The sequence below is a fragment of the Sporosarcina sp. QA0331 genome (genome assembly GCF_055808055.1).
Genome location: NZ_CM147850.1, coordinates 343,730 through 400,981, shown reverse-complemented (window position 1 = coordinate 400,981; position 57,252 = coordinate 343,730). Strand labels below are relative to the sequence as shown.

The following is a 57,252-nucleotide window of genomic DNA, read 5'->3' as shown; positions in this document are numbered from 1 at the left end:
GGGAACAGCATGCGGACAAATTCCACCATCGCTTCGTACCCTTCCGGAATATCGATGGACCCTTCCTGCTCGGAAAGGACGATGGAGATGTTGAGCACGCCTTCATCCAAAACGACTGCAAGACCGCCTGAATTCCGGACGATCGTTTTATAGCCTGCTTCTTGGAGTGGCGGCAATGCTTCTTCAATATACGGCAGCCGATGATCTTGGATACCGAGGACGACTGTTTCATCATGTACCCACGTGCGGACGGTCGGCACCGTCCTAATCTGACCGACGAGATGGCAGAGCGTGTCGTCCATCGCGAACGATTCAAGGGCTGATCTATTTTTTGCGGTCATCGATTCGTCGATGAAACGCCATTTTGGGAGTTGTAAATTGGACATTTGTAATTCTCCTGGTCATCTTATGGCATGCTAAAATTTTACCGATATAAGCATACACTAGTTCCACGGGCGGGAACAGTCATTCATTCTTGTCGATTGTATGACTTCTATGCTTAGGAACCGTGTTTTCACGTTCATTATGCTACACTAGGGGTAGAATTAAATTCACGAATAAAGGAGTTTGAATTCATATGAACGAAGCAGCAATTACACTCGATGGATGGTATGTGCTCCATGATTTCCGCACGATGGATTGGGCGTCATGGAAGTTGATTTCAAAAGAGGAGCGTCAAGCAGCTGTCGAGGAATTCATGGCCTATTTAGATAAACTTCAGCAAGCGGATGACGCGAAGACAGGCAGCCATGCGTTTTACACGGTTGTCGGGCAAAAAGCGGATTTCATGCTTATGACATTGCGTCCGACGATTGACGAACTGCAGGAGCTTGAAGCTGAATTCAATAAATTGACGATCGCAGATTACACAGTTCCAGCATACTCATACGTATCTGTCGTAGAATTATCCAATTATCTTGCAGGCGAGTCGGATGAAGATCCGTATCAAAACCCGTATGTACGTGGACGTCTATATCCAGAACTTCCGCGCAACCAATACATCTGCTTCTACCCGATGGACAAGAAACGCGAAGGCGAAGACAACTGGTACATGCTCAGCATGGACGATCGCAAGGCATTGATGCGCAGCCACGGAATGATCGGCCGCGGATACGCTGGCAAAGTGAAACAGATCATCTCCGGCTCCGTCGGTTTCGATGATTTCGAATGGGGCGTCACATTATTCTCAGATGATGTTCTCCAGTTCAAGAAGTTGGTATATGAAATGCGCTTCGACGAAGTAAGCGCGCGTTACGGCGTATTCGGCTCTTTCTTCATCGGCACGTTGCTTGATGGAGAGAAGAAGAAATCGTTTTTCACAGTATAAAGGAAAGAGCCTCTTGATAGGGGCTCTTTTTTATCTTCTACATCGCCTGATATTGCATGCTAACCGCCTGAATGATCGACACGACCGCCTGATTTCGGGTAACAACCGCCCGTACTGATGGCTCATTCGCCTGAACAGACAACCCCATCATTCCAAAAAGTTCGTGACGACTTCCATGAACAAGCGAGGCTGCTCGACATTCGGCGCGTGGCCCGATAATTTGAATTCCAGGAATGCACCTGCTGGAATAAGTCCAGCAGTCTCTTTTCCGTAATCAGGAGGATTCAATCCGTCGTACAAACCGCCGATAACGAGCGTTTCGGCACCGATGCGATGCAAATCGTTTCGGAAATCGAATCCCTCCAGCGCCTTCGATGCAATTGCTTGCTCTTGCATCGTCAATTGTTCACTATGTTCCGCAGTTTCATGCAGCCATTTTCCGACCGCCTTTTGGTTATGAAACATATATTTCGAGGCAGCGACCATTTTATCGATCGGTGTCATGTCTTTCATTTCATCGGCATGCCGTTCGTAAAGCTCTTCCATGGAAGCTTGCTCGCCGTGGGATTTCGTTGCGACAAGCACGAGCTTCTTCACCCGGTCGCCCAATTCGATAGCGACCCCTTGCGCTATGTAACTCCCCATTGACACTCCAATCATGTAAAACGAATCCATTCCAAGATGATCGACGAGCGCGATGACATCCCGGATATGATCTTCCAATTCATAGTGCGACGGCTTCTCTGAATTCCCATGTCCACGAGCATCAGGCGCTACGACCCGGTAGTTATTTTTAAACTGTTCAATTTCATGCCGAAACATTTCACTATTGCTCGTTAAACCGTGCAGCAATAGAAGGGGATAGCCGTCCCCATCCTCCTGATAATAAATCTCTACTCCATTCGCAATAAATGTAGGCATCATACCACTCCTCCGATAAAGCACTTTGCCTATCCATACCCTTTTTTCAATAAATAAAAAAGAGCCATCCTTAGATGGCCCTCAGAGTGTAGACAAAGTCGTTATTGGACTTTGTCTACACTCTTTTTAAGGCAATTGGCAATGGGCAGGAATTTCCTCAGCCTGATTGAAAACGCTTGCCAGCCTAGGCGCGAAGTCGAGAGAAGACGCGAATAGAACTAAAGTTCATGAGCGGACGAGCGAGACGAGCAACAACGGATGCGAGCGTTTGGCAACAGGCTGAGAGCCATCCTTAGACGGCCCTTCACCTTTCATTTCCGTAACCATTCAATAATATCCGCTTTCAAATCATTCCCATTCCAAAACGTCAATGCCGCATCTTCGCCGATCCGCTCGACGAGGTGCTCAACGTAGTCTGTCCCGAGAACATAGCCGAGACGGTTGTAACCGAAATAGCTGCCGCCCGAAAGACGGAACCATTCTTTTTCCTTCGTCATGTCCCAATCCCCTAATGCATCCTCCAAAAATCGCCGCTTCAATTCGGTTTTATTGTCCTCATAACATTTCACCCACGGATCGCCTTCATCGTCGTATGTAAAATAGACCGGCTCCTGAAGTCCCGGGACTGTCCGCTTCGATAAATACGTGGCGGCTCCTTCCGTAAATAGCGTCGTCAAGCCATGTCCCCAATCGACGGTTGACCAATCCAGCCCATCGCGTGTGGCCATTGCAAAATGTGCCACGTGACCGATTTCATGCGCAGTGATCACTTTTAGATGCTCACGCTCGGCGGATAGCTTCTCGACAGCAAAATAAATTTCTCGGCGATTTTCTCTCGTAACGAATGCATTCGAGCCGAATGTACCGACCATCAATTTGAATGAAAGATCCAAGCCTAACCCGAAAGTTTGCTCATACGTCTTATCCACTTCCTGAATAATGTCCGGCAAACTGGCAGAGATGGAACGGATGTCATCCATCTTGCCATCGTATTTCTGTAAAGCAGCTGACAAACGCTCTTCCGTTCTCGGACAATGAATCGGAAAATACTTTTCATACACTTTTTCATTGCCATTTAGGTACGATTCCAAATCGGCAAGCGTCGGCTGTTCATTGGACTCCCAAAAATCAAGGAATACCGGAATATGATTTTCAATATGCATATACTCTCCCCCCACTACTAGTATACATATTTTTCAGTCATCAATGGAAGGCGAAAAGCATATGGTGTATCCGAGGGGGGATTGCCCGCAAGTTTAATTCCCAAGTTTAAAATTTGAAAGGATGAAAAAATGGTTCAATATTATTGGAATCCTGGATTTTCCCCACAACAATTTATGCAACCGCAGTTTCAACCGCAGTTTCAGCCACAGTCAGGCACGCAGCCGCCTCAGGCGATGATACCAAGCGGAAGGCCACCTTTTGTTGAACAATCGTATATCGAAAATATCCTTCGGCTGAATCGAGGCAAGCCAGGCGTATTCTACTTTTCCTTTGAGCATGCCACGGGACCAGCTGCCCGAAATTCCCTTGCCATTCGAGGCCTCGTGGAAGCGGCAGGGCGCGACCACGTCATTATTAGCGAACTCAGCACGAACCATCGCTACCTATTGCCGATGATTTATTTCGACTTTGCGGAGTTTGATGAGGAATTGGCTTATTTCAATCAGCAACCGTAATAACTGTCTTCATCCAAAAAAGTCTTCCCTTGCCAACACGGCAGTGGAAGACTTTTTTATTATCCCAACTTCTCCTCAAGCGCGTCCCGGAAACGTTCCGGTTCATCCAAACGGATAGCGGCCATATTGAATTTCTTCTCCATTCCCATGAACAAGGTCGCCTTCAGCGGCTCCTTGAAATGAAGGACGCAATTCGGCTTCGCTTCCTCCATATCCCGCGCAATGAACTCGACAAGACCTTTCGACTTCAAATTGCACTGCGCCGCCTCTTCAAACCATTCTATTTTATCAATCGCGTCATAAGGAATTTCCATACGTTTCCCGAGTCCAAGGGAAATCTGCATTCGATTTTCCTTCATTGCCAATGGATTAAGCCGCACTGTTTGAATATCCGCAATAAAATAGATGACCGAATAAATATTCAAGACGAGCAGTACGATGGACAAGATCATCGATTTCTCATGGAGCCACCAATGAATGCCGATCGTTTCAATGACGATCGCGTGGATAAGCATAATGTTGAAGGCGAGCATACTTGTTTTCTGATGCAAGGAAAAGAGCGACTCTCCAGTGGGCGGTTTCCGTTTCCAAGAAGCGAAAGCATAGTAGAACATGAGCGATTCCGCAGCGATGATGGAAATAAGCGGATGCGACGATACCCTTTCTTTGACGAGCGAAGGAAAGGCGAATAAACCGCTATTGTTTTCCTGTTTCAGCTCTCTTAATATGCCAGGCAGATGTTTCACTAACAGGAAAAGAAGCCCGATTTCCGCAAGTACAATCAATCCTTCAAGCCCAATCGCAGCATAAGGGATGAATTTGAATGGCTCAAAATATTCACTAGGAATAATGAACCTCGCTGCAACAAGCCCGATCACCATAAATGTAATGAACCGTTTCAGCGTAAAGCCTCTCTTGCGCGTCATCGCCAGAATTAGAAGCGGCGCAACAATCGCCAAATCCAATAGCGAACCAATCACAACTGCCCGGGAATCGTCCGGCATCGGAATCGCAGGCAACCGGTATGCAAAATAATTACTAACAAGAACGAGAAGCAGCAATGTAGCAAATAAACTTTGCTTTGAACGTAATCGGGTCAACACCATGGAATCTCCCCCTTTTCTTCTAGTTTACTAAAGAGTGCGAATACGATTACAGGGTAGTTTCGACAGATTTATGGAGATTTTTATGAGTTTTAGCGCGCGACGGCTTGCTTTGGTCGCGGGTAGCAGCTCTTTGGACGCGCGGGAGCTTGCTTTGGTCGCGGGTGGCATCGCTTTGGTCGTGCGGGAGCTTGCTTTGAACGCGGGTGGCATCGCTTTGGACGCGCGGGAGCTTGCTTTGGTCGCGGGTGGCATCGCTTTGGACGCGCGGGAGCTTGCTTTGGACGTGGGTGGCATCGCTTTGGACGCGCGGGAGCTTGCTTTGGTCGCGGGTGGCAGCGCTTTGGACGCGCGGGAGCTTGCTTTGGTCGTGGGTGGCATCGCTTTGGTCGTGCGGCGAATCGCTATGAATGCGGGACACCCCTCCTCCCCTCCCTTCCCTATGACACGATTCAAATAAAAACGGTCTGAAGAACTGATGCTCTTCAAACCGTTTCCAACTTATTTTCCGAACTTTACTGCTGCAATGATAAGCATAATCCAGCCGACGATGAAGGCGACACCGCCGATTGGGGTGATGGCGCCCAAAATGCCGATGCCGGATAGGCTCAAGATGTATAGGCTGCCGGAGAAGATGATGATGCCGGCGAGCAATAGATAGCCTGCCCATGACAAAGTGGTCGACGGGCCGAAGAGCGATGAGCTCATAAGGATGCCGACTGCGATAAGTCCGATTGCATGAAACATTTGGTATTGGACGGCTGTTTCCCAAATAGCGAGATACCGTTCAGAAAGACGCTCTTTCAATGCATGCGCGCCGAATGCGCCGAGAGCTACGGCAAGGGCTGCATTGACAGCGCCCGCGATAATGAAAAATGGCATATGATTTCCTACTTTCCACTTGTGAAATAAACGTTCTCCTTCTATGATAAACATTTTTGCCGCCCATTCACAGTGAAAGGACGGCAAGTTTCTAACAATTAAAAGTCGAAGATCGAGCCGCCGTTTGCATCCTCTTCCTCAAGCGGCCTGCTTTCCAATGAAGAAATTCTCGGCTTATGGGAGATCGCCATCGTTCTCGGTGTAATAATCGGCTCGTCGTTCTTATCACTGACGAGAACGACTTGGCAGAGCGCTCGAATCGCCGTGAGCGCCTCGCGGACGGCTTGGTCGTCTTCTGCAGATTTTGCATAATTCAGCTGGCGTTGCATTTCCTCAATGATCCGTTCGGTTGAAATCATCTTCTTGCATCCCCTTTCTTCGGTTCGAATTTCATGCATTCCATGCCGGATGATCGCCTGACAACGATCGACGGCAGTTCCCGTGTTTTAAAACCATATGCCTTGCAGCCACGCGGACTTTTCGGATCCCATGTTACGAAAAAGTATTGACAACGAAAACAATTTACAGCCATGCGGCCACCTCTTCCCTTACAGTCCGTCCCAAGTCCGGCACCAGTCGATCGGCGTTTCATTCCACCCTGCCAAAATGGCATTCGCCTTGGAATAGGGCTGACTGCCGAAAAAGCCGCGGCTTGCGCTAAGCGGGCTCGGATGGACTGCTTCAATGATGGCATTTTTATGCAAATCGATCAGCTTCTTCTTCTCCTGCGCCGGGCGCCCCCAAAGGACGAAGACGACCGGCTCATCGCTCTCAGACAAGCTGCGGATCACTTCGTCGGTGAACTGCTCCCACCCTTGCTTCCTGTGAGAATGCGCCTCCCCTTCCCTCACCGTCAAAACGGTATTCAGCATAAGCACGCCTTGCTTTGCCCAGCCCGTCAACGTTCCTGTTTCAGGAATCGCGCATCCGATATCGGATTGCAATTCCTTGAACATATTCCGCAAGCTCGGCGGAATCTTGACGCCGGGCTTCACCGAAAAGCTGAGGCCATGCGCTTGTCCAGGCCCGTGATACGGATCCTGTCCGAGCACAACGACTTTCACATCTTTGAACGGAGTCAGCTTGAAGGCTGTCCACATATCTTCCATGAGTGGGTACACATTCTGGGTTTCATATTCTTTTTTTAGGAAATCGCGAAGTTGCAAGTAGTACGGTTTCTGGAATTGCTCCGCAAGCACTTCATCCCAATCATTGCCGAACCTCTTTTTCTGCAAGCATCTCACTCCTTGAATTCGATCGTCACGTCATATCCCGCGAACGAAAACATTTCCGACAACGTCTTTTCGGCATTAAATTGCGCCGTCTTCAAAACTCCTTGGCCGGTCGCTTCCTCGACGATGAGTTTCTTCGCTTCCGCAGCCAATTCGTACGCTTCTTCTATATCCGCCTTTTGACGGAAAACGCCTTCGTATGAATAGACTTCGACTTGATCAAAATAAATTTCCGCTCCTCCGAGGAAGGTAGCAGGCGGCAAAGTGAGCTTCGCCGTCTTATTCTTTTCATCTATGACTACATCTTTTTCTGTTAGCTTGGACAAATCAACGCCCGCCTTCACCGATCCTGGAATGACGACGAGCAACTGCCGCTTCGTCCCCGGCACATTCAAGCCTATACTTTGTCCAAACAGTTGGTTGTCCTGTCGTTCGACGATGACTTTCGTATACGCTTCCGCTGTCGCCATTTCGTTCAACTCTTGTATTTGTTCGAGGAATACACCTTTCTGTTCCGTGAAGGTGCTCCCTAGTTTTAAAAATTGAAAAGCGATGAACGGAAGGGAAATGACAGCGAGTAGAAGTAGTACAGCCAACAAGATTGCCGAACGTTTCCACATTGAAAGGAATCTGAACGGCATGCGCGGACGCCAAGATTTTCGTTTGCGGCCGAGCGCCTCTTCCACGGTGACTGCACTCTCCGAATCTGACGCCTTCAATTCTTTCAGCAGTTTTTCAATTTCCTGCAATTTCTTTTTATCTTCCATACCCTGTTTCACCTTCCTTCGACACTTGTAATCGCACATTTTTACATATAGTTGTACGTTTAGCGTATCTAAAAGTTTCGCAGTGGACAACAGATAAGCATAGAGCCATCCGCTTTTCATTCGAAAACTCGCAAACACGCATAAAATTGCCGAATCACGCATAATTTCACAGAATGAATCATAAATGCTCCAAACAACGCATAAATCGTTATAAACACGCATAAACGCCGCTAATCAAGCATAAATCTCCAAAATCGCGCATAAACCGCCCCGCGATTGCAATAATTGTATTTTTTCATCAATTTGATTACTATTAAGTGCGAAGGCAATCCAACACAAAGGAGAATTCCAGCTATGACTTTGAAAAAGACATTGACCATTGCAGGATCAGATACGTCAGGCGGTGCAGGAATTCAAGCCGACCTGAAAACTTTTCAAGAACATGGAACATATGGCATGACAGCTGTGACGGTTGTTGTGACGATGGATCCCGACAACAATTGGAGCCATAATGTCTATTCGCTTCCAATCGATGTGTTGAAAGCGCAACTGAAAACAGCCCTTTCGACAGGCATCGACGCGATTAAAACAGGTATGCTCAGTACGGAGGAAGTCATCCAAACTGCGGGCGAAGCGATTGCGGAGTCCGGACTCAACCATGTCGTTATCGATCCCGTCATGGTTTGTAAAGGCGAAGATGAAGTTCTCAATCCGGGAACTGTCGACGCTATGGTGCAATATTTGCTTCCGAAAGCGGAAATCGTAACGCCGAACTTGTTCGAAGCAGGACAATTGGCGAGCATGAAAACACCTTCTACAATTGAACAGATGAAATCGGTAGCCGAAAAAATCCATTCGCTTGGCGCGCGCAACGTCGTCATTAAAGGAGGCAAGCAGCTTCAGCACGACAAAGCGGCAGATCTGTTTTATGACGGCAAGACATTCACGTTGCTCGAAGCGGAAAAAACGGCTACACATTATAATCACGGAGCAGGCTGCACATTCGCCGCTGCGATTACAGCAAACCTTGCGAACGGCCTTGACGTGAAAGAATCCGTCATCGAAGCGAAGAAATTCGTTACGGCGGCTATCGCGAACGGTTGGAAGTTGAATGAATATGTCGGACCCGTCATGCACGGCGCAAAAAACCGTGTCGGCGCACCAGATATTACAGCAACAGAGATTTGATTACGTGAAGGTCAGAAGAGAGCCCTCTCTTCTGGCCTTTTGTGCGGCGAAAAGTTATCGGTCATTTCCCTGTGGATATCGATCATTTCCCGAAGGTTATCGGTCATTTCGGCGAAGTTATCGGTCATTTCCTGAAAGTTATCGATCATTTCCCAATAGTTATTGTCATTTCATGACCTTTGACCTACCCTATCCGCTGTTGTTTCGTCTAAACTCCGTGCGCTGTTTCTGCCAAAAACGCAGAAATACGGCAAATCGAACCCTTCGCAGTTCGATTTGCTCGGGTCATAAGTCAGCCATGCTGTACGGCAAAAAGCGCCGTTTCGCATGTCCGCCTTATGCCTGTCGCAGCTAAAGCTGTAACGAAGAACAGCTTTTGCGAGTAAAAGCGCAGCGTTACGAGCAGAATAGCAAGCGCCCTCCACTTTTGTTCAAGCACGCTAATCGCATTCATTTACACTTTTCTATATACTTGTGTTATGTGATTTTGTAAGAAGGAGGATTTATCATGGAACCTGTGAAACCGGATCAGTTGCAGGAATTGCTGAATTCCTATGCGAATAAAGATGTTTACATCCATCTTGAAACGACGAATGGTGCGTATGCAGCCCATTTCAAGGAAGGATTTTTCAACGCGGGGGCATTCATCCGGAATGTCGTCGTCAAATACGAACTCGGGAAAGTGGCGGGCGAATCGCCGCATCGGGTCGGCTTGAAGCTGCCGTCAGGTTGGATTTACGCGCAAGGGATCACTCACTACACAGTCGATGAGCATGGTCGGCTACTCATGGCAGGGCTCGATCCTGATGGAAAACTTGCCGTCGCACTTGAAATAAGCGAAACACCGTTTACATATTAAGCTATTTGATTGTTAAGGAGGCTTATTGATGATTAAAGAAGAACGCCACGTACTCGTCATTTTTCCACACCCGGACGACGAAGCTTTCGGCGTATCGGGTACGATTTCCACATATATCGAAATGGGGGTTCCCGTCACATACGCTTGCCTTACATTAGGCGAGATGGGACGGAATCTCGGCAATCCCCCTTTCGCTAACCGCGAAACGCTGCCGCAAATCCGCAAGCAGGAATTGCAAAACGCCGCAGCCGCGATGGGACTTACAGATTTACGGATGATGGGCTTGCGCGACAAGACAATTGAATTTGAAGATGACGAAAAGATGATCAAGCTCGTCACTGATTTGATTGAAGATACGAATCCGTCGCTCATCATCACATTCTATCCGGGACTCGCCGTCCACCCAGACCACGATGCAACTGGACGCGCGGTCGTCCGTGCCGTCAGAAGGATGAAAGAATCCGAGCGCCCGACGCTATATACGCTCGCTTTCGCACATAATACAGCGGAAACGATTGGCGCACCTGACGTTTTCCATAACGTTGAGGGAGCGGCTCAAAAAAAGCTCAACACACTGAATGCCCATGCTTCCCAAACCGTTTGGATGATGCGAGATATGGAAAAAAGATTGGCTGAGAAAGAACCTGAAGCGTTGAAATGGCTCCACGAAGAGAAATTTTTCACATACAAGTGGGACCGAGATTTCGAATAAACATCCCAAACCTCTCGTACATCAATAAAGCCCCGTTCGCAATAGCAAACGGGGTATTTTCATAACTAGACAAAAAGACTGAAAATAGCAATTTCATTCCATTGTATTTACAACTAGAAGAAAAATCGATAGTATGTATGATTATACAATAATATCAATATTTTATTCATAAAGGAGCAAGAAAGAGTTGAAAAAACATCATTTATCCACTTGGCTCTACTTTCTAATTCCATCTATACTCGGTATCATCCTTTTTATGATTCCCCTAAAATTCGGGGCAGAATGGAAGGTTCCAATCGCAAAACTAGCGGATATTCTGTCCGTTTGGCTCAAACCAGCTATGCCGATGACCGCAATGATTATTATTGTTATCGCGGCGATCGGGTCGCTACTATATGCTTTCATCCCGCGTTCCAGTTCTAAACCTTCTCTTATGGAAGGCTTGTTCAAAGTGACGCCGTTTTGGGTAGTTACCCGTATTATCGGAGCTGTTTTCGCCATCATGGTTACGTTCCAAATTGGTCCTGAAGCAATTTGGAATGAAAATACGGGCGGTTTGCTCCTAGCACCTGATGGTCTTGTTTCATTCTTGTTCACGATTTTCCTTTTCGCAGGTCTTTTATTGCCATTATTATTGAATTTTGGTCTTTTGGAGTTTTTCGGAACGATGATGGTGAAAGTGATGCGTCCATTGTTTAAACTTCCTGGACGCTCCTCCATTGATGCACTTGCTTCATGGATTGGTGACGGTACAATTGGCGTGCTATTGACGAGCAAACAATATGAGGACGGCCATTATACACAGAGGGAAGCCGCAATCATCGCTACAACGTTTTCAGTTGTTTCGATTACATTTTCACTCGTCATTATCGACACAGTCGGCATGTCAAACTACTTCCTTCCGTTCTATGGTACGGTGCTTTTGACAGGTGTCATTTTAGCGTTAATCATGCCGCGCATTTACCCGCTCAGAAGCAAAAAGGCTGAGTATATCGACGGCCGTAAGTTCACGGGTGATGAAGAGAAGCTGCCTGAAGGCTATAACGTGTTAAACCATGGACTGGAAAATGCTTTAAATACTGCGTCGAAGAACCGCTCCATCGGTAAGATCTTCACTGACGGGATGCGCAATGTGCTCGATATGTGGATCGGCGTCGCGCCGGTTGTTATGGCTTTCGGTACGGTGGCGCTTATGTTGGCCGAATATACTGGTGTGTTCACGTTTTTAGGGAAGCCTTTCGAACCGATTCTTTCCGTGTTGGGCATTCCGGAAGCTGCGGCTGCGGCACAGACGATGGTCGTCGGTTTCGCAGATATGTTCCTCCCAGTCATTTTGGCTGATGGTTCCATTACTTCGCCGATCACGTTGTTCACAATCGCAACAATTTCAGTCGTTCAGCTTATTTACATGTCCGAAGTCGGCGGTTTGATTCTCGGAACGAAAATCCCTATTAATATTCTAGATTTGATTATCATTTTCCTATTGCGTACGCTCATTGCCTTGCCAATTGTTGCAGGTGTTGCGCATCTGTTGTTTTAATTAAAAAAGCGGAAAAGACCGCTGATCCATTCATCGGATCAGCGGTCTTTTTCATATTAACCATTCAGTTTCTTTTTCAATTTCTCCAGCATATCAGTTGTCATTGCATCCAAATCGTACGTCGCACGGAATCCCCATTCCGCAACGGCTGCAGACGGGTCAATGCTATTCGGCCAGCTGTCGGCAATCGCTTGGCGGACCGGATCGACATTATACGTCATTTCAAAATTCGGGATATGCTTGCGGATAGATGCTGCGATTTCACTTGGCTCGAAGCTCATCGCTGTCACATTGAATGCGTTGCGGTGCATCAATTTCGCAGGATCCGCCTCCATCAAGTCGACGATCGCCTGCAATGCATCCGGCATATACATCATATCCATATACGTACCTTCCGCTATGAACGACTCATACTTCCCGTCCGTAATCGCTTGGTAATAAATATCCACCGCATAATCCGTCGTTCCCCCGCCCGGCTGTGCCACGTAGGAAATCAAGCCCGGGAAGCGCACACCGCGCGTATCAACACCAAATCGGTGATAATAATAATCGCATAATAGCTCACCTGAGACTTTATTCACGCCATACATCGTTGTCGGCCGTTGCAAAGTATCTTGTGGTGTGTTCATTTTCGGAGTTGAAGGACCGAATGCCCCGATCGAGCTAGGTGTGAAAAATTGCATGTTAAGCTCGCGTGCTGTTTCAAGCGCGTTCATAAGGCCACCCATGTTAAGGTTCCAAGCAAATAGCGGCTCAGCTTCCGCTCTGGCGGAAAGAAGCGCCGCCATATGCATGATTGTATCTGCACCGAATTCCTTCGCTATGTCGTGCATCTGCTTGCCATCCGTCACATCGAGGACTTTAAACGGCCCCGCAATCGGTTCTTGCGGCTGACGGATATCTGTCGATAGCACATTATCCTCGCCGTATTCATTTTGCAGCTTGCCAATCAGTTCCGAACCAATCTGGCCAAGCGCACCAGTCACCATGATTTTTTTCAATCCTGACTCCTCCTAATGATCAAATGTGTTTATGGAAAGGACATAATTTTCTTTAAATAGAATAAACTCTTTCACATCAATATAAAGAAATTATATTATGTGCGCCTGTAAAATACAACATCTATTCCTTCCTTATCATCTTTTCCCTTTATTTATCTGGTATACTAGAGAAAAAACGTTGAGGTGCACAATGTTCAGTAAATATGCCAATTTCATTTTAGTTATTATCATCGGCGCATTATTGGCGGTTGCTTTATTTATATCCGGCCTGCAAATGTGGCTCGTTTTCACGATCGTTATGGTGTTCACTTTCATTATGACGATGGGTTATCCCTTCTACATCATCTACAAGACGAAAAGTTTGAAACTGATTGACCGTTATTTGGCGAATCATCGGAGTAAACCGATTTTCAGCTATGCGTATGCTTTGGCTCATGGATCCGATAAAGAGATTATCGAGTCGTTGAAAAAAATAGTGAAGTCTTACCCTCAAGCGGAAGTGCAAGATGTGTATAATGCCAATTTGCTAGTGTTCCAAAAGGATTGGAGAGGATTGATAGAATCATCGAAATCGATGACAACACCTTTCTACCGTGATTATTATGCGGGAATCGGGTATACAATGAGTAATAATAAGGAGAAGTCATCCGAAGCTTTGTCGAAAGTGCGAACCCCCTGGATGGTCCACTCCTTGAAAGCCGTCATGGCGTTGAAGCAGGGACAGGAGGATGTATTCAACTCCGAAACAGTTCTTGCAACGAAACACGCGGTCGGCATGCAGCGCTATGTCGTGCATTATATGATGAAAAGACTGGCGAGAGGAGCTTTTTCGACCGAGGAGGTGTGAACATTGGACTTCATGGAAGATGCTTTCGTGGAATTAAAGGATGGAAGACGTGGGCTGATTGTCGAAATGAGGCCGAATGAACCGATGCAATACGACGTCGAACTTCCAAACGGAGAACTGACGACTGTCTTCCACGATGAAATTGCCAAACAAGTCAACTTGCCGACGAGGTAGATAAAAACCGAAAACGCAAAGAAAGCCCATCTTTTTTTAAAGATGGGTTTTCGTTTTGGATAAGTATTGCGGATTCTTTTTGCATGACTGCCGCTCAACCGGCGAATTTCACGAATAGTTGACCGTTGAGCAGCGGGCAATCCAACTGGCCCCTCGCTTCAAGATCCGTCACAATCGCTTCCATATACCACTGATTATTTCCATCGAACGGCGTCAATCTTCTCAACGTCCTGTTCGATAGTTCTTCAAATGAAATGATGCCTGCCTCACGAATGATCATAAGCATCACTTTTTTTATCTTGTCATATCTGAACTTTACAATCGACGCACCGGCTTTGCCGTTCGATTGCAAAAGTTGGACGCTTTCGTTGTATCGCATATTGCCCCACCTTTTCAAAGTGACCTACTTATACCTATTCCCCTTTTCGTAGAAAGTTAATCATCCTTCTGAAAGATTTATAGAAAAAAACTGCCGCATCGGCTAGGCGCCGATTCGACAGTCATCCTTCAAATTTATGAAATGACGCCGAGCTCTTTTCCTACTTTCTCGTAAATAGCGAGAGCATCGTCGAGCATTTCCTTCGTGTGGGAAGCGATCGGCATATTCCGTACGCGCCCTTTACCTTTAGGAACGGTTGGGAAGACGATCGACTTGGCATATACGCCTTCTTCGATCAACCGTTTCGAGAATTGCTGTGTTAATTTCTCTTCACCGATAATGCATGGCGTAATCGGAGTTTCGGAAACACCGATGTCGAAGCCGAGTCGCTTCAAGCCCGCTTTCAAATAGTTTCCATTATCCCATAGCTTATCATGCAGCTCTGTAGATTCCATGATTTTGTCGAGCGCGCCCATGATGGCAGCAACGTCGCCTGCCGGCAAAGCGGTGGAGAATAAAAACGGACGGGAACGGACTTTCAGCCAGTCGATCAACTCCTGCTTACCAGCAACATAGCCGCCGACAACGCCGATCGCTTTCGATAATGTGCCGATTTGGAAATCGATCTCTTTTTCGAGTCCGAAATGCTTCACTGTCCCTTTCCCTTTACCTGTTACGCCTGATCCATGCGCATCATCGACATACGTGATCAAATCGAATTCTTTCGCGATCTCCACAATTTCAGGGAGCTTCGCGATATTGCCGTCCATCGAAAATACGCCGTCCGTAATATACATGAGCTTGCCGTATTGTCCGGACTCCTTCGCCTCTTTCGCTTTCGCACGTAAATCGTCCATATCTTGGTGCTTCACGCGGATGATTTTTGCGCCTGATAGACGGCAGCCGTCGATGATTGAAGCGTGGTTCAATTCATCTGAAAGAATGGCGTCCTGCTTGTTCATGACCGCAGAAATCGCCGCCATATTACAATTGAAGCCAGATTGGTAAGAAATCGCCGCTTCCGTCCCTTTGAATTCCGCAAGCTTCTTCTCAAGTTCGATATGGATATCGAGCGTTCCATTGATCGTTCGTACTGCACCCGCACCGACGCCGTATTTTTCCGTCGCCGCAATCGCAAGTTTTTTCAAATCTTCATTTGTTGCTAGCCCTAAATAGTTATTCGAGGATAGATTGATTAATTCTTTCCCGTTGATTGTAATGATAGGACCATTCGGACCTTCTACCGGATCGATTACATTGTAGAGGCCTTGGTCGCGTAGTTCCTGTAAATTTTCCTGTAAAAAAGCATCGAGCACTTTTGACAAAATAATCTTCCTTTCAAACGATTGATGCCCCCATTTTAGCATAAGCGGGGCAATATCGCAGAAGGAATCGCATTATACATCGATCCATTTTGAAAGTTGTTTTGTCTTTTCCTCGAAGGACTTCCTTATAATGGCCTGATCCACAACTTCGCGCAGCCTGTTTTCGCTATGCGCATGTGCATGCATATAACCGGTCGCGTCCATAATTTTCTCCTTGTATCTGCCGCTGATTTCGACAATCTTCTCTTCTGCTTCCGCATCTTCCGTACACATCGAAACGAGATCAAGTATTTCATCCAACGGACTCTCAGGATCATATTCATGCGGCTGGGTCGCGTCGAACAAGCATACCGACAACTCCGGCAACAGCAAAATGTCGACACTTGTCGGATCTAGACCGCACCAGCCGTAGAGCACATCAATCCCCCGACGCTCCGCCTCTTTGCCGAGCGTTTTCAGCATCGTCGATTTCCCCGTCCCGGACAACCCTTTCATAAGGATTCTCCTCTTCGTCCAGCCCGTAATCGATGGGATGAAATCGCGGGACCCGCCTTGCGATAAGGAACCGGCGATTCGATGCGACACGGTCGATGTCTTATGCAGTTTCATCGTGCCGAAAAGTTCATTTTTCAGTGATTCGATGAGCTGCTCATGTTCATGCCACATCATCCGTACGATATTCACTTGCTCCCAATCATCGTGAATTCGCAATGCTTCGGACATGGACTGCATCATTTTTGTAAACATTGTGTGCGATTCCTCTGCGATGGCAGCCATTTCGGCGGCGCGGCTTTGCAGTTTTTCTTCGTCGTACGCATCGTAGAAGCTAATGACATGGTGACGTCCACCGATTTCTGTCGGCTCAAGCGACACGGGGTGGGACGCTTGTAGAATGAATAAATTAAGATCTTTCACAAATATGGCATCCGTATTGTCAGGCTGGACGGGGTTGTTAAATCGGTCCACGTCAAAGCCTCTTTTAATGAAATGAGCTGCCGCATCGTTCAAGACTTTCGTTAATGCATTTGTCGGCGGCGCTTTTAAGAAGATTGTTTTGTCAGCGGTGGCGATCAAAGTGTCGTATTTATGCGAAACCCCTTGCCCTGTATAGGCTGTCCCCATGTATTCCGTTATTGTCCCGTATATGATGACCATCCTTTCCCAATTGACTACTTGCATTTCTACCATATGCCCAGCCAATAAAAAAAAGCACGGCTTGTCTGCCATGCTTTCGATCTTTTGATATAAACTGTTGATTTCCGCTTCAGGCGGACGCTTTCCGCTGAGGCCTGCTCGCAAAAGCCGTTCTTCATGACGACTTTCGCAGGAGTCGAGCGGACGCTTCTTCAAACAATAAATTTTATCCATCACTAGAACTTTTTATTTAACAAACAAAACCTGCTCATCTTCTTCACCTGCAATTTTTAATAGCAGTTTGCGGCATTGCGGTAGGGCATAGTGGACGATTTGGCCGATGAGGAAGGCAATTATGACTGTGCCGATGCCAACTGGACCGCCTAGGAGCCAGCCTACAGCGGCGACAATGACTTCGATCATCGTCCGCACCTTTTTCACACTAATTCCGAGCTTATCAACGAGGATGAGCATCAGGCTATCGCGCGGCCCTGCCCCCACATTAGGAGCAACATAAATGCCGACGCCGTATGACATGACGACGACACCGAGCGTGAAGATGACCACTTGCCCTGTCATCGTATCGAATTCAGGCAACATCCAATTGAACAAGTCAATGAAGAGTCCAAGCAAAGTCATGTTCAGCCACGTCCCGATCTTTGGCCATTGCTTCAACACGGCGGCAGTTACCCCGATGATGATCAAACCGAGGATGATGCTCCACGTCCCGATCGTCAACCCGAAGTTGCGGGTTAACCCTATATGCAGGACGTCCCACGGACCAACGCCAAGACGGTGCCCTTTAATTGTCATTGTAATTCCTAGCGACAAGACGATCACGCCGACAAGGAAGAAAATCCATCTCCATACAAAAATCTTTCTCATCTGCACTCTTCTTTCCCCCGCTACTCTATCATGGATAGGTCATTCTCTGTTTCCACCATTGTAGCATGTGTTAAGAAGGTATGTTATTTGTGATTATCCTTTACTAATATCACTGAAGGTAGCTTCAGCGACACGGGCAAGGTCCGCAGGGGACAATTTCATCTGCAATCCCGGCTTCCCTGCACTGACGACAAACTGCTCAAGCCGTTCAGCCGAAGCATCGATTACGGTCGGATACTTTTTCTTCATACCAATTGCCGAACAGCCGCCACGAACATACCCTGTCTCTTTCGTCAGATCCTTCAACGGAAGCATATCGAGCTTCTTTACGCCTGCCGCCTTCGCAGCTTTCTTCAAATCAAGCTCTTCCGCGACGGGCACGATGAAGACGAAGATCTCACGTGGGCCAGCGATCGTCACAAGCGTCTTGTAGACCGACTCCTCTGCTTGCCCTGTTTTTGCAGCGACAGACACGCCATCCAATTGCCCATCATTAGTATCATATTCCATCAACTCATGCGGCACCCGTTCATTTTCCAGTAATCTTACCGCATTTGTCTTTACGGATTTCTTTTGCTTCGCCATTTGCTCACACCTTTCGGGAATAAAAGAAAGACCGCCAATACGACGGTCCTTCTTAAATCACTTACGCCTCGGCGTAAGTGCGTCCAGATTTTGAATTGCGCTTGCGCAATTAACTCCATTCAAAATCTGTGACATCTGCCGGAGGCTTTGACTTGCTTCAAGCAAGTCAAGCACTTTTATTAATACTCGGCCATTCGGCAATAAATCCATTGCGCTTCGCTTCCACTTGAATTGAGTAAGCGGAAATTGCCTTTGCAAAGCGTTTTTGCTCCAATAGCATTTCCCGTTCCAAATCAGTCGGAAGGTCCATGGATGCCACTTTGAACGCTTCCGCCTTTGCCTGGTTCGTTTCTGCTTCCAATTGGGATTGCTCCCTCTTTTGGAGGGCAAGCCTCGCTTCCGTTTCCATGATTTTAGCGGATGCAGTTGCTGCAAGCTGATGATCCGCAGTCGTCGGCTCCTGGACTGATATTGCTTCTCTTCGGACGTCCCGCCACGCATCAATCGTCTCCTCCAACGTTTTCCCGAGAGGAAGGGCGATCTGTTTCACTTGCCCGGCATCCAACTTTTTGAACTCCCGATTTTCAGAACTAGCTTCCGGCTCCTTTTTCCCTGTCAGCAATGCTTCCAAGTCATCGAGCATCTTTCGGTTTCGCCCATTATAATCCGCTTGGCGATCATAAGCTTGTTCAGCATTCCTACGTCTCACCGCGTCAAACCGTTGCCTTTGGTCAGCAGCGGATGCGAACGTCATGATGGCATTCATGTCACTCACCTCCTGATACGTGTCCACTTTCAGTTATGAGTATTATAGCCATTTATTGCTTACCAAAACATCCAGCAAAAGATTCAATGACTGATTATTCGAAAGGCATTTCCGACTGGTTGTTTTGGCCTACTTTTTCGACAGTTTTCCACTTTTACCGACCATTACTTAAAGAGCAGTTTAGCGTTTTCCCCTTCGCTATGCATCACTTCTCGAACATCTTTTTCAATGCATCCGCCAATGCCGTGTTCACAGGCTCTTCCTCCTGCTTTTTCATATACTTTTGCACGTCGCGTTTATCCGCCTTTTTGCCGCCGGATTGAGCACGTCGTTTTTCAAAAGCAGAAAGCTTTTCACGGTGGCCGCATTTGCAGACGAAAATTCTTCCGTCCCCTTCTCCCCGCAGCTCTAGCTTTTTCTTACAGTTCGGGCATCGTGCATTCGTCAATTGGGAGATGTTGCGACGATGGCCGCATTCCCTGTCCTGACATACAAGCATCTTGCCGCGTTTGCCGTTCACTTCAAGCAACGGCTTTCCGCAATCCGGGCACATCTTACCCGTCACATTATCGTGCTTGAACTTTTTATCGACTGTTTTGATCTCTTTGACGGTTTTCTTCGAAAAGGCCACCATCTCTTTCATAAACGCATCTTTTTTCATTTTACCGTTCGCGATCTTCGTCAAGCTTTGCTCCCATTCAGCCGTCAAAGCCGGGGATTTCAAATCTTCCGGAACGAGTTCAAGTAGTTGTCTTCCTTTCGAAGTCGTGAAGATGTCATTCCCTTTCTTTTCAATGACGAATGAGCTGAACAACTTTTCGATAATATCAGCACGGGTCGCAACTGTTCCAAGGCCGCCTGTATCGCCAAGCGTCTTGATCAGATCTTTTGATTCCCCCGCCATAAACTGCGCAGGGTTTTCCATTGCTGCAAGCAATGTCCCTTCATTGAAGCGTGCAGGTGGTTTTGTCTGTCCTTCCGTCATGACGACAGCACGGACCTTCACTTCAGCACCTTTAGTGAATGCTGGCAACCGGTCAGTGTCTTCCTCTTCATCATCTGTGGAATAAACCGCCTTCCACCCTTCGTCCGTGACCGTTCTTCCTTTCGCTTTGAACATTTCTCCGCCTACTTCAAGCTCTGCAGTTACTTGATCATATCGGAACGGGCCGAAGAAGACGGCAAGGAAGCGCTTGACGATCAAATCATATAAACGCTGCTCCTTATCGGACAAGTTCTGATAGATCGGCGTCTCCTCCGTTGGGATGATCGCATGGTGATCCGATACTCGCTTATCATCAATGACGCCCTTCTGCGGCTTGATTAAATTCGAGCGCAATAATACATTGACCGACTTCCGGTACGGCCCGATGTCGACCGCTTTGATGCGCTCTTTCAAAGTACCCGCCATATCCGACGTCAAATGCTTCGAATCTGTCCGCGGGTACGTCACCGCCTTATGCCGTTCATATAAATTTTGCAGCGTAGACAACGTCTCTTTCGCTGACCAGCTCCAACGTCTATGCGCTTCCTTCTGCAGCTCTGTCAAGTCGAATAAAGGAGGAGCCGGCTGTTGCTTCGGCGTCGTTTTGACGTCTTTCACTTTTCCGGAATGAACCCCATCGAGACGCGCCAACAGTTTTTCAATTGTTTCTCTGTTGAACGACTGCGTCTGCCCAGCTTTATCGGACCATGTGAATCTCGCGGTTTCCGTCAATGCCTGCAATCCGTAATACGATTTCGGCTTGAATTCCCGAATTTGCTTTTCCCGTTCCGCAATCATAGCGAGCGTCGGCGTCTGAACACGCCCCGTCGATAATTGAGCATTGTATTTCACTGTCAAAGCACGTGTTGCGTTAATGCCGACGACCCAGTCCGCCTCCGCACGTGCAACCGCCGCTTCATATAAGTTTTCGTATTGGCGACCGTCCTTCAAATTATTGAATCCGTCCTTGATCGCTTTATCGGTGACGGATGAAATCCAAAGACGTTTTACAGGCTTGCGGTTCTTCGCCATTTCCAAGATCCATCGGGCAACAAGTTCCCCTTCCCGCCCTGCATCCGTCGCGATGATGACGTCCTTTACATCATTCCGTCGAAGCTGCGCTTTTACAGCATTGAACTGCTTCGTCGTCTGGCGGATCGGCGTCAACTTAAATGGATCCGGAATGATCGGCAAGTATTCCATCTTCCATTCCTTATATTCATTGCCGTACCCTTCCGGATCTGCGTGTGTCACAAGATGCCCGAGTGCCCATGTGACGATATATTTTTGGCCTTCCAAAAAGCCATTGCCTTTTTTATTACAGCCGAGCACCCGCGCGATATCTCTAGCAACGGATGGCTTTTCGGCCAACACTACTGATTTGGACATGAATAAATCCCCTTTCTACATACTTTTATTATAATGGAGAACGTCTTCTGTTGCATGCCCGGCGAAATTAGCGAGCTTTGAGCGCGAGACGACTCGCTTTGGACGCGCGGAGGCTCGCTTTGGACGCGCGACGACTCGCTTTGGACGCGCGGCGACTTGCTTTGGACGCGCGGCGACTTGCTTTGGACGCGCGACGACTTGCTTTGGACGCGCGGCGACTCGCTTTGGACGCGCGACGACTCGCTTTGGACGCGCGACGACTTGCTTTGGACGCGCGACGACTCGCTTTGGACGCGCGATGACTCGCTTTGGTCGCGCGATGACTTGCTTTGGACGCGCGACGACTTGCTTTGGACGTGCGACGACTCGCTTTGGACGCGCGGCGGCTCGCTTTGGTCGCGCGGCGACTCGCTTTGGTCGCGCGATGACTCGCTTTGGACGCGCGATGACTTGCTTTGGACGCGCGACGACTCGCTTTGGACGCGCGGCGGCTCTCTTTGGACGCGCGGCGACTCGCTTTGGTCGCGCGGAGGCTCGCTTTGGTCGCGCGGCGACTTGCTTTGGACGCGCGGCGACTCGCTTTGGTCGCGCGACGACTTGCTTTGGACGCGCGACGACTCGCTTTGGACGCGCGGCGACTCGCTTTGGACGCGCGGCGGCTCGCTTTGGACGCGCGGCGACTTGCTTTGGACGCGCGACGACTCGCTTTGGACGCACGGTGGCTCGCTTTGGACGCGCGACGACTTGCTTTGGACGCACGGCAGCTCTCACTAAAAAAACTGTCACAGAAAGTCGATTTCTACTTTCCGGACAGCCCTTTATCATTCATATTCAGTTCGCGTCCAATATATCCTTCGAAAGATTTTGACTCATTTCCGCATACTTTGCAAACACCCTTGCCAATTCGCGTAACCGGTTATGTACATCTTCATCGATGATACGGTTATCTTTATCGAAATGGCCAGCATGGGTATAGACAAAATTCGGTGTTACGAGAGAGCGGAAGTAATCTAAAATCGGCTTCAGCTGATTTTCAGGAACTAGATGATGCTGGTATGTACCACCGTTCGCTACGATCGAAACCGGCTTGTAGCGCATCGCATGCGGATGCAGCATGTCAAATGCATTTTTCAGCACGCCTGGAATGGAGCCTTGGAAGATCGGCGTTGCGATAATATACGCATCAGCCTTTTCGAACTTCCGGACCATTTCCTGCATGTCCTCATTATATTGTTCCGACGGACGTCCATCGACGAATTGATGATCATAATCCGCCATATTCATACGTTCAATTTGGAAATCGCCACTTATATCTCTTACATACTGTTCGACCGTATCAAGCACCGCGCCCGTTTTGCTGCCGATAATGGTCCCGTCCACAAACAAAACTTTCACTGGTCATCCTCCTAATAGCTGTTTTCACAAAGACAATCGTACCATAACGATTGGTACGATTGCCCATAAACAGACTTATGACCCGAGGCTATCACTCGGAGCTGGATGTTTTAGAGTTCCCGTTAGACTTAGGTGCCTCTCCCGGAATGTCCCGCTTGCCTAACGAGGGATCTTCGGAGAACAACTCTTCCAGTTTTTCATAGGGGATTTCCGTATCGCTATTTTCCCCTTCCAAACGTTCCTTCACCCGCTCAATCGTCTTCGCCGGAGATGTCAGTGCAACAATCGTATCCCCTGCGCTCGCCTGCAACTCGACGTTTGGCGTGAAGAATTCAATCGAGCCATCCGCCCGTAAAATATATAGCAGAATCGATTTATCATCACGTTCACGCAAATATTGCGTATAGCTATATTGCTTTGTAATAAGAGTTTTCCGGATGACGTGACCTGCATGCACCCGCTCCTCCAAGCTATAAATCGAGATTGATGGAGAAAACAGCGTCTGTCCGCCTAAAATTGTAAACGTCTCTACATCTTTTCCGACGTGGAATGCCGTTTGGAATAAATGATCACGTCCCAGATCTGGTGCAAAGTCCGCACAAACATGCGCGTTATACAAATCCATCTTCGTCATCGCCAACATATACCGATAAGGCGTCAAATCGATATGGTATTCGATCTGTTCGGACAAAATATCCCCTACATAGCTATCCAGTCCGCGCCTTCTCGCATCCGCAAGCGCCGCCCACGACTGATCGACAAGCAGCACTTCATTGCCTGTATCCTTGATTGATTGTGCCAACTCAGCCGCAAATCTCGTTCCGCCGATGATTGCGACACCCGATTCGTCTGTCGTTGTCAAATTCAGCTTTTTGGCAATGAACCCGATGGAAAATCCGTGTAGAACGACCGTCGAAAGGACGAGTGCAAAGGTCAGAGCTGTGAGCAGCTCCGCATCTTCATATCCATTTTCAAGCAATATGCCTGCAAAGTATCCCGACACGGTAAGCGCCACAATCCCCCTCGGCGCTATCCAGCCGATCAGCAGCTTCTCCCGGACATTCAAGTCCGTCCCGATCGTGGATATCCAAATCGACAGAGGCCGAACGACAAACAACATCGCAGCCACATACAACATGATTGCAGGGTTGAAAATTTCAATTAATATTTTCGGATCAAGTGACGCAGTGAGCATGACGAAAATGCCCGAGATGAGCAGCACAGAAATATTCTCCTTGAAATGACGCACATCATTCAACGTCGTCAGACGCATATTCGCCATTTTCATCCCCATTGCCGTAACGGCAAGCAAGCCTGTTTCATGCATGATTTCATCGGCAAAAACAAACGTGAACAGTACGACGACGAATAAGATCGGTGCTTTCAAAAACTCAGGGATGCTTCCCCGCTCAAAAGCGTTTCCTATAATTACCGCCGCAAACCACCCAAGAATGACAGCGAACGCAGAAGCTGCGAAGAAGAGCAAGAGCGATTTCAATGTCACTTCGGCGTTGATAAATTTAATAAATTCAAATGCAAATACAGCGAGCAATGCCCCGAATGGATCGACGACAATCCCTTCCCATTTCAAGATTGCCGCCGGACGTGGTTTCAACCTCGCTTGCCGCAATAAAGGCAATATTACTGTAGGGCCAGTCACGATGAACAGCCCACCGATGATGAAAGCGACTTCCCATGAAAGGCCCGCCAAATAATGCGCCGCCAATGAGCCCGCAATCCATGCGATGAATGCCCCAATCGTAACAATCCTTCCAACCGGCTTGCTGAATCCTTTAATTTCCCGAATATCTAGATTCAAGCTTCCTTCAAAAAGGATGATTGCGACCGCAAACGTAATGATCGGGCCAAACAGCTCCCCCATGCTTTCTTGCGGGTTGATCAGACCGAATACCGGTCCAACGAGCAATCCTGCAAGCGCCATGACGACGATTGCAGGCATGCGGTATTTCCACGCAACCCATTGGGATAACATCCCGATTAAAATGACAAGCATTAAATCGAACAATAAAGAATCGAACAACGGAAACACCCCGTTTCCTAAAGAATAAATGATAGTTTACCACATTTCCTTTTTCATTCCACGTATTTGTACATAACTCGTTTTTTCCAAACATAGGGTGAAAAGGAGAGTAGTTTATACACAGGAATAGAAAGGGTGATTCCAATAGAAAACTCAAAGAAGAAAACTGTTGCATTCTACATCGCGAGGTCGGACGGAAAAGGCTCCTACCCAGCCAGAAGAGCCGCCGTGCTCGCTCGGGACATCGCAAAAGAAGTGAACGTCCTATTCATCGTCGGTGAAAACTCCCCATCACCTCCGGACGGCTTCAAATCAATTACAATCGGCAAAAAAGCCAATCTGATACAGACATTGACGCTTATCCATCCAGACCTCCTCATCCGCGATACAGGTCCGACAGTGTCCGAAGAAGTGGAAAAGATCCGCACCGTCGTCCCTTCCCTTTTGCATTTCGATGATTTCGGTGACGGTGGAAAACAGGCGGACTTCGTCTTCCAAACCCTCATCGTGGAAGCTATCGACGAACATGCAGAGCATATTGTCGTTGATCGCCAGCTTTTCATTGCCGACCCGTCGATGAGGAATTTTGAAAAATCCGGTTTACGGAAAAGCCCTCCTGGCCCCCTCCCTCATCTCGTTATTTCATTCGGAGAAGAGGACGAGGGAAACTTGACATACCGGGCGCTTCGGCATGTGTCCCAGCTGCAGATCCCACTCAAAGTGACCGTCCTCGTCGGAGAACGTTACCCGCATGACGTTAGCACGCTCCGTATGATGGCGCTCGGAAGACGGAACACACTTGTCCAGCAGCCGCCTTACAATGTGCCCGAAATCTATGCGACAGCAGATGTCGTCTTATGCGCATCGGGCTTTATGCCTTATGAAGTCGCCGTCATGGGCATTCCGTGCGTCGTGCTATCCCAGAATGAGTTCGAACTGGGACTTGCATTTCCAAAAGAACAGCACGGCTTCGTCCATCTCGGCCTTGGAAGGAAAGTGAAGCAATCGAATTTATTGAATGCAATCATGGAGCCGTTGCTGCATGAATCGTTGAGAAAACGTTCGATTGAGCGCCAACTCGCACTCGGCCTCGGAGACGGGAAGGATAAAATTATTGAGACAATCCTATATTTATTGGAATTCCCGAAGCGCGGAGCGGGCGGAAAAGCAATGCCCGATATGGTACACTAAAGGAAAACGTTGGGGGTTTTCCTTATGAATAAACGGCAAATCGAATCGGCAATTGCAGAATTGAAAATGGATTACATTAGCTTGCAAGGCGACGTCGAGAAGTTGGAGTCGACCGGGCACGCGGATTCCGTGCATAAAGCAGAGCAGCGCCTTGCCGCGATGGAAGAAAAATTGGCTGAGCTGAACAAACAGCTAGCAGAGCTTTCGGAATAAATAAAAGCAAAGCGTTACGAGCACATCATTGCACTGCTAGCGCCCGGAGTCTAGCCGTAAAAGTAAAAAAGGCTGCCGACGAACAGTGTTCCGTTCGTGGACAGCCTTTTTAGTACGTAGTCAACTTCAATAATTCCTGAAGGCGGTAGATGCCTCGCTGGAAGAAAGTGAAGCCGTCTTGAAATTCCTCAAAATCGAGCGTATAAAGGGCGTCTTCATTATTCCAAAGCCGTTCGAAATAACTGTCAATCTCTTTAGACAGCTCGCTATCGTTCGGGGCAATGACCCTTAAATTCGCTTCGAGATTGTAATTGTTCAATGTCCGGTCGGTCAAATTCGCCGAGCCGTTCGTAATATATGTTTCCTGTTTCGTCTGCACGACGACGAGCTTCGTATGGTACTGACCGACGACGGTATTATACCACCGGACATCTAGCTTCCCGTCCGTCTCCTCCATCATTTTCTGTAGAACTGGACGATTCGGCAAGCCCGACTTTTCATTGCCGAACGAGTTCTCATTCGGGTCCAAAATCATTTTGACGTGGACCCCACGATTCGATGCGTCGACAACCGCTTGCACGATATCGGGCATTGCAATGAAAAACATGCCCATCCGAATCGTATCCCCTTCTTTGGCCGCCGCAATATCACCGAGAAGCGCATCGTGGATTTTTTTCTCCGTCAAATATTGGACCGCGTATTCTCCCCCATGGTCCTTCGTGACGTCCACACGCGGCAAGGATCCGCCATTCGTATAGCGGACGACCGCCTCTTCCGCCTCTAAAATATCATTTAAAACGCTTCCTTTCACTTTTAAGGCGACATTACCATGAAGGGCACTCGCATTATGCGGATTCCCCGACGTCACGATTGCCGACTTATCCGTCACAACCGTCTTCCGGTGATTCGCTTTTACATTTAAAAGGATCAAATACGATCTCAACGTCATTTTCGGCGCTTTGCTCGCCATCGCGTTTGCAATCCAACCGTCCTTTTCGAAATTAACCCAGCGGAAAATGGTCCGATAGAGACCTGAATAGATAGGCGTCGAATCTCGCAATTGATCGAGATCGGTATAGACGACTTCAATACCGGCATCCTCCAGCTTGCTGAACCACTTCGATTCATAGGAGCCGTATCCTGTGTTGAGAGGATCAGTAATGAAGATGATGTCCATTTCCGGATTCTCTTTTTTCTTTTGAATTAATTTCGCAGTCAATGTTTCTGCGACTTTCGGAAAATCAATGTCTTCATCTGAATAATGATCCATGAGGAAAAAATCGAGGACGATGAACTCTTCCGCCTCGTCGATCATGTTGTAGATTTCATCAAAGATGGAAAGCTCATGCACCATTCCGTCCCCTTTTTTATTTTGGGCGTACGTCAAATCGGTGAATATTTCAACGTCGTCCGTCCAATGGATATCGCCTTCATAATTGACGCCTTCCGGAAGCGGTTTATATGTATGCCAGGTAATCACCCCGACGTATAGAAATAAAAATAGCAGGATGGCCATAAGAATAATCCATTTTGGCCGTACCCATTTTCTTATTTTTTCCATTCAATCAACCCCGTATTCTCCTTGCCTCTTACAAATTCCCCTAACTCGCTCATAGCAAACTATCAATTTCACAATAATCTTCTACACCACTGCCTCAAAAACGCATAAACTTCGTCAAACGCGCATAAATCCTTCCAGAAGTCCATAAATCAATGCAGAAACGCATAAAGCCGTAAAAATGCGCATAACTGCCTATAAAAGTCCATAAACGCCTCAAAACGCGCATAAAATGAAAAAACGCCCCCTGTAAGAGGCATTTTTCATTTATCCATATTAAGCAGTGACGTATTCTCTCACTGTCGTGTCGTCCATCATTAATTCCTTCAAATACTTTTTCGCACGGAACAGACGCGATTTCACTGTACCAATCGAAACTTTCATCATTTCCGCGATTTCGATCAATGAATACTGATAGACGTAGAAGTATTCGATCGTTGTCCGGTAAATGCCGTCCAATTGGCCAATTTTCTGTTGTACCATAAGCTGGATATCATTTTGCTCGATCATTTCCACTGGAGTCGGATTGTCGCTTGGAACCAAATCGAGTATTGGAACGTCCAATGTTTCAGGTTGGTTCATAACGTGCTTGCTTCTTCTGACATCTTTCCGGTAGCGATCGCGGAATGTATTCATGCAAATCGTCGTCAACCATGCTTTCATCCGGTCGACGCTGTCCATTTTCCCGCTATAGCGGACAACCTTGACCCACACGTCTTGCATGAGGTCTTCAGCTTCCTCTTTATTGCGTGTTAGTTTTAAACATAAATGGTATATGTAACGGCCATATTCGTCATATAGCTCAGTCAAGTCGATTTTCATATGATAACTCCTCCGTTTTGTAACTGTTGTCCTCATTATCAAGGAATCTTCCATTACAAACTATCGACTTGTCTTTCACTAAACTTACAAAGTTGTAAGCAAACAAAACGGAGGGCGCTTGCTATTCTGCTCGTAACGCTGCGCTTTTACTCGCAAAAGCTGTCCATCGGTACAGCTTTAGCTGCGACAGGCATAAGGCGAAGATGCGAAGTGGCGCTTTTTGCCACACAGCGGCTTCGACTTATGACCCGAGCGGCTAGCGCCCGGAGCTGGAAGTTTCATAAAAAACACCCCGCAAATGCGGGGTGTTTGTCATTCTTGTTCAATTTCCTTATCATACCGTTTTGTAATCTTCATCTTGACGATACGGCTGCGGTCCATTTCATCTATTTCGAAGTACAGGTTTTCGTATGTAAAACGTTCCCCTTCCTCGGGTACATGACCGAGCTCTTGCATGACGAATCCGCCGATGGTTTCATGGTCTGTCGGCAATTCAACATCGAGCAGGTCGATGGCATCGACAATTTCAAGGCGTCCATGACAGATGAGCAGGTCCTCGTTCTTTTCGTAGACGAGCACTTCTTCGTCGAAGTCGGTTTCATCCTCGATATCCTGCCCGATCATTTCTTCGATGATATCCTCTTGTGTGACGATACCTAGCGTTCCACCGTATTCATCCAACACGATGGCCATATGTTTTTTATTCGCCAGCATAAGTTTGAACACTTTTTCGACGCTTGCCGTCTGGACGACGAATAAAGGCTCTTCATCCATCAATTCCGCAAGGGTCTTTTCAGGATGCATGGACCATTCTATCAACATCTTCGAATAGAAAATCCCGACGACCCGGTCTATGCTTTCCTCGTAAATTGGATACCGTGTATAGAAGTATTCCAAAATCGTATCGCGCACTTCTTCGTAAGTCGCTTCGATAGGCAACCCAATAACATCGGTACGATGCGTTTCCATTACATCGGAGACATCTTTATCAGGAAAATCGAGCACGCCTTTCAAACGGAGCGATTCTTCCTGTTCAAATGTCCCTTCAGTCGAAGCGATGTCTACCATGGAACGAAGCTCTTCCTTCGTCAATGTGGCTTCTGTCACAGCACCTTTTGAAATAATGCGTATGAAAATGTTTGTGAATAAAGCGAGGAGAGCTGTCAAAGGCGTTAGAATTTTAACGAATATTGAAATCGTCGGCGCAACGAAATAAGCAATACGATCTGCAAATGTCGCTGCAATCGTCTTCGGCAATACTTCTCCGAATACGATTAGAACGACCGTCAAAATCCCTGTCATGACCCCTACTTGCAAGCCCCTATCGATTGCAATCATCGTGACGATTGTCGGCATCATAATATTCGCTATATTGTTCCCAATGAGGATAGCCGTGATCATCCTGTCCGGCTTCGATATGAGATCTCTCAGCTTGATCGATTTCGAATCGCCTTGTTCAGCGCGAAGCTGGACTTTCATGCGGTTCACCGCGGTAAGTGCCGTTTCACTCCCCGAAAGGAAGAACGACATTAGCAAAAAGAACCCTAGTGCTATAAACAAAAGTGATTCCTCCCAGAGTTTCTGTACTTCAAATGTTCATTTAGCAAGTTTTACATATCATAACATACTCATAGCAAATCCGTCCTTTTGGATAACTTGATTTCATTCAACATGATATACTATTTTCAATCACGTCATAATTTTGAAAAGAGGGGTTTACTTTGAGTCATTACGAAAAACTTGATGCATACTTTACATCTAAACGAGAAGAACATCTAGAGCAACTGAAAGATTTCCTCCGCATCCCAAGTATCAGTGCATTGTCCGAGCATAAGCCGGACATGCAGAAAGCGGCTGAATGGCTGAAGGATTCATTCCGCCAGGCGGGACTTGAAAACTTGTCAATCGACGAGACGGAAGGACATCCTGTCGTCTATGGAGACTGGCTACACGCAGAAGGAAAACCGACGATTCTATTTTACGGCCATTACGACGTACAGCCTGTCGACCCGGTGAACCTTTGGGAAAGCGGTCCGTTTGAGCCGGAAGTGCGTGATAATAAATTGTATGCGCGCGGCGCGAGTGATGACAAAGGCCAAGTTTTCATGCATGTGAAAGCGGTCGAAGCATTGATGAATGAAAACGGCAGCTTGCCGGTGAACGTAAAATTCATCATTGAAGGTGAAGAAGAAGTCGGCAGTCCGAACCTCGAGAAATATATTGAAGAAAATAAAGAGAAATTGGCTGCTGATATTATCGTCATTTCCGATACGGGTATGTATGGGCCAGGCAAACCAGCAATCTGCTACGGATTACGAGGACTCGCTGGCGTCCAAATCGACGTCAAAGGCGCGAAAGGCGACTTGCATTCCGGTATTTACGGCGGTGGTGTACAAAATCCGATCCACGCCATTTCTGAAATCCTAGCATCTTTCCATGACAAAGAAGGGACAATTGCGGTCGATGGATTTTACGATGACGTGCGCCCGTTAGCTGACGAGGAGCGTGCTGCTTACGAAGCGCTCAACTTCGACGAGGATGCGTTAAAGCAAGAAATTGGCGTTGGCGAGTTGTTCGGCGAAAATGGCTATTCGTATTTGGAACGAACGTGGACACGCCCTACTCTTGAAGTAAACGGCGTCTTCGGAGGCTTTTCAGGCGAAGGAATTAAAACCGTGTTGCCATCGGAAGCCGGCGCTAAAATCACTTGTCGTCTCGTTCCCGACCAAGATCCTGAGGATATCGTGAAAAAATTGAAGGCCCATATCGAAGAATATAAGCCAGCAGGAGTCACAGTAACGGTTAGCGAATTCGATAAAGGAAAACCTTTCATCACACCCTTCGACCACCCAGCTATTCAAGCTGCCGGAAAATCGTATGAAAAAGTATATGATGTGCCTACCGCTTTTACTCGTATGGGCGGTTCAATTCCGATTGTCGCAGCGTTTGATGAAATTTTGGATTTACCGGTCGTCCTTATGGGATTCGGCCTCTCCAGCGAGAATTTCCATGCACCTAACGAACATTTCCATTTGGAGAACTTCGACAAAGGCTTGCGTGTGATTGGGGATTATTATAACGAGCTTGCACAGTTTTCAAAAGACGACTTGAAAAAGTAAGTTTGAGCTCGGGGGATTGCTTTGGCGCAGCCACCTTCATTACAAAAAAGAACTGTCTCGGAAAGTCATTCGTCGACTTTCCGGACAGTTCTTTTTCTTATTCCTCTTCTTGTTCGTCTTCCATGCCGTAAAACGTGACAATATCTTCAAGCGGCGTGCGCGCACGCCCTTTCGGAATGTCATCGTAATAACCGAATTGCAGCATGCTGATGATCCGCTCACCAGTCTTCACGCCGAGCTCTTCTCGGAATTTCGGGTTATCAATGAAAGGCGGTGTCTTCCAACATGTCCCGATTCCTTGGTCCCAAGCTAGCAGCATCGCGTTTTGAATCAACGCGCTTGCCGCTGCATAGTCTTCCAGCCGTTCTTTCTGACGGACATCTTCTTTAACGACGACGAACACGACAGCACCAGGTGTGCGGAATTTCTTCATTTGCTTCTCTAATTCCTCTTCGGACAGTTCTTTCCACTTTGGTACGCCATATTCTTTTAAGACGTCTTGAAATTTTACGTATTCCTTGTTTGCAGCGACGATGAAACGCCATGGATTACGTAAGCCATGAGTCGGTGCCCATCTAGCATCTTCCAAAACCGATAATATATTTTCAAGGTCAACCGGCTGCCCATTGAAGTTTTTAACCGAGCGGCGTCCGATGATCGCTTCCCTTACTGACAGTGCCTGTTCATTCATAATTATGAACTCCCCTTTGTATCGTACTGACGACCATTATACACGAAAAGCGGTCAGCTGTGGACCTCTCCATCATTTTAGCAGCCTTTCCAACTATTTCTTCCTATATGTATTTCAAGAAATTACTTTCTGTAGTATAGTAATGAAAGAAGTGAATGTTTAGAAAAGGATGACTTACAAATGACGAAAAAGCCGATAGCGTGGATAACTGACAGCACTGCCTATATTACAGACGAATTGAAAAATCACCCTGATTTCTTCTCAATCCCGTTAAATATACATTTCGGGGAAAAGCAATTTGTTGACGGTGTCGATCTGACGCCGACACAATTATATGAAAACATTAAAAATGCGACGGAGTTCCCTAAAACATCCCAACCATCAGCCGGAGAATTCGCAGAGAAATTCAAGAAAATAGCAGAAGACTATGAGCAGGCGATCGCCATCCATATATCGGGTGAGTTGAGCGGCACTCTCGCTTCTTCCATCGCTGGAGCCGAAATCTCAGGATTCCCAATCACTTTCATCGATTCTCGCTCCGTTTCCTATGGGATCACCGGGTTGATTGAAAAAGGAATGGAAATGCAAAGAGCAGGAGCATCCGTACCGGAAATCAAAGAAACGGTTGAAAAAATGGCGGGAACGTTGAAGAACTTCATTTACATCGGCCAATTGGAGCAATTGTATAAAGGCGGCCGGATGAATGGCGTTCAATTCTTCCTCGGCAGCCTATTGAAGGTGAAACCGATCATCCAAATTATGTCCGACGGAAAATTGGAAGCGATTGAAAAAGTACGTTCCGAAAAGAAAGCGCTTCAATATTTGGTCGATAAAGTAGCGGAAGGCCATCCGAAAGGAAAAGGGATAATCTATTTAATGCAAGGCAATGTTCCCGAGCAAGCCGAAGAATTAAAAACAATGATTCTTAGCCAAGTTCCAGGGCTTAACGTCGAAGTCGGCGACATCAGCTCCACCCTTGCCGTCCACGCAGGCGAAGGGACAATTGCCGTGTTATGGTATGACTGAACTAGGTTAAGAGCACGATCACGCCTTCCCGTTTCAATTTTGCTATAATGTCCACCATGTAGCTGAAATTTATACGAACAGGGAGCGGAATATGGAAAATAACGTTTTTGAACAGATGGCAAAACGGTATGACACAGAAGAAAGAATTGAATTAGCAAAAGTTATCGTTAAGGAAGTAAGACAAGAACTACAAAACAGCAAATCAAGTTCTTTACTTGATTACGGCAGTGGAACTGGTTTAGTCAGTTTGGAGTTAGCCGATGTAGTAGATTCTATTTTGCTGGTTGATTCGTCTAGACAAATGCTGGAGGTTGCGGAAGCTAAAATTTCCCGCAAAGGGATCGCCAATTCAAAAGTGCTTTATTCAGACTTCACGCAAGAAACTCCTGAAATGAAGGCAGACATCATTTTACTGTCGCTCGTCCTTCTTCATATACAAGATACTGAAAAAATACTGCGAGAACTTTACAATACTTTAAACGATGGCGGCAAGCTGATCATCATTGATTTTGACAAGAACGATAATGTAAATCACCCGAAAGTTCATAACGGCTTCTCGCATGATGAACTGAAGAAAAGATTGTCCGAAGTTGGATTTACATCAATTAAAATGAAGACATTTCATCACGGAGAACGTATTTTTGTGCGTGAAGATGCCTCGATGTTTATATCAACAAGCATAAAAAAATAAAAGACGGAACGCCTTGATGGCTCCGTCTTTTTCTGTTTCAACTGAAATGATCATTAATTTTAAAGAAAACATACTTTGCATTTTCCCGCCACGCATAAGAATCCTTATAGTCCCACGTCCTGTGGTACGCATCATACGTATGGGCGTTGACGAGCGGCGTCGCACCGTCCTTCGCCGTGACGATCGTCGTATGATCGAACCTGCCGTCCCCTTGGAAGTCGTAGCAAATGACATCACCGAGATCGAGCTCCGCTGGTGTTGCAACTTGCCTAGCAGTCAATCCCCTCTTTGAGCCTGCCAAATACCATCTCATTGAATGCGCAACCGACCAACTGAAGCTCCACGTTCCCCCTTGCAGCCACCATCCCCGTTCACGGTTCGGATATCCATACATCGGTGCCCCACCAGCTAGCAAACATTGTGAAATAAAACTCGTGCAGTCGACATCGAATGAAGGGAATGCCGGGTTCCTGCCATTCCACCATTCATCCGCATACCGCACCGCCGCTTCCCGGTTATACAATTTGCATAAACACCCCCGTATTCCAATCGTATGAAAATTGGGGAGGTGTCATGCCGAACGAGAAAGATTACTTCGTTGAGTCAATGCCTCTTAGAACCTCTATCAAGCCCTGGGAAGATGACATTATACATCGTTACATATAGTTCATCATCGAATGGCGTTCCCCCCTCACGCTTAAGTGAAGGGCAATTTTTTGGAAGCAAACAGGTTTTATTAATGAATGAATTGCGTCAATAACTTGTTAAACTTATCACGTTCTTCCCAAAAAGCACCATGGCCGCTATATTTGAAGGGGACTAGCTGCGAATTCGGGATTAATTGATTCATTTCTTTAGCTTGTGAAAATGGAATAACTTTATCATGGATACCATAAATAATTAACGTTGGGGCATCGATTTTTGGAAGGTCCTCATACAAATTCATTTCTCTTAATAAAACAATGATTGCAGCCGTCGACCATCCTGCAGCCTGCATCCCCATCTGAAAGAACCAATCCGAGAATTGACTCGTTATATATTGAAAGAAAAAGCCATCGATTACATCCTGCATCATTTTAGGGCGATCATTTAACGATTGCGCGAGATATCGATTAGCTGTTTCTTCTGAAAAGCCTATTGGTGCAGCAGCGTCAACAAGGATCAGCTTAGATACTCCGTAACCGTTATATCGAGTCATATACCGAATCGCAATAGACCCACCTGTCGAGTGACCTACAAGTGCAAAATCTTTTAATTGAAGTGTACCGACAACAACACGGATATCATCAGCCAATCTATCTAAATTGTAGCCATCGAAAGGTTTATCCGAATTTCCAAAGCCTCTCCAGTCTATGCCGATACAACGGTACCCCATTGTTGGAAGTATATTAAACTGATACTCGAACTGCTTATGGCTCAACGGCCATCCATGTATAAATACAATGGTCTTATGGCCCTTCGGATTAAGATCTTCAACATACACATTTACACCTGACTCTACAGTAACCAAATATCCGATAACGATTCCTCCGTCGTTTTATTGACTTCGCCTATAAGATATTCAACTTTGTATGTATACGTGCCCTCCCCATTAACAAAGCAATTCAAAGAAACCCCATAGAATGTAATGAGGTTTCTTTAATAACCAAAAAAGACATCCTTTTTAATACTCTTCTTCGAAATATCGTTACTTTGTAATCGAGCGGAAATGGATTCTACCATCGACTTAGGGCCTGCAATATAGTAGTTGCCATCGTTCTGATATAAGTTGGACAGCTTATTGATTTCCTGATGTAAGTTGTTCCTGTCATCGAGGTAAGTTACAGTTACCGCAGTATTATTAGCAATTCCATCGAGTTCATCTTTATATACAAATGACTTTTTGCTATCCATATAAAGTAGATGTATTTGCTTTCCGTCTACGTTCCCTTCCTCCTCAATCTGCTTTAGCATCGACCGGAATGGTGTAATTCCAATACCGCCAGCAATAAAGATTGAAGGACCGTTATCTTTTAAATAAAACGCTCCTACCGGCCCGCTCATTCTTACTTTCATGCCCTGTTTTAATTCTAACATCGCCTTTTTAAAGTAGCTTGGGTTATCACTAATTCCAAGTGTAATTTGGACAACATTCTCAGTGGGAGCAGATGACACACTAATTGGGCGTATACCATTCTTTATTTTCTTATGAGTAATCGTAAACAGCCCATGTTGTCCCGCTTTCCACGTTACATCCTTCTCTTTTTCAAATCGGAAAGTATATACATCATCTGATTCCTTGTAGCTCTCAATGAATACTAAATCCCTCTTTTTGAAGATCGCTATCGCATCTTGAAAAAAGACCATTTACATTTCTCCTACTAGTTTATTCAACTCGCCAATCATACTTGTCCATCCATATTTCGCGCCATTGAACGCAGCTCGATTTTCTTCTTCAAATCCAGTGTGAGCCAGATGTAAATGTGTTGTTTCACCTTCCTGTTTTAACGTCCATGTGACAATCGTATCAATCGGCCCACCGACCCATGTGTACGATAATTTAGTAGGCTCATCAACTACCAATACTTCACTCTCTACAACTAAACCGATTGCCTCATTCCGAAACTGACATTTGTATCCGACAATCGGTTTGAAATTATTTTCCATCACCCATTTCGCAAGAGTTTCTGAATTCGTTAAGGCGTCCCATACTTTAGTTACAGGACTTTTAAATTGAAAATCCAATGATAAATCCGCCATCATCTATTCCTCCAATAAGTTCTTTAGTTTCGCCGCACTTTCTGTCCAAAAATCCTCATAAAACGCTAACCAGTCTTTAACTTCCTGCAAGGGAGCTGCGTTTAACCGATACCTTGTTTCTCTGCCAATTTTACGGTGTTTTACTAAATCAGCTTCTTTCAGGATAGCCAAATGTTTAGAAACTGCAGTACGCCCCATCTGAAAATGAGGGGTTAATTCGTAAAGCGCCAACTCATCGGAACCTGCCAATAACCATATCAACTTTCGTCTCGTCGGATCTGCAATAGCTACAAAAACATCGCGCTCTTGGTCAGTCGTAATCAAAATCCTCTCCCCTCTCATATGAATTGGACACTTTTTGGTGTCATTATAATACGACACTAAATGGTGTCATGTCAATTATAAAAAAATGGAAAAGGTATCGTATAGTAACTGATACCATCCCCAATATTGATTTTATTATTCATGATTGTTCCACTAAAGGTCATATCCTTTTGCTATGTCAATCCATCCCCATACAGCTCTAATTGTAACTTTGTTATTTAAGAACCGAATATCTTTATACCCCAAGGATTCGGCACGTTCTGCAATATCCAAGAGGATTTGTTTCTCTCGCGAATAAACGATAGCGTGTACAGAATCAACGACAATAAGACCAAGTTTGCAGGAGCTATTCATGAAATCTGTTTCATTTTTAATAGTTTCTACGCTATCCATTGTAGGAAAAGCTTTTATGTCTACAAAAATAAGATAAGAATCTTCTTTAGAAATATGCTTCATAAATGTTTGGCCGTCCATCATATTTTCGGATTCTGAAAATAATGGTGAACGAAAATCATATAAACTAGTACCACTTGCGTAATATGACTCTTGCGGGATTATTGACCAATACCATGAAGAATCTACTATCTCCTCCAAGATTTCATACAACTGTTTGCCGTGTTCATTTCGAATTTGAAATTCTAACCCCTCCACTTTTCCATCTCCCTTTTAGTTTTGAACACACCTTGGGCACACACAAGCTACAAATAAACCAAATACTAAGACAGAATACAAAAAGAACCTTGCCAAACGTTGATTTGACAAGGTTCCCTCGAATGGAGCATACCGGGTTCGAACCGGTGACCTTCACACTGCCAGCGTGACACTCTCCCAGCTGAGCTAATGCCCCGTATATCTGATACAATATAAATTATAACATGTCACATTAAAAAGACAATAGATCGGGGGAGATCTCCTTGCAACATGCTGAAAGAGAATTGAAGGATACGGTGTTTCTGTGCGATCAGAAAGGGATGCTGAATCCCGAAGCGATCGGGTTCGCCCGCCGTCCGTTCATTATAAGCAATTTAAAAGGCCATTTCATGCGGAAAAAGAAATGGAATTATTGGTGTGTGTTCGGTGAGGATCTTCTATTTTCTGCGACGATCAGCCATTTGGATTATGCGGCTGTCTGCTTTGTCTATTTGCTCGACTATGAAACGCAGCGCTTCTATGAGAAGCAAGTCGTGCTGCCGGTCGGTCGAAAGGTGAAGATGCCGGAGGATGTTCTTGGCAGCGTGAAATTCATCAACGAGCGGATGTCCGTCCAGCTCGTACATATGCAAGGAGAAACCCATCTATCTGTGACGATACCCGATTTTGATAATGAAGTGCTTCATGCCGATCTGCACATTGCGCATCCAGACGGAGACGATTCGTTGAACGTCGTCATCCCCCGCAACCGGGATCGGTTCCAATTCACAGCGAAGCACCATACATTGCCGACAGCGGGCTTCGTGAAGATCGGGGAGAGACGGTATAATTTCAATCCCGATTATAGCTTTGCCGTGCTCGATTACGGACGCGGTGTTTGGCCGCGCGAGGCGGAGTGGAATTGGGCGATGGCTTCCCAACGTTTAGGCGGTCGTCGGATCGGGCTGAATTTCGGAGGAAAATGGACGGATGGTACGGGGATGACGGAGAATGCGGTATTCGTGGACGGCGTCATGACGAAGCTGCATGAAGATGTCATCTTCACGTATGACAAGGACAATTTCATGCATCCTTGGCATATCGGGACAAAGTTTTCCGATCAAGTCGACTTGACGTTCTCCCCTTTCTTTGAGCGGGTTGCCAAGACGAACGTGCAGCTCGTCCAAACGAACGTCAATCAGCTCGTCGGCTATTTCAACGGCCGCGTCAAGCTGAACGACGGCTCGATTTTACGAATCCGTCAAATGCTTGGCAGCGCGGAAGATCATCGTGCGAAATGGTAGGAAACAACCGGTGCAAGCGCCGGTTGTTTTTTATTTTGCCACAAATATGTTGTTATCACCGACTTAGTGGATGTTATCACCGACTCGCACAAATTCCCGCGTTCCCCGATGAAATGAATGCGGGCCAATTCCATTTCTACCACTTTCTCTGACGCAATCCCCCGAAATGGTCTTTGTGTTTAATTTCGTAGAATGAAGGAAATTAATAAATAGAGACTACAACAGGAGGTTTGCGAACATGAGGAATAATATGAAGGTCGTCATGCTTCTTTTAATGGCTGTTCTCGTTCTTGGCGCTTGTGGAAATGCAAGCAAAAATGCAGATGATCCAACGCGAGAAGATGCGACGATTATTTATGAGGATGATAAGGAAGGCGGCACGATGAATACAGGCAGCGGGTATGGCTTCAATGAGTTTGATTTGGAGATTGAGGTCGATGGGAAAGATGCCGTTGATGCTGAGTATGATGTGAACGAAGCCAGTGATGCAAAGTATGTGAATAGATTAGCGAATTTAAATTTGAAGGATCAGGAAGCTTTCGATAAGCTGGATGAGTTCTTTACGAAAATTATGCTGACACATGATATGTCGAACGAAGATGTTATCGATCGAATTATGGAATGGTTTGGACTTGATACGTATACGAAGTTCGATTTGGAAGTGAACTTTGATGATGGGACGAAGTTGGATATTGAAGATAGAAAATAACGAAACGGACAAAACAGGCGAGGATACAAAATCCCCGCCTGTTTTTGTGCTTAAATCTTCGAATCCTTCAACATCGTATAATAAACCCCTTGTTTTTCAATCAATTCCTCTTGGTTGCCGGATTCGATGAGCTTGCCTTGCCCCATGACGTAGACGATGTCGGCTTTTCGCACGGTGTTCAGCCTATGTGCGATGACGAAGCTCGTTCTTCCTTCCATCAACCGGTCTAGCGCTTCTTGGATTTCGAGTTCGGTGACGGTGTCGATGCTGCTTGTCGCCTCATCGAGCAGGAGCAATACCGGGTCTGCGACGAGTGCCCTTGCAATCGAGAGCAACTGTTTCTGCCCTTGTGAAATTTCTCCACCGTCCGCTGTCAGAACGGTATCGTAGCCGTGTTCAAGTCTCGAAATGAAGCTATGTGCATTCGCCTTTTTCGCCGCCTCGATCACTTCTTCGTCAGTAGCGTCGAGCTTGCCGTATCGGATGTTTTCCATGACGGTCGCTTCGAATAAAAACGGATCTTGGAGGACAAATGCTGTTTGACTCCGCAATGTTTGACGCGGCAGTTCGTTGATGGGAATACCGTCGATGAGAATCTGCCCTTCATTTGTCTCATAAAAACGAGCGAGGAGCTGCATGATTGTCGTCTTCCCTGCCCCCGTCGCCCCGACGAATGCTGCCGTTTCACCAGGCTTAACGTGGAAGGAGATATCGTCGACAGTATAGCCATCTGTATCGACCGAATAGCCGAAAGACACATTTCTAAATTCGACGTCCCCTGCTAAGACCGTGTCCGCATGCCCTGTTGCGTCGTCCTTCTCGATCGGCTCATCCATGATCTTGAATACCCGCTCCGCCCCAGCAATTGCGGAAAGAACGGTGTTGAATTGGTTGGATAAATCATTGAGCGGACGTGTGAATTGACGTGCATACTCGGAGAAGATGACGATCGTTCCAATCGTAACGATTCCATCCCCTTTTAAAGCAAGCAAGCCACCAACACCTGCCACGATGGCAAACGCCGCGTTGTTCAACATGTTCATTACCTTTGGAATAAATCCCGAGTACGTCAACGCCCAGAATCCCGTCCTGCGCAGGCGATCGCTCTTTTCCGCGAATTCTTCCATGACACGCTCTTCTTGGGAGAACGCTTTAATGATCCGCTGCCCAGAAATCGTTTCTTCAATCATCCCATTCAATTGTCCGACCGCTTGCTGCTGCTCCTTGAACAGCAAACCCGTCCGACGGGTAATCCACCGAATCGCGATGAACATGACCGGCACGATGATCATCGTCAGCAATGTCAAAATCGGGCTAAGATACAACATGACCGCAAGTGTTCCTGTCAATGTCAAAATACTTGAGAATACTTGAATGAAAGATGAATTCAACGTTTGGCTGACGTTTTCAATGTCATTCGTCACGCGGCTCATCAATTCTCCGTGTTGTCTTTTGTCGAAAAACGTAACAGGCAGCTTCTGAAGATGGGTAAACAAACTCGTCCGCAGCCTATAGATTGTCTGTTGCGCAATCCCGACCATCCAAAAGCTTTGGAAATAAGTCGCAAGCGATAATCCTGCATAGATTGCGATCAGCAAGCCGATCTTGGATCCCAATCCGTCAAACTGCATTGGGATAATATGCGTATCAATGATTTTCCCGATCAGGAATGGTCCAAGCAACGCGAGACCCGAGCTGACGAGTACGAGGGCGAGTACGAGGATAAGCAGCCCCCGCTGTTCATCGACGAGCTTCCAAATCCTCAGAAGCACTGATTTCCAATCATTCGCCCGTTCCACTTTCTTTCTGCCGGGACCTTTAATGTCTTCTTTCTTGATGATCGGTTCATATCCAAATGGCTTACGAATTGTTCGCAACATCAGCGTCCACCTCCTCTTCCGATTGGGATTCGGCTATTTTCCGGTACAATGCTGACTGCTTCATGAGATCGGCATGGCTGCCGTATCCGACAACCTTCCCTTCATCTAATAGAAGAATTTGATCCGCACCTTTAGCCGTCTGCACTTTCTGCGTAACGACGAGCATCGTCGCCGCTTCCCCTTTCAGCGCTTCCCACAAGGCATTTTCTGTTTTAACGTCCAATGCACTTGTACTATCGTCAAGAATAAGAATCGAAGGCTTCCGGACGAGCGCCCGCGCAATGGATAACCGTTGCTTTTGTCCGCCCGACAAATTGACCCCTTTCTGTCCAACCCGCGTTCCGTACTTCTGCGGGAATAAATCGATCGATTCGTGAATTTGTGCTTTCATCGCCGCTTCGATCAATTCATCAGGCTCTGCATCACTATCGCCCCATGAAAGGTTTTCCAATATGGAACCTGTAAAGAGAATCGACTGCTGAGGGACGAGCCCGATCGTATCACGCAAATCTTTCAGCGCCCACTCCTTTACGTGGATTCCGCCGACGTAGATTTTTCCTTCCGTCGGTTCGAACATCCTTGGTATAAGATTGAGAAGCGTCGATTTCCCTGATCCGGTCGCCCCCATGATGGCGAGCTTTTCCCCAGGAGACACGTGAAAGGACACTTTATCCAAAATCGGTTCCGGCTTCCCTGGATAATGGAAGGAAACGTTATCGAAACGGAGATCACCTTCCAGGCTGCCTAGCCCCGAACTTTCCATATCATGGTTTTCTAAATCTTCATCCGCAAGCAGCACTTCTTCCATCCGTTCGGAAGATGCCTTCGCACGGGAGAATGCACTTATAATGAATGCAAACATCGAAAACGCGCCCGTCATCCGCATCGCATAGTTGACAATCGCGACAAGCTCACCGACTTGTGCGTTTCCATTCCCAATCTCAACGGAACCAAACCAAAGGACAGCCATGAGACTGACGTTCATGACAAATAGCAGAACGGGCAAAATGAGCTCCATCATCCGCATCGCTTTGACAGTGTCCTTGCGAAGTGCCCCCGCTACTTTCGAAAAACGGCTCGCTTCGTACATTCCACGTAAATAAGCTTTGATGAGACGGACCGCCTGCAAGTTTTCTTGGATGACGCGGTTCACACGATCAAGCCTGTGTTGCACTGTTGCAAAATAGCCGACTCCTTTTCTCGCCATAATAAATAGGAAGATTAACAAGATCGGTGCCCCGATGACGAGGTAGAGCGCCAACTTTACATTGACGAGAAATGCCATAATCAAACTGCCGAACACTAACAAAGGTGCCCGCAGCATAATCCGGAGCGACATAAACAGGACGTTTTGCGCCATCGTCACGTCACTCGTCAAACGGGTAATCAATCCCGCTGTCGGAAATCGTAAAAAGGTTGCCATGGAAAATGACTGCACTTGGCGGAATAGAGCTTGGCGCAAGTCAAACGCGAAGCTTTGCGCGGCATGAGCGGCAAAGTAGGAATTGATCGCCCCTGAAAAGAATGCGACGAACGCCAGACCCATCATGACGCTTCCCCATGTCCAAATGACACTGACATTTTCCGCTAATATGCCGTCGTCGATGATTTTCGCTATCAATAATGGCTGGATCAACTCTACCATCAGCTCCGTCAGCATGAGGAACAAGGCAATGAGTATCGGCCATTTATACGGCTTTGCATATGAAAAAACTGTCTTCATCTTACGGACCCCCAAAAACTGTTTCGTTTTACGAATTATTTTTTTATTGTCACCATTATGACACAGGTCTCGATCTCTGTATAGAGCGTATATTGAGTAGTTCGGAAGTTCTGACATCGAAGAATGGCGTTGTAATGCCTTTTTCTAAGCATAATTAATTTCTGATAGAGGCAGGCGGAATCTATTTTATTCCAAAAAACCGGAACCCTCTTCAGGATTCCGGTGTTATGCCTTCTTCTTTCGCCTTGCTTCCCGCTATCGAAAGGCCCGTTACGCCGATGAGCATGATTGCGCCGCCGACCATTTGCCATAAGCCCAATACACTGCCAAACCAGATGACGGAAATAATCATCGCTGTCAGCGGTTCGAAACTTGAAAGAATGCTTGTTTCGACTGGGGATATATATTTCATGCTGCCGAGGAACAGCAGGAATGCGACTGTACCGACAATAATAACGAGCAACAGCATGGAGGATAATTCCACGTCGGCAAGTGCGTCAATCTCTTGTCCGAACTTCAAGATATTTAAAAGGAGGAGCGTAAATCCCCCTATGAGCATGCCCCATCCGACGACGATGAGGACTCCCCATTCATTCATAAGCCGAACAGGATACAGTGTGTAAAAGGCAAATGTGAATCCAACGGCAAGCCCGAAGAAAAGCGCCTCCTTCGTCAAAGCGAAGCCGGATAGCGTTCCGTTCGTCAGAAGAAGATAAAGGCCAGCCATCGTGACAGCCATTCCGATTACTTGCGCAGCCGGCGGGTATTCCTTTTGCCTGATCGAGACGAAAAGGATGATATAGATTGGCGCTAGAAATTGAAATAGCGTCGCGATGACAGCATTGCTCGTATGGATGGAGCCGGCGAATGAAAATTGTACGCCGAGCATTCCAACGATGCCGAAAATGACCATTTGACGAAGCCAAACTTTGTGGCGGAGCGGGCGCGTAATATTCACACCTTTTATTTTCAAGACGAGAAGGAGCCCGAGTCCTGCTAGCATCAGCCGGACGATGAGCATAAACGAGACGGACATTTTGCCAGTATCCAGAATCCATTCCATCATCGGTCCCGTTGCCCCCCATAGCATCGCCCCCGCGATAATCATGAAAATCCCTTTTGCTCTTTCCATATCAATCCACCACCTTTTATTTTGTGTAATAACTTCTTAGATGTGCTCGTTATGTCATAAAAGATGTACTGTATATTTACTGAACTTCCTATATAATAAAATACATATGACATCCGAAAGGGGACAAAAAGATGAAACCGGCAAACCAAACAGATAGAACCGAACTACCGATTGTCATGGACAGTCTTGTAGAGTTCTTAATGGTGACCCGTACGGATGGTGAAGGCTTGATAACTTACACGAATAATAACTTCTTAGCTTCAAGCAATTGGACACCAAAACGTATTCTCGGAAAATCCTTTTGGCAAATGTTTTCCGAGGATGAACATAGCCAGGCGCAAGCACACGCGATCTGGAACCGTCTATCGAGCGGGAAATCCTGGTTCGGCAAGGTCGAAAAAATGACCCGGCACGGCGAACCTTATTATGTAAATATGATGGCAATCCCTACGATGGATACGAACGGAACGCTTGAATCTAGCACATTCTTAGAGCTTGATATTACCGAAGACGTCGAGTTGAAGGAGAAGCTCCAGCAAATCGCCTTCATCGATTATGAGACCGGGCTGATGAGTCGGCACAAATTAGAGACGCTCGTCAATGAATACATCGAAGAGAACAGGCATTTTTCGTTCGTGTACATAGCAATCGATCACTATTATACACTGAAAGATCTGCAGTCGTATGATTCCGAATCAGTTTTAATCCAAGAATTTACGAACAGGTTGAAACGGTATTTCCAAGGGGATTCAATCGCAAGAGTCGGCGTCAGCCAATTTGTCGTTTTGACGTCTTTCGGGGATTGGTTCGTCCAAGGGTTTCTAGAGTTTTTGAAAGAGCAGCCTATCTACATCGAGAACCATTCATTGCCGTTATCGGTAAGCGGCGGCATCGTCCGCTATCCGGAAGATCAGCTTTCCTATTCACATCTTTACAAAGCAGCGTTAGCAGCGATGAAGACGATTACCGAGCAAGGCGGCGGGCGCATTTCCTCCTTATCCGCGGAATCCCATAAAGTATTGAACCGTCGTTCCCTCATCGACAAGAAAATGCTGACAGCGCTAGATCGTAACAACTTGCAAGTCGTTTATCAGCCGCAGTTGGATATTGCGACGGGCAACGTTCTTGTGTATGAAGCACTTGTCCGTTGGGAGGACGAGGAAATCGGGCATATTCAGCCGGATGAACTGATACCGATTGCGGAGGAAAATGGATTGATTCACGCTATTGGAGCTTACGTGCTCGAAGAAGCTGCTACTCTTGCAGTCAAGCTGATGGCCGATAAACCCGACATCCGCATTTCCGTCAATTCATCGGTACGGGAATTCGGCGATTCTTCGCAGATGAAGGAAAAGCTGACAGGCATTTTAGAGAAAACGAAGTGTCCTGCGGATAAGATCGAATTGGAGATAACTGAGAAATTCGCCTTCCAAGCTGAGCAGGAACAGGCAATCATTCAACAAATGAAAGCGTTTGAGGAGACAGGCATCCGATTCATACTGGATGACTTCGGTACGGGGTACGCCTCTTTCCGATACATGCAGCAATTGCCGATTTCCAAAGTGAAAATCGACAAAGTGTTCATCAATTCCTTGCTGACGATGCCGAAAACAAGGCAGCTCGTCGAAGGGATGATTCTTTTCGGGAAATCGATGGGCCTCTACGTCATCGCAGAAGGCGTAGAAACTGAGGAGCAGTTCGAAGCATTGAAAGAAATGGGCGTCGATGCCGTCCAAGGCTATTATATCGGAGGACCTGTAAAAGGAAATGAGATTTCATAATGAAAGGAGCCGCTCGGGGTGCGGCTCCTTTTTTATTTCATCTTCAACGTGCTGATTTCCTTAAAGGAATCGAGCTTATAGCTTTTGATTTCATTCATCGATAATGTAAACAAGCTGTCTCCGCTGTACAACAGCCGCTGAACTTGTTTTTCCCAGTCTTCGTACTGTTCACCGGAAGTTTTCTTTTGCACCAAATCGCCTTTCAGCACGATTCCGTGTTCTGGCGTGATTTCGTAAACAAGAGCTCCAGAACCTTTATAGTCTACATCAAATTCCTTCTCCCCTTCTTCATAAATGCTTATTGGGAAGCCGTAGAGGTTTCTCTTTTTATGCTGGAACAGCGCTTTATGATCGTATTGGAGAGATGAATACGTTCCCCGCCCTCCTATGATTTCCGTGAACTTCTCTTTCGGATTATGAAAATCGGTTACATCGAATAGCGAAATTTTCATCCCTTGCGTCAAGATCAGCGGCTCGCCTCCCGATGGATTCTTCCTCGCCACCGTATCATATCCGAAGCCGATTAAATGATTTTCATCTAATGGATGCAAATAATTCGAGAAGCCTGGGATTTTCAACTCGCCTAACACTTTCGGCTTAGCAGGATCCGAGACATCGATAACGAATAGCGGGTCAGTTTCCCTGAATGTCACCATATATGCTTTATCTCCCATGAAGCGCGCCGAATAGATGCGCTCCCCTTTCGCGAGGCCTTTCACTGAGCCGGTCGTTTTCATGTTTTCATTCAAAATGTACAGGTGGTTTTTGGAAGGGTTTTTCTCATCCCACATATTCCCTTCCGTCATGACGACGCGGAAATTCCCTTTGTACTCATCCATTGAGAATTGATTCAAAATCGTCCCGCCCAACTCTGCAGAGCGGTAAAATTCGATATCAGTCCCGTCGAGCGTAAACTTGAAAATTTCAGTATTCGCTTTCCCGGGGTTCCAGATCATAATTTCGGCACCGCGTGTATTCGTAGTTGTTTCATATTTCAATGCCGTCAAGTAGAGATGGTCCTTCGTCATGTACATTTGGTCGCTGCTTCCGAGAAACCCTTTCGTTTTAAGTTCGGAAGTCTTTGGCGACGTCAAATCGATTGCTGCTATGACGGAGTAGGAAGGGTCGGTTGCGCCAGGTAAAATGGCAATGTCGCCGAATTCCATGAATTTCTTCTCTTTTTCATTCGAATCAAACACACGCGGACGCAGCGCATCCCCTTCGATCTCTTCCATTGCCCAGTAATTCGGAAACACATTTGTTACTAGATACAGCATACCATCGGTCTTTCGCGCGCTCTTTAAATAGCCTTCTACGCCAAGCTCTCGTACAAATACCGGCTTTTCCGGCTTCGCAACATTGTATAGACGAACAGTCGTCAAGCTGTTCATCGGCATCATTTTATCCATTGCATCCGATTTATCCGGATAGCGCTGCATTTTTTCGCCGAGTACTATAAGTAAGTCATCATGTAAAAATAGCTGTGACGGATAATAATCGTCTTTTGGATTAATGTCAGCAGCGACTTTCATCTTTTGAGGATTGCGAATATCAACGACTTTTACAGACGTCCCCTCAAAGATGGAGTACACATACTCGCCGTCTGTCTTCACCATATCTGACTCATCGACGCCTTCCACTTGAATATTCGTCGACGAATGGTCGCCACCGCCAACCGCATTCGATGATTCCGCACTATCCATGGAAGCCTTTGCTGAAGATTCTTCAACCGCATCATAAGATACCGCTACAGACTGCATATCTTTCGCTCTCTCAAAATACGCTTTTAAATCGGCTGCCGAGCTGATTGATTCAATCGAATCATAGATTGTGAATTCGATTTTCTTCCGCTTGAGCGATTTGAGTTGGCTATTCACCGCTTTTTGCTCCATACGTAACGCATAGTTGCCTGGTTGCAGCCCTGCTACTTGAAGTGTCTTGCCATCGTTCGTTAATTCCAATCCCGCTTCAACCTTCGCACCTTTCTGATCGGTTACATAAACATAACCATCTTGAATTGCTCCTTTCGCCAACGGCTCCGAAAAATGCGCCTTCCATCCATTGTCACTAAGCGCCGTGCCTGCTGCGAAAACATTCACCTTCTCCATGAACATTGTGACACCTGCAACGACCATGACCATAATCATTGCAACAGCAAACCATATAACCGGTTTTCTCAATTTCATCACCTTTCCTTAACTTCCTCTTTACAAAGTAGACTTCTAAGAATCAGTTACGTTTCACTTTTCGGAAAAAACATTTTTGCACATTAATTTGAATATGGTAGTCTTATAGGGTGGGAGAAAAAAATAGGGGGGGTAAAAGGGAATGAAAACACTTACAAGATGGTCGAACACGATCATGGAAAGGTACTTGCCGGACCCATACATATTCGTTGCCATTCTGACGCTTGTCGTCTTTTTGCTTGGCATCGGTCTGACAGATTCGGGTCCGCTTGATATGACCGTCCACTGGGGGAATGGTTTCTGGGGACTTCTCGCATTTACGATGCAAATGGTTATCGTATTAGTCGCGGGACATGTACTGGCAAGCAGTCCTTTCTTCAAGAAATTATTAAGTTCGTTAGCAGGATTGGCAAAGTCACCGGGTACGGCAATTCTACTCGTCACAGTCGTATCGCTTATCGCTTGTTGGATCAACTGGGGATTTGGTCTTGTCATCGGAGCATTGTTTGCTAAAGAGATTGCAAAGAAAGTAACGACAGTCGATTATCGGCTATTAATTGCAAGCGCTTACTCCGGATTTATCATTTGGCACGGAGGGCTAGGCGGGTCGATTCCGTTGTCAATTGCAACGGAAGGTCATCCATATGCCAACATGATGGGTGTCGTTCCAACGTCCGAAACGATTTTTTCAACGTATAATCTATTTATTATCGCTGTCATTTTCATAACTTTACCGTTGTTGAACCGTTTCATGATGCCAAAACCGGAGGATACGGTTACCGTCGATCCTAAGCTGTTGGAAGAGGAAATTGAAGTAGAAGAGGCTCAAGAAAAAACGCCTGCAGCACGCCTTGAAAACAGTGTAATCCTATCTATGCTAATTGGCGCATTAGGTGTTGTCTATCTTGTGCAGCACTTTGTCACTAAAGGGTTCGACTTGAATTTGAATATCGTCAACCTGATTTTCTTTATTCTCGGCATCATTTTCCACGGAACTCCAAAGCGTTTTCTTGCGGCAGTTGCAAATGCAGTGAAGACGTCAGGCGGAATTATCATACAGTTCCCGTTTTACGCAGGGATCATGGGCATGATGGTGGATTCAGAACTAGCGAAAGTTATGTCCCAATGGTTTGTCAGCATTTCAACCGAAGCGACTTTCCCACTCTTCACGTTCTATGCGGCGGGGCTTGTTAACTTCTTCGTCCCGTCAGGCGGAGGGCAATGGGCTGTTCAAGCGCCGGTCATGCTTCAAGCAGCTCAAGAACTAGGCGTCAGCTACTCGAAGACAGCGATGGCGATCGCATGGGGCGACGCATGGACGAATATGATCCAGCCGTTCTGGGCATTGCCGGCGCTAGCGATTGCCGGATTGCGCGCGAAGGATATTATGGGTTATTGTGTGTTCGTGTTAGTGTTGAGCGGAATCGTCGTCAGCATCGGTCTCTTTTTCTTTTAATCCATCAAGAAGCATCCGGACTGCCAATGTGGCGGCTCTGGATGTTTTTTCATGCGAGTCATTCCAACTTACACCTTTTCCTATCTGTTTGATGCCCTTGACCCGCGGGTAATCTAAATGCAGGAAAACTAGTGAGGAAGGATTTGAAACGAAATGATTACAACACCTGAAGCGGAAAGATCGAAACGGAATTTAAAGCCCATTTGGATTTCATTAGCATTCATCGTCTTGTTCGTTATCGTCCTGCTTCCCACTCCCGACGACTTACCAGTCATGGGACAACGCGCATTAGCCATATTGGCATTTGCGGTCATCCTGTGGGTGACGGAAGCCGTTTCCTATCCCGTTAGTGCTGCGATGATCATCGGACTGGTCGCTTTGCTGATTGGCTTTGCACCGGATATGGCGAATCCCGATACGATCGTCGGCACAAAAGCTGCACTGAAGATGGCGCTTGGCGGCTTTTCGAACTCAGCCGTCGCACTCGTTGCAGCCGCTTTGTTCCTTGCATCGGCCATGCAGGCGACCAATTTGCATAAACGGCTTGCGCTTTTTATTTTATCGAAAGTCGGCGTGAAGACAGGCGCAATCGTATTTGGAGCGATTCTCGTCTCCATCGTGCTCGCCTTTTTCGTTCCGAGCGCAACTGCCCGAGCAGGAGCAGTTGTGCCGATTCTGCTTGGAATGGTAGCGGCATTCGGGCTTCAGCCAAATAGCCGGCTAGGTGCTTTATTGGTCATCACTGCCGTACAGTCCGTCTCGATCTGGAATATCGGAATCAAAACTGGAGCAGCCCAAAACATGGTGGCACTAGGATTCATCGAAAAGGAATTCGGAATCTCCGTGGCATGGAGCTCATGGTTCCTATATGCAGCACCATGGTCCATCATCATGTCGGTCGTCCTTTATTTCGTTATGATCAAATTGATCAAACCAGAAACACAAGTTGTTGAAGGTGGAAAGGAATTGATTCAAGTGCAACTGAAAGAGCTCGGCCCGATGAAATCATCGGAACTCCGGCTCATCATTGTTTCTGTCGCCCTTCTCATTCTGTGGGCGACCGAGGAAAAACTGCATCCGCTTGATACGACAACAGTAACGCTCGTCGCCATCGCCATTTTATTATCACCGAAAATTGGCGTCTTCGATTGGAGAACAGTGGAACGTCTCATTCCTTGGGGGACCATCATCGTTTTCGCGGTCGGCATCGCACTCGGCACGATCCTGCTCGATACGACCGGCGCTCAATGGCTATCCGACAAAGTATTTGGCGCAATGAGGCTAGACAATATGCCATTGCTTGCAACCATCGCTTTACTGTCATTGTTCAACATCCTGATCCATCTCGGGTTCGCAAGTGCGACGAGTCTGTCGTCAGCACTCATACCGATTTTTATCGCCTTGACGACTACAATTACCATCGATGCGAACAGCGTCGGCTTCGTTCTCATCCAGCAGTTCGTCATCAGCTTCGGCTTCCTTCTCCCAGTGAGCGCACCGCAAAATATGCTGGCGTATGGGACAGGTGCATTTACCGTGAAGGACTTCCTGAAATCAGGCATTCCTCTGACCGTCATCGGCTATTTGCTTATTCTGTTGTTCAGCGCGACATATTGGAAGTGGATTGGATTGTTGTGAAACGTCAAAAATGCTAGGAGATTCATTCTCCTAGCATTCTCCATTCAATCTAGCACTTCAATACATGTAACTATGGCCTGCTTTAAATCTTCATGCGACCAGCTTGGCACTCGGCCGTGCTCGACCGCGAGTTCATGGGAAGCAGGGATATGGATAAATCCTGCAAGCATGTCCTGACGTTGTTCATTCACAAAATGAAGGACACGGTACATGACATGATTGCACAAATATGCGCCCGCCGTGTTCGAGATTTCGGCTGGAAGCCCGGCACCCTTCAACGCATCCACCATTTTCCGGATCGGCATGTTCGTGAAATACCCGTCCGCTCCCCCGTCAACAATCGGCTCATCAACAGGGGCATGGCCGCTATTGTCCTTTGCTCCATCATTCACATTAATGGCGATCCGCTCGGGTGTAATTTTGAATCGGCCGCCGGATAAACCGAGCGACATAACTGCGTCAGGCTTCACATTTTCAATATGCGAAATGACACGATCTCCCGATACACTGAAATCGACCGGCAGCACTTCACTATGGATTCGATATTCCCCGATTTCCATCCCATGCAATTCTTCGACAATCCGTGCGGTTGGATTGACCGGATAATTCAAAAATGGCTCAAAGCCGGTTAACAGCATTTTCTTCATTTTCACACATCCCCTTTCCCCCATTATAACGCACATCATTTCGATTTGAATCTAGCAGTTTTATCCCAGCCAATAACATGCTGGGACGATCGGATCCGATAAAAAATAAAAGCGCAATTACCGCAAAAATAGCATATGTACTAATTGGAATCGCATTGTAGGTTCCTATGATAAGGACAATCATTGAAATGAGCCAAACAACTGATACGACAGGCATTTTCATTTGATCCCAAATTGTGGATTTTTTCATAAACCTACACCCCTTTATTTCTAATTCCCTATTTTTTTGAGATAGAAACCGAGTTACATCTTGAAAGTTTAATGGTTCCATTACAGGGAATATCTCATTGTAAACGATATTTTCGAGGAGGAATATGACAATGAATGACAAGTACGAAAAAAAAGATGAACAAGTGACACCACAGACACAAAATCAGCAGCCCGGAATCGAAGCGGAGATGACTCCACCTCCCCTCTATGACGATGAAAATTATAAAGGGTCCGGTAAATTAAAAGGGAAAAACGCCCTGATTACCGGCGGAGATAGCGGAATCGGACGAGCCGTCGCTGTGGCTTTTGCTAAAGAAGGCGCCAACGTGGCAATCGCCTACTTGGACGAAGCCGAAGATGTCGATGCGAATAAAACCGTTGAGTTGATTGAACAATACGGTGGAAAAGCGAAGAAAATTCGCATCGATATTAGTGAAGAGGAAAATTGCGAGAAGCTGATCGACGATGTCATCCAGGAATTCGGCAGTTTGAATATCCTCGTGAACAATGCCGGAAAGCAGTTCCCGCAAGACGACATCTCACAAATTTCGAGCGACCAGCTACGTGAAACGTTCGATACTAATTTCTTCGGCCTATTCTATTTATCGAAAGCAGCTCTTGCCAATATGAAAGAAGGCGACTGCATCATCAATACTTCTTCCATCACGGCGTATAACGGCTCTCCTGGACTGATCGATTACTCGGCAACGAAAGGCGCCATTACAAGCTTCACCCGCTCACTCGCCTTGAGCTTGGCTACAAAAGGAATTCGCGTCAACGCAGTGGCACCGGGGCCAATATGGACACCATTGATCCCTGCAACATTCGACGCTCAAAAAGTAGAGCAGCACGGAGCAGATACACCCGTGAAACGCCGCGGGCAGCCGGCGGAGAACGCACCGGCGTACGTCTTCCTTGCTTCTAATGATTCCAGCTATATGACGGGGCAGACAATTCATGTTGATGGCGGGGATTATGTAGGTTCTTGATTTTTAAGAGATGATGCTTTGAGTGCGGAATGCTGTGCTTTGAGCGCAGCATCTACTTTGGCGCGCAACGGCTCGCTTTGGACGCGGAGCCTTCACTTTGGACTCGCAATTGCTTGCTTTGGACGCGGACGCCTTCACTTTGGACGTGCAACTGCTTGCTTTGGACGCGGACGCCTTCACTTTGGACGTGCAACTGCTCGCTTTGGACGCGGACGCCTTCACTTTGGACGTGCAACCGCTCGTTTTGGACGCGGACGCCTTCACTTTGGACGTGCAACTGCTCGCTTTGGACGCGGACGCCTTCACTTGGAGCGCGCCCAAAGTCTCTCCCATATTAAAAAAGCGATTTGCAGAACTTCATCTGCAAATCGCTTTTTCTTATGCTTCAACAGTATCTCTGGAATACCGTTTTTTGAAGACCAATGCAAAATAACCGAACGTAATTGCCAAGCATGCAACCATGAAGCCGATCAGCACGCCATTGCTTGTCCAAAGATGCGCGATGTCCCCAGTGGAGATCGCCGCCTTGAAGGCTTGGACCGAATATGTCATCGGCAACAACGTATTGAACACTTGAAGTGGTTCAGGAATTAATTCCAATGGGAACGTTCCTGCACTCGTCGTCAATTGCAAAATCAATACGAGGATTGCAATGAAACGGCCTGGGTCGCCGAGCAACGACACCAACATCTGAACGATTGCGATGTACGTGTAGCTCGTAATGATCGCTGTCAAAATGAACAACGGCAAATTGACCGTTTCCATTCCAAGGGCACCTTTGATAATGCCAACTGCGACTAACGCCTGCACAAGTCCGACAATTGTCAAGACGGAAACCTTGCTCGCCATCCAGCCGAATGCGCCTGTCGGTTTGATTGCCGGTTCGACGAGCGGGAAGACGATTGACACTAACAATGCCCCGACAAACAAGCCGAGTGATAGGAAGTACGGCGCGAATCCTGTACCGTAGTTCGGCACTTCATTAATGCCCTCTTTTTCGACATCAACCGGAGAGGCCGCCATTTCATACGTTTTCTCGTTCGGATTCACTTCGCCCGCGGTTGCATTCGCCTCCGCTAGTTTTTCTTGCAATGTCATTGTTCCTTCATTCAACTCATTCATGCCGTCCGTCAACTTCGCAGAGCCGTCCGCAAGCTCTTTCGATTTCGAAGCAAGCGTACCGGTTCCTTCTTTCAACGTTCTAGTGCCCGCATTCAATTCATTCAAGCCAGAAGCCAAATCAGAAGATCCTTTCTGTGCTTTCGCAACTCCTTCAGAAAGCTGATCAAGACCGGCTGCCAAAGCGCCGTTCCCTTCTGTAAGTGCAGAAGACCCTTCAACGAGCTTAGCGGAAGATCCGTTTAATTCATTAAGACCTGTAAGTGCTTGCGCATGGCCGTCGCGCAATTGACTAGCTGAGCTGTTCAATTGGGCAGTTCCGTCGCTTAGCGCCGCAGTTCCAGAAGAAAGCTCACTCATACCGCCTGATAGTTCAGCACTTCCTTGTTGCAATTGGCTTAATGCCGCTTTCAAACCTGCCTGCTGATCCTCCGGCAATGAAGCTAATACAGGCGCCAACTTTTCGGATAGGTCATTGATGCCCGCATTTACATTTTTCGAAGCATCTGCAAGTTTATGAGCAGACCCATTCAACGCAGCTGTTTTTTCTTTGATTGTTCCAACTGCTTTTCCAAACTCGGCTTCTTTCTCCGCAATTTGCGCATAGCTAGCTCTCAATTTCTCCACACCAGCCGTATAATCAGTGATTCCCGACTGCAAATCGGATGCGCCCGTACTCGCTTTACTTGCACCCGTGCGAAGATCTTCGACACCAGTAGAAAGCGCGCCGATTCCTTTATTCAAATCCGCAGCACCTTTCGCGGCTTCCATTGTTCCCTTCGCCAACTTGTCGGATCCATCCTTCAACGTAATGGTGCTGGACGCCAATGTTTCCAAATACCCTTTCAAATCATCCGCGCCTTTTGCAAGTTCATTTGCACCATCATGCAATTCGCCTGCACCGTCCGCAGCTTCGCCGAAACCAGTTCCCATTTCATTGATGGAGTCAAACAACTGCTCCGCATACGTCGACGCAACTTTGTCATTCACTTCCGCCCGGATCCGTTCCATCGCCGTCTCCCCGATTTGGGCGGACAGGAAGTTGAAGCCCTCATTCGGCTTATACACGATCGTCAACTTTTCAGGATTTTCATCCAGCAAAGTCGTAGCATGCTGCGAAAAGTTCTCCGGTATTTCAATCGCGATATAGTAGTCTTGATTTTTCAAGCCTGCCTCCGCGTCCGCCTTGGAAACTTCTTGGATATTGAAATTATTGCCTTCTAACAGTTTGTCGACCAATTCATCGCCTAGCGCAAGCTGTTTTCCTTCCAACTCTGCTCCTTCATCCAAATTGACGATCGCTACAGGCAATGCACCCATATTGGCATATGGATCCCAAAATGCCCATAAAAACATGCCCGCATATAAAACCGGAATGAAAAGGATGGCAATCATCGGTACAAGTAATTTTCTTGTACGAAGAAGCTGTTTCCATTCCGCGAATATCATTGATTTTTTCATCCATTCATTCCTCCATTTGTACTAATTGACCAAAAACCTCATTCGGTCAATTGTGAATAAAAAAAGAGTCTCAAGCTAAGAGACTTGTAAAAATAGTACTGCCTAATAATCCTGCAATCCGTTCTTCGGACAGCTCTTCATCCTCATGGGTTTTCCCCCAATCGACGACAAGCGCCAAATACGATTTGAACAGAAGGAATGCGATAAGCTCACTGTCGCAAGGCTTTAATTCGCCTTTGTCGACTGCCCGCTCAATTTTCGCTTTAATATAAGAGACAATTTCATTTTCAATTTGAGCAAGCACTTCAATGACGGCAGGTGTGCGCAATTCTTTTCCTTCGTCAATCAATTTGGCGTACAATTGATGCGTCTCCCGGAATTTCAACATTTGCATAAGCCGTGCATGGGCATTTCGTTCGAATGATGCACCTTCGACAGTTGCCGCGTCAGATGCCGCTCGCATTTCTTCGACCATTTGCAGGACGATTGCGTTGAACAGCTCTTCTTTGTTTGCGAAAAATGTATAGATCGTCCCTTTTCCGACATTCGCTATTTTGGCGACTTGGTCCATCGTCGTCGCTTTATAGCCAAATAACGAAAACGATTTGGCAGCCGCCTCTAAAATTTCTTGCCTGCGATCCAATTCCTCACCTCGCCTCATTGACCAAAATACATTTTCGGTCATCCGGTCATTATATTACACCCATTCATCCAGGATTGCAACAAAAAAAAGAAGCTATCATAGTTTCACGATAACTTCTGTGCCGTCTTTCGCTTTGACGTTCACTAATCCTAGCCCTCTATGTTTTTTCAACTCTGTCACAATGCTTTTTAGTT

General features: G+C 46.7%; 62 protein-coding genes and 1 tRNA gene (2 of these 63 only partly in view). 23 read left to right on the top strand and 40 right to left on the bottom strand.

Annotated features, from left to right (window positions below; all coding sequences use genetic code 11):
• Positions 1–386 carry the start of an octanoyl-[GcvH]:protein N-octanoyltransferase gene (gene lipL, locus AC0L13_RS02085; RefSeq protein WP_473643456.1) on the bottom strand. Its footprint begins 448 nt before the window's first position, so only the first 386 of its 834 coding nucleotides appear in the window; the start codon lies at positions 384–386; its stop codon lies beyond the left edge, outside the window.
• Between the two features lie 191 nt (positions 387–577).
• On the opposite strand from lipL, the gene hemQ reads away from it, so the two are divergent.
• Positions 578–1,327 (top strand): hydrogen peroxide-dependent heme synthase, encoded by a 750-nt coding sequence (gene hemQ, locus AC0L13_RS02080; protein WP_440498286.1) that lies wholly within the window; start codon positions 578–580, stop codon positions 1,325–1,327.
• Between the two features lie 147 nt (positions 1,328–1,474).
• Here the strand turns inward: hemQ and AC0L13_RS02075 are convergent, their stop codons facing one another.
• The gene (locus tag AC0L13_RS02075; RefSeq protein ID WP_473643454.1) at positions 1,475–2,248 is read right to left on the bottom strand and encodes an alpha/beta fold hydrolase; all 774 of its coding nucleotides are present in this window, start codon (positions 2,246–2,248) and stop codon (positions 1,475–1,477) included.
• A gap of 311 nt (positions 2,249–2,559) precedes the next feature.
• Positions 2,560–3,411, bottom strand: coding sequence for a M48 family metalloprotease (locus AC0L13_RS02070; RefSeq protein ID WP_473643452.1), 852 nt, complete (start codon positions 3,409–3,411; stop codon positions 2,560–2,562).
• Positions 3,412–3,540: 129 nt separating this feature from the next.
• Here AC0L13_RS02070 and gerQ point away from each other — a divergent pair, with 129 nt between their 5' ends.
• On the top strand, positions 3,541–3,927 hold the full coding sequence (gene gerQ, locus AC0L13_RS02065) for a spore coat protein GerQ (protein ID WP_473643450.1): 387 nt from the start codon (positions 3,541–3,543) through the stop codon (positions 3,925–3,927).
• Between the two features lie 59 nt (positions 3,928–3,986).
• On the opposite strand, the gene AC0L13_RS02060 is transcribed toward gerQ, so the two are convergent.
• Complete coding sequence (locus tag AC0L13_RS02060; protein ID WP_473643448.1) at positions 3,987–5,033, bottom strand: beta-carotene 15,15'-monooxygenase; 1,047 nt, start codon at positions 5,031–5,033, stop codon at positions 3,987–3,989.
• An 82-nt stretch (positions 5,034–5,115) separates the two neighbouring features.
• On the opposite strand from AC0L13_RS02060, the gene AC0L13_RS02055 reads away from it, so the two are divergent.
• The gene (locus AC0L13_RS02055) at positions 5,116–5,490 is read left to right on the top strand and encodes a hypothetical protein (RefSeq protein WP_473643446.1); all 375 of its coding nucleotides are present in this window, start codon (positions 5,116–5,118) and stop codon (positions 5,488–5,490) included.
• 41 nt (positions 5,491–5,531) lie between these two features.
• Here AC0L13_RS02055 and AC0L13_RS02050 read toward each other — a convergent pair whose 3' ends face one another.
• The 5 genes from AC0L13_RS02050 to AC0L13_RS02030 all read right to left on the bottom strand — a co-directional run bounded on the left by AC0L13_RS02050 (position 5,532) and on the right by AC0L13_RS02030 (position 7,911).
• Positions 5,532–5,912, bottom strand: a complete 381-nt coding sequence (locus AC0L13_RS02050) for a DUF423 domain-containing protein (protein ID WP_473643443.1) — start codon at positions 5,910–5,912, stop codon at positions 5,532–5,534.
• A gap of 98 nt (positions 5,913–6,010) precedes the next feature.
• A complete protein-coding gene (locus AC0L13_RS02045; RefSeq protein WP_473643441.1) occupies positions 6,011–6,271 on the bottom strand; it encodes a YwdI family protein in 261 nt (86 codons plus the stop codon).
• Positions 6,268–6,444, bottom strand: a complete 177-nt coding sequence (locus AC0L13_RS02040; RefSeq protein WP_440498293.1) for a uracil-DNA glycosylase — start codon at positions 6,442–6,444, stop codon at positions 6,268–6,270. The genes AC0L13_RS02045 and AC0L13_RS02040 overlap by 4 nt, the downstream gene beginning before the upstream one ends.
• Before the next feature lie 16 nt (positions 6,445–6,460).
• On the bottom strand, positions 6,461–7,147 hold the full coding sequence (locus AC0L13_RS02035) for a uracil-DNA glycosylase (RefSeq protein WP_473643439.1): 687 nt from the start codon (positions 7,145–7,147) through the stop codon (positions 6,461–6,463).
• Between the two features lie 5 nt (positions 7,148–7,152).
• On the bottom strand, positions 7,153–7,911 hold the full coding sequence (locus AC0L13_RS02030; RefSeq protein ID WP_473643437.1) for a DUF4230 domain-containing protein: 759 nt from the start codon (positions 7,909–7,911) through the stop codon (positions 7,153–7,155).
• 354 nt (positions 7,912–8,265) lie between these two features.
• On the opposite strand from AC0L13_RS02030, the gene thiD reads away from it, so the two are divergent.
• The gene (gene thiD, locus AC0L13_RS02025) at positions 8,266–9,099 is read left to right on the top strand and encodes a bifunctional hydroxymethylpyrimidine kinase/phosphomethylpyrimidine kinase (RefSeq protein ID WP_473643436.1); all 834 of its coding nucleotides are present in this window, start codon (positions 8,266–8,268) and stop codon (positions 9,097–9,099) included.
• A gap of 292 nt (positions 9,100–9,391) precedes the next feature.
• Here thiD and AC0L13_RS02020 read toward each other — a convergent pair whose 3' ends face one another.
• Positions 9,392–9,553 (bottom strand): hypothetical protein, encoded by a 162-nt coding sequence (locus tag AC0L13_RS02020; RefSeq protein ID WP_473643434.1) that lies wholly within the window; start codon positions 9,551–9,553, stop codon positions 9,392–9,394.
• A 54-nt stretch (positions 9,554–9,607) separates the two neighbouring features.
• On the opposite strand from AC0L13_RS02020, the gene AC0L13_RS02015 reads away from it, so the two are divergent.
• From AC0L13_RS02015 to AC0L13_RS02005, 3 genes are all read left to right on the top strand, one after another.
• A complete protein-coding gene (locus tag AC0L13_RS02015; protein WP_473643432.1) occupies positions 9,608–9,958 on the top strand; it encodes a YojF family protein in 351 nt (116 codons plus the stop codon).
• 28 nt (positions 9,959–9,986) lie between these two features.
• Positions 9,987–10,670 (top strand): bacillithiol biosynthesis deacetylase BshB2, encoded by a 684-nt coding sequence (gene bshB2 / locus AC0L13_RS02010; RefSeq protein WP_473643430.1) that lies wholly within the window; start codon positions 9,987–9,989, stop codon positions 10,668–10,670.
• A gap of 187 nt (positions 10,671–10,857) precedes the next feature.
• Positions 10,858–12,210, top strand: a complete 1,353-nt coding sequence (locus AC0L13_RS02005) for a YjiH family protein (RefSeq protein ID WP_473643428.1) — start codon at positions 10,858–10,860, stop codon at positions 12,208–12,210.
• Between the two features lie 56 nt (positions 12,211–12,266).
• Here the strand turns inward: AC0L13_RS02005 and AC0L13_RS02000 are convergent, their stop codons facing one another.
• Entirely contained in the window at positions 12,267–13,211 is a 945-nt protein-coding gene (locus AC0L13_RS02000) for an L-threonine 3-dehydrogenase (RefSeq protein ID WP_473643427.1), read from the bottom strand.
• A gap of 190 nt (positions 13,212–13,401) precedes the next feature.
• Between AC0L13_RS02000 and AC0L13_RS01995 the strand changes: the two genes are divergently transcribed.
• Together AC0L13_RS01995 and AC0L13_RS01990 are read left to right on the top strand one after the other, a co-directional pair.
• Positions 13,402–14,058, top strand: coding sequence for a hypothetical protein (locus AC0L13_RS01995; RefSeq protein WP_473643425.1), 657 nt, complete (start codon positions 13,402–13,404; stop codon positions 14,056–14,058).
• 3 nt (positions 14,059–14,061) lie between these two features.
• Entirely contained in the window at positions 14,062–14,232 is a 171-nt protein-coding gene (locus AC0L13_RS01990) for a hypothetical protein (RefSeq protein ID WP_473643423.1), read from the top strand.
• Positions 14,233–14,326: 94 nt separating this feature from the next.
• Here the strand turns inward: AC0L13_RS01990 and AC0L13_RS01985 are convergent, their stop codons facing one another.
• The 7 genes from AC0L13_RS01985 to AC0L13_RS01955 form a co-directional block, all read right to left on the bottom strand.
• A complete protein-coding gene (locus AC0L13_RS01985) occupies positions 14,327–14,611 on the bottom strand; it encodes a DUF6958 family protein (protein ID WP_473643421.1) in 285 nt (94 codons plus the stop codon).
• Between the two features lie 134 nt (positions 14,612–14,745).
• Positions 14,746–15,936: a glycine C-acetyltransferase gene (locus tag AC0L13_RS01980; RefSeq protein ID WP_473643419.1), complete on the bottom strand. Its 1,191-nt coding sequence runs from the start codon at positions 15,934–15,936 to the stop codon at positions 14,746–14,748.
• Positions 15,937–16,008: 72 nt separating this feature from the next.
• The gene (locus AC0L13_RS01975) at positions 16,009–17,304 is read right to left on the bottom strand and encodes a hypothetical protein (protein ID WP_473643416.1); all 1,296 of its coding nucleotides are present in this window, start codon (positions 17,302–17,304) and stop codon (positions 16,009–16,011) included.
• Between the two features lie 12 nt (positions 17,305–17,316).
• Positions 17,317–17,955, bottom strand: coding sequence for a YczE/YyaS/YitT family protein (locus AC0L13_RS01970; RefSeq protein ID WP_473643414.1), 639 nt, complete (start codon positions 17,953–17,955; stop codon positions 17,317–17,319).
• A gap of 93 nt (positions 17,956–18,048) precedes the next feature.
• Positions 18,049–18,540 (bottom strand): Cys-tRNA(Pro) deacylase, encoded by a 492-nt coding sequence (gene ybaK, locus AC0L13_RS01965; RefSeq protein WP_473643412.1) that lies wholly within the window; start codon positions 18,538–18,540, stop codon positions 18,049–18,051.
• 166 nt (positions 18,541–18,706) lie between these two features.
• Complete coding sequence (locus AC0L13_RS01960) at positions 18,707–19,306, bottom strand: hypothetical protein (protein WP_473643409.1); 600 nt, start codon at positions 19,304–19,306, stop codon at positions 18,707–18,709.
• A gap of 205 nt (positions 19,307–19,511) precedes the next feature.
• Positions 19,512–21,680, bottom strand: coding sequence for a DNA topoisomerase III (locus AC0L13_RS01955; RefSeq protein ID WP_473643407.1), 2,169 nt, complete (start codon positions 21,678–21,680; stop codon positions 19,512–19,514).
• A gap of 119 nt (positions 21,681–21,799) precedes the next feature.
• On the opposite strand from AC0L13_RS01955, the gene AC0L13_RS01950 reads away from it, so the two are divergent.
• Together AC0L13_RS01950 and AC0L13_RS01945 are read left to right on the top strand one after the other, a co-directional pair.
• Positions 21,800–21,982 (top strand): hypothetical protein, encoded by a 183-nt coding sequence (locus AC0L13_RS01950; protein WP_473643405.1) that lies wholly within the window; start codon positions 21,800–21,802, stop codon positions 21,980–21,982.
• Positions 21,979–22,548 (top strand): hypothetical protein, encoded by a 570-nt coding sequence (locus AC0L13_RS01945; RefSeq protein ID WP_473643402.1) that lies wholly within the window; start codon positions 21,979–21,981, stop codon positions 22,546–22,548. The genes AC0L13_RS01950 and AC0L13_RS01945 overlap by 4 nt, the downstream gene beginning before the upstream one ends.
• On the opposite strand, the gene AC0L13_RS01940 is transcribed toward AC0L13_RS01945, so the two are convergent.
• Together AC0L13_RS01940 and AC0L13_RS01935 are read right to left on the bottom strand one after the other, a co-directional pair.
• Positions 22,512–23,075 carry an NADPH-dependent FMN reductase gene (locus AC0L13_RS01940; protein ID WP_473643400.1) on the bottom strand — a complete coding sequence of 188 codons (564 nt, stop codon included), beginning with the start codon at positions 23,073–23,075 and terminating at the stop codon, positions 22,512–22,514. The genes AC0L13_RS01945 and AC0L13_RS01940 overlap by 37 nt on opposite strands.
• Positions 23,076–23,166: 91 nt before the next feature.
• Complete coding sequence (locus AC0L13_RS01935; RefSeq protein WP_473643398.1) at positions 23,167–25,116, bottom strand: cation:proton antiporter; 1,950 nt, start codon at positions 25,114–25,116, stop codon at positions 23,167–23,169.
• Between the two features lie 135 nt (positions 25,117–25,251).
• Here AC0L13_RS01935 and AC0L13_RS01930 point away from each other — a divergent pair, with 135 nt between their 5' ends.
• Complete coding sequence (locus AC0L13_RS01930; RefSeq protein ID WP_473643396.1) at positions 25,252–26,307, top strand: PseG/SpsG family protein; 1,056 nt, start codon at positions 25,252–25,254, stop codon at positions 26,305–26,307.
• Between the two features lie 24 nt (positions 26,308–26,331).
• Positions 26,332–26,520, top strand: coding sequence for an SE1832 family protein (locus AC0L13_RS01925; RefSeq protein ID WP_252501856.1), 189 nt, complete (start codon positions 26,332–26,334; stop codon positions 26,518–26,520).
• A 109-nt stretch (positions 26,521–26,629) separates the two neighbouring features.
• Here AC0L13_RS01925 and AC0L13_RS01920 read toward each other — a convergent pair whose 3' ends face one another.
• The 3 genes from AC0L13_RS01920 to AC0L13_RS01910 all read right to left on the bottom strand — a co-directional run bounded on the left by AC0L13_RS01920 (position 26,630) and on the right by AC0L13_RS01910 (position 30,460).
• Positions 26,630–28,081 (bottom strand): phospholipase D family protein, encoded by a 1,452-nt coding sequence (locus tag AC0L13_RS01920; protein ID WP_473643394.1) that lies wholly within the window; start codon positions 28,079–28,081, stop codon positions 26,630–26,632.
• A gap of 273 nt (positions 28,082–28,354) precedes the next feature.
• The gene (locus AC0L13_RS01915) at positions 28,355–28,900 is read right to left on the bottom strand and encodes an RNA polymerase sigma factor (protein WP_440498315.1); all 546 of its coding nucleotides are present in this window, start codon (positions 28,898–28,900) and stop codon (positions 28,355–28,357) included.
• Between the two features lie 312 nt (positions 28,901–29,212).
• Positions 29,213–30,460 (bottom strand): hemolysin family protein, encoded by a 1,248-nt coding sequence (locus AC0L13_RS01910; RefSeq protein WP_473643391.1) that lies wholly within the window; start codon positions 30,458–30,460, stop codon positions 29,213–29,215.
• A 161-nt stretch (positions 30,461–30,621) separates the two neighbouring features.
• On the opposite strand from AC0L13_RS01910, the gene AC0L13_RS01905 reads away from it, so the two are divergent.
• A complete protein-coding gene (locus AC0L13_RS01905) occupies positions 30,622–32,019 on the top strand; it encodes a dipeptidase (protein ID WP_473643389.1) in 1,398 nt (465 codons plus the stop codon).
• Positions 32,020–32,116: 97 nt separating this feature from the next.
• On the opposite strand, the gene AC0L13_RS01900 is transcribed toward AC0L13_RS01905, so the two are convergent.
• The gene (locus AC0L13_RS01900; RefSeq protein WP_473643387.1) at positions 32,117–32,710 is read right to left on the bottom strand and encodes a nitroreductase family protein; all 594 of its coding nucleotides are present in this window, start codon (positions 32,708–32,710) and stop codon (positions 32,117–32,119) included.
• A 180-nt stretch (positions 32,711–32,890) separates the two neighbouring features.
• On the opposite strand from AC0L13_RS01900, the gene AC0L13_RS01895 reads away from it, so the two are divergent.
• Positions 32,891–33,736 (top strand): DegV family protein, encoded by an 846-nt coding sequence (locus AC0L13_RS01895; protein ID WP_473643385.1) that lies wholly within the window; start codon positions 32,891–32,893, stop codon positions 33,734–33,736.
• Between the two features lie 91 nt (positions 33,737–33,827).
• Complete coding sequence (locus AC0L13_RS01890; RefSeq protein ID WP_473643383.1) at positions 33,828–34,427, top strand: class I SAM-dependent DNA methyltransferase; 600 nt, start codon at positions 33,828–33,830, stop codon at positions 34,425–34,427.
• Positions 34,428–34,464: 37 nt separating this feature from the next.
• Here AC0L13_RS01890 and AC0L13_RS01885 read toward each other — a convergent pair whose 3' ends face one another.
• From AC0L13_RS01885 to AC0L13_RS01855, 7 genes are all read right to left on the bottom strand, one after another.
• Positions 34,465–34,950, bottom strand: a complete 486-nt coding sequence (locus AC0L13_RS01885) for an amidase domain-containing protein (protein ID WP_473643381.1) — start codon at positions 34,948–34,950, stop codon at positions 34,465–34,467.
• A 213-nt stretch (positions 34,951–35,163) separates the two neighbouring features.
• On the bottom strand, positions 35,164–35,946 hold the full coding sequence (locus AC0L13_RS01880; protein ID WP_473646814.1) for an alpha/beta fold hydrolase: 783 nt from the start codon (positions 35,944–35,946) through the stop codon (positions 35,164–35,166).
• Positions 35,947–36,065: 119 nt separating this feature from the next.
• The gene (locus AC0L13_RS01875; RefSeq protein ID WP_473643379.1) at positions 36,066–36,773 is read right to left on the bottom strand and encodes an FAD-dependent oxidoreductase; all 708 of its coding nucleotides are present in this window, start codon (positions 36,771–36,773) and stop codon (positions 36,066–36,068) included.
• Positions 36,774–37,166 (bottom strand): SRPBCC family protein, encoded by a 393-nt coding sequence (locus tag AC0L13_RS01870; protein WP_473643377.1) that lies wholly within the window; start codon positions 37,164–37,166, stop codon positions 36,774–36,776. It lies immediately after the preceding gene.
• A 3-nt stretch (positions 37,167–37,169) separates the two neighbouring features.
• Complete coding sequence (locus tag AC0L13_RS01865) at positions 37,170–37,508, bottom strand: ArsR/SmtB family transcription factor (RefSeq protein WP_473643375.1); 339 nt, start codon at positions 37,506–37,508, stop codon at positions 37,170–37,172.
• 135 nt (positions 37,509–37,643) lie between these two features.
• Complete coding sequence (locus AC0L13_RS01860; RefSeq protein WP_473643374.1) at positions 37,644–38,141, bottom strand: DUF2691 family protein; 498 nt, start codon at positions 38,139–38,141, stop codon at positions 37,644–37,646.
• Between the two features lie 123 nt (positions 38,142–38,264).
• Positions 38,265–38,337, bottom strand: a tRNA-Ala gene (locus AC0L13_RS01855).
• A 67-nt stretch (positions 38,338–38,404) separates the two neighbouring features.
• Between AC0L13_RS01855 and AC0L13_RS01850 the strand changes: the two genes are divergently transcribed.
• Both AC0L13_RS01850 and AC0L13_RS01845 read left to right on the top strand, forming a co-directional pair.
• Positions 38,405–39,424 (top strand): DUF2804 domain-containing protein, encoded by a 1,020-nt coding sequence (locus tag AC0L13_RS01850; protein WP_473643372.1) that lies wholly within the window; start codon positions 38,405–38,407, stop codon positions 39,422–39,424.
• A 238-nt stretch (positions 39,425–39,662) separates the two neighbouring features.
• Entirely contained in the window at positions 39,663–40,133 is a 471-nt protein-coding gene (locus AC0L13_RS01845) for a YusW family protein (protein WP_473643370.1), read from the top strand.
• 50 nt (positions 40,134–40,183) lie between these two features.
• On the opposite strand, the gene AC0L13_RS01840 is transcribed toward AC0L13_RS01845, so the two are convergent.
• The 3 genes from AC0L13_RS01840 to AC0L13_RS01830 all read right to left on the bottom strand — a co-directional run bounded on the left by AC0L13_RS01840 (position 40,184) and on the right by AC0L13_RS01830 (position 44,868).
• Positions 40,184–42,013, bottom strand: a complete 1,830-nt coding sequence (locus AC0L13_RS01840; RefSeq protein ID WP_473643368.1) for an ABC transporter ATP-binding protein — start codon at positions 42,011–42,013, stop codon at positions 40,184–40,186.
• Entirely contained in the window at positions 41,994–43,736 is a 1,743-nt protein-coding gene (locus tag AC0L13_RS01835) for an ABC transporter ATP-binding protein (protein ID WP_473643366.1), read from the bottom strand. Before AC0L13_RS01835 ends, AC0L13_RS01840 begins: the two co-directional genes overlap by 20 nt.
• Positions 43,737–43,947: 211 nt before the next feature.
• Positions 43,948–44,868: a DMT family transporter gene (locus AC0L13_RS01830; RefSeq protein WP_473643363.1), complete on the bottom strand. Its 921-nt coding sequence runs from the start codon at positions 44,866–44,868 to the stop codon at positions 43,948–43,950.
• Positions 44,869–44,999: 131 nt separating this feature from the next.
• Here AC0L13_RS01830 and AC0L13_RS01825 point away from each other — a divergent pair, with 131 nt between their 5' ends.
• Positions 45,000–46,649 carry a sensor domain-containing protein gene (locus AC0L13_RS01825; protein WP_473643361.1) on the top strand — a complete coding sequence of 550 codons (1,650 nt, stop codon included), beginning with the start codon at positions 45,000–45,002 and terminating at the stop codon, positions 46,647–46,649.
• A gap of 32 nt (positions 46,650–46,681) precedes the next feature.
• Here the strand turns inward: AC0L13_RS01825 and AC0L13_RS01820 are convergent, their stop codons facing one another.
• A complete protein-coding gene (locus AC0L13_RS01820) occupies positions 46,682–48,835 on the bottom strand; it encodes a beta-propeller domain-containing protein (protein WP_473646811.1) in 2,154 nt (717 codons plus the stop codon).
• 142 nt (positions 48,836–48,977) lie between these two features.
• On the opposite strand from AC0L13_RS01820, the gene AC0L13_RS01815 reads away from it, so the two are divergent.
• Positions 48,978–50,291 carry a short-chain fatty acid transporter gene (locus tag AC0L13_RS01815; RefSeq protein WP_473643358.1) on the top strand — a complete coding sequence of 438 codons (1,314 nt, stop codon included), beginning with the start codon at positions 48,978–48,980 and terminating at the stop codon, positions 50,289–50,291.
• A 153-nt stretch (positions 50,292–50,444) separates the two neighbouring features.
• Positions 50,445–51,929 carry a DASS family sodium-coupled anion symporter gene (locus AC0L13_RS01810; protein WP_473643356.1) on the top strand — a complete coding sequence of 495 codons (1,485 nt, stop codon included), beginning with the start codon at positions 50,445–50,447 and terminating at the stop codon, positions 51,927–51,929.
• A 44-nt stretch (positions 51,930–51,973) separates the two neighbouring features.
• Here AC0L13_RS01810 and pcp read toward each other — a convergent pair whose 3' ends face one another.
• A complete protein-coding gene (gene pcp / locus AC0L13_RS01805) occupies positions 51,974–52,576 on the bottom strand; it encodes a pyroglutamyl-peptidase I (protein WP_473643354.1) in 603 nt (200 codons plus the stop codon).
• Complete coding sequence (locus AC0L13_RS01800; protein WP_473643352.1) at positions 52,548–52,826, bottom strand: hypothetical protein; 279 nt, start codon at positions 52,824–52,826, stop codon at positions 52,548–52,550. Before AC0L13_RS01800 ends, pcp begins: the two co-directional genes overlap by 29 nt.
• A gap of 130 nt (positions 52,827–52,956) precedes the next feature.
• Between AC0L13_RS01800 and AC0L13_RS01795 the strand changes: the two genes are divergently transcribed.
• Positions 52,957–53,835 carry an SDR family oxidoreductase gene (locus AC0L13_RS01795; RefSeq protein WP_473643350.1) on the top strand — a complete coding sequence of 293 codons (879 nt, stop codon included), beginning with the start codon at positions 52,957–52,959 and terminating at the stop codon, positions 53,833–53,835.
• 97 nt (positions 53,836–53,932) lie between these two features.
• Entirely contained in the window at positions 53,933–54,268 is a 336-nt protein-coding gene (locus AC0L13_RS01790) for a hypothetical protein (protein WP_473643348.1), read from the top strand.
• Here AC0L13_RS01790 and AC0L13_RS01785 read toward each other — a convergent pair.
• The 3 genes from AC0L13_RS01785 to AC0L13_RS01775 form a co-directional block, all read right to left on the bottom strand.
• On the bottom strand, positions 54,214–56,415 hold the full coding sequence (locus AC0L13_RS01785; RefSeq protein ID WP_473643346.1) for a YhgE/Pip family protein: 2,202 nt from the start codon (positions 56,413–56,415) through the stop codon (positions 54,214–54,216). The two genes, AC0L13_RS01790 and AC0L13_RS01785, sit on opposite strands and share 55 nt — an antisense overlap.
• A gap of 70 nt (positions 56,416–56,485) precedes the next feature.
• Positions 56,486–57,058 (bottom strand): TetR/AcrR family transcriptional regulator, encoded by a 573-nt coding sequence (locus tag AC0L13_RS01780; RefSeq protein WP_473643344.1) that lies wholly within the window; start codon positions 57,056–57,058, stop codon positions 56,486–56,488.
• Positions 57,059–57,154: 96 nt separating this feature from the next.
• Positions 57,155–57,252, bottom strand: the 3' portion of a protein-coding gene (locus AC0L13_RS01775) for a hypothetical protein (RefSeq protein ID WP_473643342.1). 169 nt of this gene lie beyond the right edge of the window; 98 of the gene's 267 nt are visible here — the last part of the coding sequence; its start codon lies off the right edge, out of view — the gene reads right to left on this strand; its stop codon occupies positions 57,155–57,157.

Coding starts and splice junctions, on each gene's coding strand:
- hemQ (WP_440498286.1), top strand. CDS start 578: ATGAACGAAGCAGCAATTACACTCGATGGATGGTATGTGCTCCATGAT.
- AC0L13_RS02075 (WP_473643454.1), bottom strand. CDS start 2,248: ATGCCTACATTTATTGCGAATGGAGTAGAGATTTATTATCAGGAGGAT.
- AC0L13_RS02070 (WP_473643452.1), bottom strand. CDS start 3,411: ATGCATATTGAAAATCATATTCCGGTATTCCTTGATTTTTGGGAGTCC.
- gerQ (WP_473643450.1), top strand. CDS start 3,541: ATGGTTCAATATTATTGGAATCCTGGATTTTCCCCACAACAATTTATG.
- AC0L13_RS02060 (WP_473643448.1), bottom strand. CDS start 5,033: ATGGTGTTGACCCGATTACGTTCAAAGCAAAGTTTATTTGCTACATTG.
- AC0L13_RS02055 (WP_473643446.1), top strand. CDS start 5,116: ATGAGTTTTAGCGCGCGACGGCTTGCTTTGGTCGCGGGTAGCAGCTCT.
- AC0L13_RS02050 (WP_473643443.1), bottom strand. CDS start 5,912: ATGCCATTTTTCATTATCGCGGGCGCTGTCAATGCAGCCCTTGCCGTA.
- AC0L13_RS02045 (WP_473643441.1), bottom strand. CDS start 6,271: ATGATTTCAACCGAACGGATCATTGAGGAAATGCAACGCCAGCTGAAT.
- AC0L13_RS02040 (WP_440498293.1), bottom strand. CDS start 6,444: ATGGCTGTAAATTGTTTTCGTTGTCAATACTTTTTCGTAACATGGGAT.
- AC0L13_RS02030 (WP_473643437.1), bottom strand. CDS start 7,911: ATGGAAGATAAAAAGAAATTGCAGGAAATTGAAAAACTGCTGAAAGAA.
- thiD (WP_473643436.1), top strand. CDS start 8,266: ATGACTTTGAAAAAGACATTGACCATTGCAGGATCAGATACGTCAGGC.
- AC0L13_RS02020 (WP_473643434.1), bottom strand. CDS start 9,553: ATGAATGCGATTAGCGTGCTTGAACAAAAGTGGAGGGCGCTTGCTATT.
- AC0L13_RS02015 (WP_473643432.1), top strand. CDS start 9,608: ATGGAACCTGTGAAACCGGATCAGTTGCAGGAATTGCTGAATTCCTAT.
- bshB2 (WP_473643430.1), top strand. CDS start 9,987: ATGATTAAAGAAGAACGCCACGTACTCGTCATTTTTCCACACCCGGAC.
- AC0L13_RS01995 (WP_473643425.1), top strand. CDS start 13,402: ATGTTCAGTAAATATGCCAATTTCATTTTAGTTATTATCATCGGCGCA.
- AC0L13_RS01985 (WP_473643421.1), bottom strand. CDS start 14,611: ATGCGATACAACGAAAGCGTCCAACTTTTGCAATCGAACGGCAAAGCC.
- AC0L13_RS01975 (WP_473643416.1), bottom strand. CDS start 17,304: ATGGATAAAATTTATTGTTTGAAGAAGCGTCCGCTCGACTCCTGCGAA.
- AC0L13_RS01970 (WP_473643414.1), bottom strand. CDS start 17,955: ATGAGAAAGATTTTTGTATGGAGATGGATTTTCTTCCTTGTCGGCGTG.
- ybaK (WP_473643412.1), bottom strand. CDS start 18,540: ATGGCGAAGCAAAAGAAATCCGTAAAGACAAATGCGGTAAGATTACTG.
- AC0L13_RS01960 (WP_473643409.1), bottom strand. CDS start 19,306: ATGAATGCCATCATGACGTTCGCATCCGCTGCTGACCAAAGGCAACGG.
- AC0L13_RS01955 (WP_473643407.1), bottom strand. CDS start 21,680: ATGTCCAAATCAGTAGTGTTGGCCGAAAAGCCATCCGTTGCTAGAGAT.
- AC0L13_RS01945 (WP_473643402.1), top strand. CDS start 21,979: ATGACTCGCTTTGGTCGCGCGATGACTTGCTTTGGACGCGCGACGACT.
- AC0L13_RS01925 (WP_252501856.1), top strand. CDS start 26,332: ATGAATAAACGGCAAATCGAATCGGCAATTGCAGAATTGAAAATGGAT.
- AC0L13_RS01920 (WP_473643394.1), bottom strand. CDS start 28,081: ATGGAAAAAATAAGAAAATGGGTACGGCCAAAATGGATTATTCTTATG.
- AC0L13_RS01915 (WP_440498315.1), bottom strand. CDS start 28,900: ATGAAAATCGACTTGACTGAGCTATATGACGAATATGGCCGTTACATA.
- AC0L13_RS01900 (WP_473643387.1), bottom strand. CDS start 32,710: ATGAATGAACAGGCACTGTCAGTAAGGGAAGCGATCATCGGACGCCGC.
- AC0L13_RS01895 (WP_473643385.1), top strand. CDS start 32,891: ATGACGAAAAAGCCGATAGCGTGGATAACTGACAGCACTGCCTATATT.
- AC0L13_RS01890 (WP_473643383.1), top strand. CDS start 33,828: ATGGAAAATAACGTTTTTGAACAGATGGCAAAACGGTATGACACAGAA.
- AC0L13_RS01875 (WP_473643379.1), bottom strand. CDS start 36,773: ATGGTCTTTTTTCAAGATGCGATAGCGATCTTCAAAAAGAGGGATTTA.
- AC0L13_RS01870 (WP_473643377.1), bottom strand. CDS start 37,166: ATGGCGGATTTATCATTGGATTTTCAATTTAAAAGTCCTGTAACTAAA.
- AC0L13_RS01865 (WP_473643375.1), bottom strand. CDS start 37,508: ATGAGAGGGGAGAGGATTTTGATTACGACTGACCAAGAGCGCGATGTT.
- AC0L13_RS01845 (WP_473643370.1), top strand. CDS start 39,663: ATGAGGAATAATATGAAGGTCGTCATGCTTCTTTTAATGGCTGTTCTC.
- AC0L13_RS01840 (WP_473643368.1), bottom strand. CDS start 42,013: ATGTTGCGAACAATTCGTAAGCCATTTGGATATGAACCGATCATCAAG.
- AC0L13_RS01835 (WP_473643366.1), bottom strand. CDS start 43,736: ATGAAGACAGTTTTTTCATATGCAAAGCCGTATAAATGGCCGATACTC.
- AC0L13_RS01830 (WP_473643363.1), bottom strand. CDS start 44,868: ATGGAAAGAGCAAAAGGGATTTTCATGATTATCGCGGGGGCGATGCTA.
- AC0L13_RS01825 (WP_473643361.1), top strand. CDS start 45,000: ATGAAACCGGCAAACCAAACAGATAGAACCGAACTACCGATTGTCATG.
- AC0L13_RS01820 (WP_473646811.1), bottom strand. CDS start 48,835: ATGAAATTGAGAAAACCGGTTATATGGTTTGCTGTTGCAATGATTATG.
- AC0L13_RS01815 (WP_473643358.1), top strand. CDS start 48,978: ATGAAAACACTTACAAGATGGTCGAACACGATCATGGAAAGGTACTTG.
- AC0L13_RS01810 (WP_473643356.1), top strand. CDS start 50,445: ATGATTACAACACCTGAAGCGGAAAGATCGAAACGGAATTTAAAGCCC.
- pcp (WP_473643354.1), bottom strand. CDS start 52,576: ATGAAGAAAATGCTGTTAACCGGCTTTGAGCCATTTTTGAATTATCCG.
- AC0L13_RS01800 (WP_473643352.1), bottom strand. CDS start 52,826: ATGAAAAAATCCACAATTTGGGATCAAATGAAAATGCCTGTCGTATCA.
- AC0L13_RS01795 (WP_473643350.1), top strand. CDS start 52,957: ATGAATGACAAGTACGAAAAAAAAGATGAACAAGTGACACCACAGACA.
- AC0L13_RS01785 (WP_473643346.1), bottom strand. CDS start 56,415: ATGAAAAAATCAATGATATTCGCGGAATGGAAACAGCTTCTTCGTACA.